The sequence below is a fragment of the Pseudomonas sp. ERMR1:02 genome, assembly GCF_002277815.1.
In the GTDB taxonomy this organism is placed as follows: Bacteria; Pseudomonadota; Gammaproteobacteria; order Pseudomonadales; family Pseudomonadaceae; genus Aquipseudomonas.
In genome coordinates this window covers 403,424-450,277 of the sequence record NZ_NKJI01000004.1, presented here as the reverse complement: position 1 = coordinate 450,277, position 46,854 = coordinate 403,424, and the positions used below count along the sequence as shown (strand labels likewise).

Below are 46,854 nucleotides of genomic sequence, written 5' to 3'. Positions count from 1 at the left end.
TGACCGCCTGGGGAGTACGGCCGCAAGGTTAAAACTCAAATGAATTGACGGGGGGCCCGCACAAGCGGTGGAGCATGTGGTTTAATTCGAAGCAACGCGAAGAACCTTACCAGGCCTTGACATCCAATGAACTTTCCAGAGATGGATTGGTGCCTTCGGGAACATTGAGACAGGTGCTGCATGGCTGTCGTCAGCTCGTGTCGTGAGATGTTGGGTTAAGTCCCGTAACGAGCGCAACCCTTGTCCTTAGTTACCAGCACGTAATGGTGGGCACTCTAAGGAGACTGCCGGTGACAAACCGGAGGAAGGTGGGGATGACGTCAAGTCATCATGGCCCTTACGGCCTGGGCTACACACGTGCTACAATGGTCGGTACAGAGGGTTGCCAAGCCGCGAGGTGGAGCTAATCCCACAAAACCGATCGTAGTCCGGATCGCAGTCTGCAACTCGACTGCGTGAAGTCGGAATCGCTAGTAATCGCGAATCAGAATGTCGCGGTGAATACGTTCCCGGGCCTTGTACACACCGCCCGTCACACCATGGGAGTGGGTTGCACCAGAAGTAGCTAGTCTAACCTTCGGGAGGACGGTTACCACGGTGTGATTCATGACTGGGGTGAAGTCGTAACAAGGTAGCCGTAGGGAACCTGCGGCTGGATCACCTCCTTAATCGACGACTCAGCTGCACCATGAGCTCCCACACGAATTGCTTGATTCATTGAAGAAGACGATAAGAAGCAGCCCTAACGGGTTGTAGCTTAATTGGTTAGAGCGCACCCCATGCTTTGTGGTAAAGAGCAGGGTGAGGTCGGCCTTGTAGCTCGAAATTGGGTCTGTAGCTCAGTTGGTTAGAGCGCACCCCTGATAAGGGTGAGGTCGGCAGTTCGAATCTGCCCAGACCCACCAATTTTGTGTGGGAACCTGTAGAAATACGGGGCCATAGCTCAGCTGGGAGAGCGCCTGCCTTGCACGCAGGAGGTCAACGGTTCGATCCCGTTTGGCTCCACCACTACTGCTTCTGTTGTAAGAGCTTAGAAATGAGCATTCCACCGAGACGGTGATGAATGTTGATTTCTAGTCTTTGGCTAGATCGTTCTTTAAAAATTTGGGTATGTGATAGAAAGATAGACTGAACGTTACTTTCACTGGTAACGGATCAGGCTAAGGTAAAATTTGTGAGTTGCTCTTAGAGCAATGCGAATTTTCGGCGAATGTCGTCTTCACAGTATAACCAGATTGCTTGGGGTTATATGGTCAAGTGAAGAAGCGCATACGGTGGATGCCTTGGCAGTCAGAGGCGATGAAAGACGTGGTAGCCTGCGAAAAGCTTCGGGGAGTCGGCAAACAGACTGTGATCCGGAGATGTCTGAATGGGGAACCCAGCCATCATAAGATGGTTATCTTAAGCTGAATACATAGGCTTAAGAGGCGAACCAGGGGAACTGAAACATCTAAGTACCCTGAGGAAAAGAAATCAACCGAGATTCCCTTAGTAGTGGCGAGCGAACGGGGACCAGCCCTTAAGTGGCTTTGAGATTAGCGGAACGCTCTGGAAAGTGCGGCCATAGTGGGTGATAGCCCTGTACGCGAAAATCTCTTGGTCATGAAATCGAGTAGGACGGAGCACGAGAAACTTTGTCTGAATATGGGGGACCATCCTCCAAGGCTAAATACTACTGACTGACCGATAGTGAACTAGTACCGTGAGGGAAAGGCGAAAAGAACCCCGGAGAGGGGAGTGAAATAGATCCTGAAACCGTATGCGTACAAGCAGTGGGAGCCCACTTTGTTGGGTGACTGCGTACCTTTTGTATAATGGGTCAGCGACTTATTTTCAGTGGCGAGCTTAACCGAATAGGGGAGGCGTAGCGAAAGCGAGTCTTAATAGGGCGTCTAGTCGCTGGGAATAGACCCGAAACCGGGCGATCTATCCATGGGCAGGTTGAAGGTTGGGTAACACTAACTGGAGGACCGAACCGACTACCGTTGAAAAGTTAGCGGATGACCTGTGGATCGGAGTGAAAGGCTAATCAAGCTCGGAGATAGCTGGTTCTCCTCGAAAGCTATTTAGGTAGCGCCTCATGTATCACTGTAGGGGGTAGAGCACTGTTTCGGCTAGGGGGTCATCCCGACTTACCAAACCGATGCAAACTCCGAATACCTACAAGTGCCGAGCATGGGAGACACACGGCGGGTGCTAACGTCCGTCGTGAAAAGGGAAACAACCCAGACCGTCAGCTAAGGTCCCAAAGTTATGGTTAAGTGGGAAACGATGTGGGAAGGCTTAGACAGCTAGGAGGTTGGCTTAGAAGCAGCCACCCTTTAAAGAAAGCGTAATAGCTCACTAGTCGAGTCGGCCTGCGCGGAAGATGTAACGGGGCTCAAACCATACACCGAAGCTACGGGTATCACTTAGGTGATGCGGTAGAGGAGCGTTCTGTAAGCCTGTGAAGGTGAGTTGAGAAGCTTGCTGGAGGTATCAGAAGTGCGAATGCTGACATGAGTAACGACAATGGGTGTGAAAAACACCCACGCCGAAAGACCAAGGTTTCCTGCGCAACGTTAATCGACGCAGGGTTAGTCGGTCCCTAAGGCGAGGCTGAAAAGCGTAGTCGATGGAAAACAGGTTAATATTCCTGTACTTCTGGTTATTGCGATGGAGGGACGGAGAAGGCTAGGCCAGCTTGGCGTTGGTTGTCCAAGTTTAAGGTGGTAGGCTGAGATCTTAGGTAAATCCGGGATCTTAAGGCCGAGAGCTGATGACGAGTTACCCTTTGGGTGACGAAGTGGTTGATGCCATGCTTCCAAGAAAAGCTTCTAAGCTTCAGGTAACCAGGAACCGTACCCCAAACCGACACAGGTGGTTGGGTAGAGAATACCAAGGCGCTTGAGAGAACTCGGGTGAAGGAACTAGGCAAAATGGCACCGTAACTTCGGGAGAAGGTGCGCCGGTGAGGGTGAAGCACTTGCTGCGTAAGCCCACGCCGGTCGAAGATACCAGGCCGCTGCGACTGTTTATTAAAAACACAGCACTCTGCAAACACGAAAGTGGACGTATAGGGTGTGACGCCTGCCCGGTGCCGGAAGGTTAATTGATGGGGTTAGCTAACGCGAAGCTCTTGATCGAAGCCCCGGTAAACGGCGGCCGTAACTATAACGGTCCTAAGGTAGCGAAATTCCTTGTCGGGTAAGTTCCGACCTGCACGAATGGCGTAACGATGGCGGCGCTGTCTCCACCCGAGACTCAGTGAAATTGAAATCGCTGTGAAGATGCAGTGTATCCGCGGCTAGACGGAAAGACCCCGTGAACCTTTACTATAGCTTTGCACTGGACTTTGAATTTGCTTGTGTAGGATAGGTGGGAGGCTTTGAAGCGTGGACGCCAGTTCGCGTGGAGCCAACCTTGAAATACCACCCTGGCAACTTTGAGGTTCTAACTCAGGTCCGTTATCCGGATCGAGGACAGTGTATGGTGGGTAGTTTGACTGGGGCGGTCTCCTCCTAAAGAGTAACGGAGGAGTACGAAGGTGCGCTCAGACCGGTCGGAAATCGGTCGTAGAGTATAAAGGCAAAAGCGCGCTTGACTGCGAGACAGACACGTCGAGCAGGTACGAAAGTAGGTCTTAGTGATCCGGTGGTTCTGTATGGAAGGGCCATCGCTCAACGGATAAAAGGTACTCCGGGGATAACAGGCTGATACCGCCCAAGAGTTCATATCGACGGCGGTGTTTGGCACCTCGATGTCGGCTCATCACATCCTGGGGCTGAAGCCGGTCCCAAGGGTATGGCTGTTCGCCATTTAAAGTGGTACGCGAGCTGGGTTTAGAACGTCGTGAGACAGTTCGGTCCCTATCTGCCGTGGACGTTTGAGATTTGAGAGGGGCTGCTCCTAGTACGAGAGGACCGGAGTGGACGAACCTCTGGTGTTCCGGTTGTCACGCCAGTGGCATTGCCGGGTAGCTATGTTCGGAATAGATAACCGCTGAAAGCATCTAAGCGGGAAACTAGCCTCAAGATGAGATCTCACTGGGACCTTGAGTCCCCTGAAGGGCCGTCGAAGACTACGACGTTGATAGGTCGGGTGTGTAAGCGCTGTGAGGCGTTGAGCTAACCGATACTAATTGCCCGTGAGGCTTGACCATATAACACCCAAGCAATTTGCGTCGAAAGGCCAGATTGCGGTGTGTGAAGACGCAATGAACCGAAAGTTCGCACAACACACAAATCTATTACATACCCAATTTGCTGAAGCGTCGAAAGACGGTTCGGTACCCGAATTTCTTGACGACCATAGAGCATTGGAACCACCTGATCCCATCCCGAACTCAGCAGTGAAACGATGCATCGCCGATGGTAGTGTGGGGTTTCCCCATGTGAGAGTAGGTCATCGTCAAGATTAAATTCCGAAACCCCTATCTGCGTATGCAGGTAGGGGTTTTGTTTTGTGCGCGGAAAAATCTGTCTTGCCGGATTTCTATGCAACTGCCCAGGGCGTGGCTATTATGCGGGGCTCATTGTAAGGCGAGACTTGCATGCTGACGTTGTTAAAGCTTCTTAAAGATGGTCGATTCCATTCGGGGCAAGCGCTGGGCGCCGCCTTGGGTGTTAGTCGCAGTGCTGTATGGAAGCAGCTTCAGCAGCTGGAGGCTGAGCTGGGGTTGTCCATTCATAAGGTTCGAGGACGCGGATATCAGTTGGCTGCACCTCTGACGCTACTTGACCCTGTTGAGATCGGGCGATTAGCGCCATCTTGTGACTGGCCTGTCCTGGTTTTCGATTCAATCGATTCCACGAATGCTGAAGGCTTGCGTGCCATCGAGCGGCTTCAGGCTGCGCCCTTTCTAGTGCTCGCCGAGCGGCAGACAGCCGGTCGCGGACGGCGGGGGCGGAAGTGGGCGAGTCCATTCGCAGAAAATATCTATTACAGCCTGGTGTTGCGTGTTGAAGGTGGAATGCGGCAGCTGGAAGGATTGAGTCTTGTTGTCGGGCTCGCCGTCATGCACGCCTTGCGCGAGCTTGGTGTTCCGGGTGTGGGTTTGAAATGGCCCAACGATGTCCTGGTAGGCCAAAAGAAGATTGCCGGAATATTGTTGGAGTTGGTCGGGGATCCTGCAGATGTGTGTCATGTGGTGCTGGGCGTCGGTATTAATGTAAACATGCAGATGACTGATGAGGTGGACCAGCAGTGGACGTCCATGCGTCTTGAGTCGGGCAAGATGTTTGATCGCAATCGCTTGGTTGCGGAGCTCGGCATGACGCTACAAAAGTATTTGGCGCGTCATCAAGCGGGCGGTTTTTGCGCAATACAGGCTGAGTGGGAGCAGAATCATCTGTGGCAGGGGCGCGCGGTATCGTTGATTGCTGGAGTCAACCAGATAGATGGTGAAGTGCTGGGTATCGATAGTCAGGGCGCCTTGCGCCTGAAGGTGGATGGTGTGGAAAAAGTCTTCAGCGGCGGTGAGCTGAGCCTGAGGTTGCGCAATGATTCTTGAGCTCGACTGCGGAAATAGTTTCATCAAGTGGCGCGTGCTCGATGCGAACGCCCGGCGAGTGGTAGGTGAGGGGGTCGTTGATTCAGACCTGGCGTTGCTGGAAGGCTTGAAGTCGCTCAACGGCCTGTCCCTGAGGTTTTGCCGGGTGGTCAGTGTCAGGACGGTCGAGGAGACCGACGTATTGAGCGATCTGTTGAGGGAATCCTTTGGTGTGTCGGTGGTCTGTGCAGCGCCGGCGCGGGAAACCTCCGGCGTTCATAATGGCTATGAGGATTTCGAGCGGTTGGGGCTCGATCGCTGGCTTGCGTTGCTCGGTGGATTTCATCTGGCTGCGGGTGCTTGCCTTGTGCTTGATTTCGGTACGGCTGTTACCGCTGACTTCGTTGCCAGGGATGGTGAGCACCTCGGTGGGTTCATATGTCCGGGGATGCCGTTGATGCGCAACCAGCTTCGTACTCATACCCGCAAGATTCGTTATGGTGATGTTGCCGCTGAGCGTGCTCTGGAAAGTCTTGTTCCGGGTCGCACAACCGTCGAAGCCGTGGAGCGCGGCTGCCTGCTAATGCTTCGAGGTTTTGTGCACACTCAGCTGGAAATGGCGCGCAGCTATTGGGGGGAGGAGTTTGCGGTGTTCCTCACCGGTGGTGATGCGGCTTTGGTCTCCGAGATCGTGCCGGAAGCCAGGGTGGTTCCGGATCTGGTGTTTGTCGGCTTGGCCATGGCGTGCCCTTTGTCCTGAGGTCTTTATGCGTTGGTTGTTTCTGCTGCTGCTTGTTCTCAATGTGTTTTATTACATCTGGCATCAGCAAGAGGCTCCTCTGCGTGCGAAGGATGTAACGCCGTTGAGTTTATATCGGGGGGGCCAGCAGGATATTCGCCTGTTGAGTGAGGCGCCTGATACGGCCCCAGACAAAGGAAGGGTCGCCCAGGCGGATGCCAGTTGCCTGTATCTGGGTGGTTTTGCTAGCCAGGACGTCGCTCAGGGGCTTGAGCGGAGGTTAAGTGGTATGGATGTCAAGTTTCAGACTTTGCCCAGAGGTAGCTCTGAATCCACCGGTTACTGGGTACGTGTAGCCCCGGAAAGCAGGCGCTGGCTGGATGACTTGCAGTTGCAAAACCTTTCTAAAGAATTCAATGAGTTAAAACATAAAATAATGCCTTGCGAGGGGGTTGCGCCCGCCGAATAGTTTGCATAGAATGGCGCCCGCTCCACAGTGAAGACCAAAAGCGGTAATCAGTGTGAAGCGAGGTCAACGCAGCTAACCTCAGGTTTTTAATGAGAAAATGCTTGACAGAAGGCTGGCATGATATAGAATGCCGGCTCGCTTAGGAGGGGTTCCCGAGCGGCCAAAGGGATCAGACTGTAAATCTGACGTCTACGACTTCGAAGGTTCGAATCCTTCCCCCTCCACCATTTTAGCGAGAGCTGCAAGCCTCGCGGGTATAGTTTAGTGGTAGAACCTCAGCCTTCCAAGCTGATGATGCGGGTTCGATTCCCGCTACCCGCTCCAAGTTTGCAGGTTTTGCACGATGTTACGCTCTTGTAGCTCAGTTGGTAGAGCACACCCTTGGTAAGGGTGAGGTCAGCGGTTCAAATCCGCTCAAGAGCTCCATATAACAAGGCAGATATGAAAATATCTGCCTTTGTTTTAAGGGTTGGCGGTTGCGCTTCGTTGTCTGTGAGTGTGATCGTGCGGTCGGTGTTGGTGTTGTGGCCAGGGCGATCGAGCAAGTTGTTGTAATGTCTTCTTCGGGTCGGCATAATGGTCGGCCTGATTTTGTTTTAGGTCAGTAGCTCAATTGGCAGAGCGACGGTCTCCAAAACCGTAGGTTGGGGGTTCGATTCCCTCCTGACCTGCCAGATTCACCAGGTGTGTCTGGCTTTCTTTTCACAGGATCTTCATAGATGACTCCTAAAGCTGAAGCTCAAGGCTCTCGCTTCGACCTGCTCAAGTGGCTAGTAGTAGTCGCTTTGGTGGTTGTTGGCGTTGTTGGTAATCAGTATTACTCTGCTTCGCCGATCCTGTACCGCGTGCTTGCATTGCTTGTCATTGCTGCTGTAGCTGCCTTTGTAGGCTTGCAGACGGTTAAGGGCAAGTCTTTCTTTGTGCTGGTTAAGGAAGCGCGCACCGAAATTCGTAAAGTCGTATGGCCAACTCGCCAAGAGACCACGCAGACCACGTTGATCGTTGTCGCTGTTGTTCTGGTTATGGCGCTGCTGTTGTGGGGGCTTGATTCCCTGCTCGGTTGGCTTGTTTCCTTGATTGTCGGCTAAGGGTGTCCCGTGGCTAAGCGTTGGTATGTTGTGCATGCTTACTCGGGTTACGAGAAGCATGTCATGCGCTCGCTGATTGAGCGCGTAAAGCTGGCTGGCATGGAAGATGGCTTCGGCGAAATTCTGGTTCCCACTGAAGAAGTGGTTGAAATGCGTAATGGCCAGAAGCGTAAAAGCGAACGCAAGTTCTTCCCGGGTTATGTGCTGGTTCAGATGGACATGAATGAGGGTACTTGGCACTTGGTCAAGGATACTCCTCGGGTGATGGGTTTCATTGGTGGTACTGCTGATAAGCCGGCGCCGATCACTGATAAAGAAGCGGAAGCGATTCTGCGTCGCGTCGCTGATGGTAGCGACAAGCCGAAGCCGAAGACGTTGTTCGAGCCGGGCGAGTCGGTGCGTGTCAACGATGGTCCGTTTGCCGATTTCACTGGCACGGTCGAAGAGGTTAACTACGAGAAGAGCCGGATCCAGGTCGCAGTGCTCATTTTCGGTCGCTCTACCCCGGTAGAGTTGGAGTTCAGTCAGGTCGAAAAGGTCTAGCTGGGCAAGCATCCCAACCCCGCAGCCCTAGGCTGTGGGGTTTTGTCGTCACTGGGATAAACGCGCAAGTAACCGGGGAGCCTTTCGAGGCGTTTGAACCCGTAATTGGAGTGCCTCATGGCCAAGAAGATTACCGCTTACATCAAGCTGCAAGTGAAGGCCGCTCAGGCTAACCCAAGTCCACCTGTTGGTCCTGCTCTGGGTCAGCACGGCGTGAACATCATGGAATTCTGCAAGGCTTTCAACGCCCGTACTCAGGGTCTTGAGCCAGGTCTGCCGACTCCAGTGATCATCACTGTCTACAGCGACCGTAGCTTCACATTCGAAACCAAATCCACCCCTGCTTCGGTATTGCTGAAGAAGGCGGCCGGTCTGACCAGCGGTTCCGCTCGTCCGAACACCGTTAAGGTTGGCACCGTGACCCGTGCTCAGCTGGAAGAAATCGCGAAAACCAAAAACGCGGATCTGACTGCAGCTGATATGGATGCAGCCGTGCGTACTATCGCCGGTTCTGCTCGTAGCATGGGCCTTAACGTGGAGGGTGTGTAATGGCTAAGCTGACCAAGCGTCAAAAGGCTATCGCCGGCAAAATCGAAGCAGGCAAGGCCTACAACTTTGTAGACGCCGCTGCACTGCTGGCTGAGCTGTCGACTGTCAAGTTCAGCGAGTCGTTCGACGTTGCTGTAAACCTGGGTGTTGACCCGCGTAAATCCGACCAGGTCGTTCGTAGCGCTACCGTGCTGCCACACGGCACTGGCAAGACCGTTCGTGTTGCCGTGTTCACTCAGGGTCCAGCTGCTGAAGCCGCTCTGGCTGCCGGCGCTGACCGCGTGGGCATGGACGACCTGGCTGCCGAAATGAAGGGCGGCGACCTGAACTATGACGTAGTGATCGCATCCCCGGATGCCATGCGCGTTGTAGGTCAGTTGGGTCAGATCCTCGGTCCACGTGGTCTGATGCCTAACCCTAAAGTCGGCACCGTAACGCCAGACGTAGCCACCGCGGTTAAAAACGCCAAGGCTGGTCAGGTTCGTTATCGCACCGATAAAAACGGCATCATTCACACTTCCGTTGGCAAGATCGGCTTCGACGCCGTCAAGCTGAAGGAAAACGTTGAAGCCCTGATCGCTGATCTGAAGCGTATCAAGCCAGCTTCTTCGAAAGGCATTTACGTCAAGCGCGTTACCCTGAGCACCACCATGGGCCCAGGTCTGGTCATCGACCAGAGCTCGCTGGACGCGTAAGACAAAAGTTGGCGCAGTTTATTGCGCTAATTTAAAGATTGGGGTCCCTGCCTGGCGGGGGCTATCCAAGACCGTAGGCGACGCAAGTCTTAAACCTCAAGCCTACGCAGATGGTGCTCCCGGTTCCTTACCGAATCAGACACCAAAACGACATCTGGCCTTGGCCAGATGAAACGGTAACAAGCAGGAGTTAAACCCGTGGCAATTAATCTCGAAGACAAGAAGGCCATCGTCGCTGAAGTCAACGAGGCTGCCAAAGCTGCTCTGTCCGCTGTCGTGGCTGATGCCCGTGGTGTGACAGTAGGCGCTATGACCGGACTCCGTAAAGAGGCTCGTGAAGCTGGCGTTTACGTACGTGTTGTACGTAACACCCTGCTAAAGCGCGCTGTTGCTGACACTGAATACAGTGTCCTCAACGACGTGTTCACCGGCCCGACCTTGATCGCGTTCTCCTCCCAACATCCTGGCGCTGCTGCCCGTTTGTTCAAGGAATTCGCTAAAGGTCAGGACAAGTTCGAGATCAAGGCAGCTGCGTTCGAGGGCAAGTTCCTCGCAGCTAACCAAATCGACGTACTGGCAACTCTGCCGACCCGTGACGAAGCAATTTCTCAGCTGATGAGCGTGATTCAAGGCGCTACCAGCAAATTGGCTCGTACTCTGGCGGCAATTCGCGACCAGAAAGAAGCTGCTGCAGCCTAAGGCTCGTCAACTTCTCGCGTTTTTTGTTTTTTTCGATGGTCGCGTAGGCCGTCCCCAATATCAGGAATTAGATTCATGTCTATCTCTCAGAACGATATCCTTGAAGCAGTTGGCAGCATGTCCGTAATGGAAGTTGTTGAGCTGATCAAAGCTTTCGAAGAAAAATTCGGTGTTACCGCTGCTGCTGCTTCGGCTGGTCCAGCTGCTGCTGCCGCTGTTGTTGAAGAGCAAACTGAATTCAACGTCATGCTGACCGAAGCTGGCGAGAAGAAAGTTAACGTGATCAAGGCAGTACGTGAACTGACCGGTCTGGGCCTGAAAGAAGCCAAGGCAGTAGTTGACGGCGCTCCTGGCATCGTTCTGGAAGCTGTTTCGAAAGACGCAGCTGACAAAGCAAAAGCCACTCTGGAAGAAGCAGGCGCTAAAGTCGAGCTGAAGTAAGCATCGACTTTGCACCTCCAGCCCGAGCGTAAAGCGAAAGGCTGATGGCTGGTGGCTCATGCCACCGGCCTTTTTCCGTTATTGGCGGCCGACTGGGTCGGTGCTGATGGCGAGCTGTAACCACCCGATGCGGTGGCGCAAACCATGGGGTTTGCACGATTTTCTGGCTGCTCCCGTCGGGAGGGCCAAACAAGCAGGTGACCAAGCTGGGGAACGCTGATGGCTTACTCATATACTGAGAAAAAACGTATCCGCAAGGACTTTAGCAAGTTGCCGGACGTAATGGATGTGCCTTACCTCCTGGCCATCCAGCTGGATTCGTATCGTGAATTCTTGCAAGCGGGAGCGACTAAAGATCAGTTCCGCGACGTGGGCCTGCATGCGGCCTTCAAATCCGTTTTCCCGATCATCAGCTACTCCGGCAATGCTGCGCTGGAGTACGTCGGTTATCGCCTGGGCGAACCGGCATTTGATGTCAAAGAATGCGTATTGCGCGGTGTAACTTACGCCGTACCTTTGCGGGTAAAAGTGCGCCTGATCATTTTCGACAAAGAGTCGTCGAACAAAGCGATCAAGGACATCAAAGAGCAAGAAGTCTACATGGGTGAAATCCCCCTGATGACTGAAAACGGTACCTTCGTAATCAACGGTACCGAGCGTGTAATCGTTTCCCAGCTGCACCGTTCCCCGGGCGTGTTCTTCGACCACGACCGTGGCAAGACGCACAGCTCCGGTAAACTGCTTTACTCCGCGCGCATCATTCCTTACCGCGGTTCTTGGCTGGACTTCGAGTTCGATCCGAAAGACTGTGTATTCGTGCGTATCGACCGTCGTCGCAAGCTGCCTGCATCGGTACTGCTGCGCGCGCTCGGCTATACCACTGAAGAAGTGCTGGACGCGTTCTACACCACCAACGTATTCCACGTGAAAGGCGAAAACCTGAGCCTGGAACTGGTGCCTCAGCGCCTGCGCGGTGAAATCGCGGCCCTGGACATCCTGGACGACAAAGGCAAGGTTATTGTCGAGCAGGGTCGTCGTATTACCGCTCGCCACATCAACCAGCTGGAAAAAGCCGGGATCAAAGAGCTGGAAGTGCCCCTGGACTACGTCCTGGGTCGCACCACCGCCAAGGTCATTGTGCATCCGGCAACCGGTGAAATTCTTGCAGAGTGTAATACTGAGCTGAGCACCGAGATCCTGGCGAAAATCGCCAAGTCCGGGGTTGTTCGTATCGAAACTCTGTACACCAACGACATCGACTGCGGTCCGTTCGTCTCCGACACGTTGAAGATCGACTCCACCAGCAACCAACTGGAAGCGCTGGTCGAGATCTATCGCATGATGCGTCCTGGCGAGCCGCCAACCAAAGACGCTGCCGAAACGCTGTTCAACAACCTGTTCTTCAGCCCTGAGCGCTATGACCTGTCTGCGGTCGGCCGGATGAAGTTCAACCGTCGTATCGGGCGTACCGAAATCGAAGGTTCTGGCGTGTTGTGCAAAGAAGACATCGTCGCGGTACTGAAGACTCTGGTCGACATACGTAACGGTAAAGGCATCGTCGATGACATCGACCACTTGGGTAACCGTCGTGTTCGTTGTGTAGGCGAGATGGCCGAGAACCAGTTCCGCGTTGGCCTGGTACGTGTTGAGCGTGCGGTCAAAGAGCGTCTGTCGATGGCTGAAAGCGAAGGCCTGATGCCGCAAGACCTGATCAACGCCAAGCCAGTGGCTGCGGCGGTGAAAGAGTTCTTCGGTTCCAGCCAGCTGTCCCAGTTCATGGACCAGAACAACCCGCTGTCCGAGATCACCCACAAACGTCGTGTGTCTGCACTCGGCCCTGGCGGTCTGACTCGTGAGCGTGCCGGCTTTGAGGTTCGTGACGTACACCCGACGCACTACGGTCGTGTTTGCCCGATCGAAACGCCGGAAGGTCCAAACATCGGTCTGATCAACTCCCTGGCCGCCTATGCGCGCACCAACCAGTACGGCTTCCTCGAGAGCCCGTACCGTGTGGTGAAAGACGCTCTGGTTACCGACGAGATCGTGTTCCTGTCCGCCATCGAAGAAGCTGATCACGTGATCGCTCAGGCTTCGGCCACGATGAACGACAAGAAAGTCCTGATCGACGAGCTGGTAGCTGTTCGTCACCTGAACGAATTCACCGTCAAGGCGCCGGAAGACGTCACCCTGATGGACGTATCGCCGAAACAGGTAGTTTCGGTTGCAGCGTCGCTGATCCCGTTCCTCGAGCACGACGACGCCAACCGTGCGTTGATGGGTTCGAACATGCAGCGTCAAGCTGTACCAACCCTGCGCGCTGACAAGCCGCTGGTAGGTACCGGCATGGAGCGTAACGTAGCCCGTGACTCCGGCGTTTGCGTCGTGGCTCGTCGTGGCGGCGTGATTGACTCTGTCGACGCCAGCCGTATTGTGGTTCGTGTTGCCGATGACGAAGTTGAAACCGGCGAAGCTGGTGTAGACATCTACAACCTGACCAAATACACCCGCTCCAACCAGAACACCTGCATCAACCAGCGTCCGCTGGTCCGTAAAGGTGATCGGGTTCAGCGTAGCGACATCATGGCCGATGGTCCGTCCACCGATATGGGTGAACTGGCTCTGGGTCAGAACATGCGCATCGCGTTCATGGCATGGAACGGCTTCAACTTCGAAGACTCCATCTGCCTGTCCGAGCGTGTGGTTCAGGAAGATCGTTTCACCACGATCCACATTCAGGAACTGACCTGTGTGGCGCGTGACACCAAGCTTGGGCCAGAGGAAATCACTGCGGACATCCCGAACGTGGGTGAAGCTGCACTGAACAAGCTGGACGAAGCCGGTATCGTTTACGTAGGTGCTGAAGTTGGCGCAGGCGACATCCTGGTTGGTAAGGTCACTCCGAAAGGCGAGACCCAACTGACTCCGGAAGAAAAACTGCTGCGTGCGATCTTCGGTGAGAAAGCCAGCGACGTTAAAGACACCTCCCTGCGCGTACCTACCGGTACCAAGGGTACTGTCATCGACGTGCAGGTCTTCACCCGCGACGGCGTTGAGCGTGATGCTCGTGCCCTGTCGATCGAGAAGTCCCAGCTCGACGAGATCCGCAAGGACTTGAACGAAGAGTTCCGAATCGTCGAAGGCGCTACTTTCGAACGTCTGCGTTCCGCTCTGGTCGGCCACAAAGCCGAAGGCGGCGCCGGCCTGAAGAAAGGTCAGGACATCACCGACGAAGTGCTGGACGGTCTTGAGCATGGTCAGTGGTTCAAACTGCGCATGGCTGAAGATGCTCTGAACGAGCAGCTCGAGAAGGCTCAGGCCTACATCGTTGATCGTCGCCGTCTGCTGGACGACAAGTTCGAAGACAAGAAGCGCAAACTGCAGCAGGGCGATGACCTTGCTCCTGGCGTGCTGAAAATCGTCAAGGTTTACCTGGCAATCCGTCGTCGCATCCAGCCGGGCGACAAGATGGCCGGTCGTCACGGTAACAAAGGTGTGGTCTCTGTGATCATGCCGGTTGAAGACATGCCGCACGATGCCAATGGCACCCCGGTCGACGTCGTCCTCAACCCGTTGGGCGTACCTTCGCGTATGAACGTCGGTCAGATCCTCGAAACCCACCTGGGCCTCGCGGCCAAAGGTCTGGGCGAGAAGATCAACCGCATGGTTGAAGAGCAGCGTAAAGTTGCCGAGCTGCGCAAGTTCCTGCACGAGATCTACAACGAGATCGGTGGTCGTCAGGAAAGCCTCGATGACTTCTCCGACCAGGAAATCCTGGATCTGGCTCAAAACCTGCGTGGCGGCGTTCCGATGGCCACTCCAGTGTTCGACGGCGCCAAGGAAAGTGAAATCAAGGCCATGCTGAAACTGGCAGACCTGCCAGAAAGCGGCCAGATGCAGCTGACTGACGGCCGTACCGGCAACAAGTTCGAGCGCCCGGTTACCGTTGGCTACATGTACATGCTGAAGCTGAACCACTTGGTAGACGACAAGATGCACGCGCGTTCTACCGGTTCGTACAGCCTGGTTACCCAGCAGCCGCTGGGTGGTAAGGCGCAGTTCGGTGGTCAGCGTTTCGGGGAGATGGAGGTCTGGGCGCTGGAAGCATACGGTGCCGCTTACACTCTGCAAGAAATGCTCACAGTGAAGTCGGACGATGTGAACGGCCGTACCAAGATGTACAAAAACATCGTGGATGGCGATCACCGTATGGAGCCGGGCATGCCCGAGTCCTTCAACGTGTTGATCAAGGAAATTCGTTCCCTCGGCATCGATATCGATCTGGAAACCGAATAACACGTGACGCGAATCGAGAGCGGGGCAGGATTGCCCGCTCTCTGCTCCGCCAGGAGGAAAGGCCTTGAAAGACCTACTGAATTTGCTGAAAAACCAGGGTCAAGTCGAAGAGTTCGACGCCATCCGCATCGGATTGGCATCGCCTGAGATGATCCGTTCGTGGTCGTTCGGTGAAGTTAAAAAGCCGGAAACCATCAACTACCGTACGTTCAAACCTGAGCGTGACGGCCTGTTCTGCGCCAAGATCTTTGGCCCGGTAAAGGATTACGAGTGCCTGTGCGGTAAGTACAAGCGCTTGAAGCACCGTGGTGTGATCTGCGAGAAGTGCGGCGTTGAAGTCGCGCTGGCAAAAGTTCGTCGTGAGCGCATGGCACACATCGAACTGGCCTCCCCAGTCGCCCACATCTGGTTCCTGAAATCGCTGCCGTCCCGTATCGGTTTGCTGATGGACATGACCCTGCGTGATATCGAGCGCGTTCTCTACTTCGAGAGCTATGTCGTTATCGATCCAGGCATGACCACCCTTGAAAAAGGTCAGCTGCTCAACGACGAGCAGTACTTCGAAGCGCTGGAAGAGTTCGGCGACGATTTCGATGCCCGTATGGGTGCCGAAGCTGTCCGCGAACTGCTGCACGCTATCGATCTGGAACACGAGATTGGCCGTCTGCGTGAAGAGATTCCGCAAACCAACTCCGAAACCAAGATCAAGAAGCTGTCCAAGCGTCTGAAGTTGATGGAAGCCTTCCAGGGTTCCGGCAACTTGCCAGAGTGGATGGTGCTGACCGTTCTGCCGGTTCTGCCGCCAGATCTGCGTCCACTGGTCCCGCTGGATGGCGGTCGCTTCGCGACTTCCGACCTCAACGATCTGTATCGTCGAGTGATCAACCGTAACAACCGTTTGAAGCGCCTGCTGGATCTGTCCGCTCCGGACATCATCGTGCGCAACGAAAAGCGTATGTTGCAGGAAGCTGTCGACGCACTGCTCGACAACGGTCGTCGTGGCCGCGCTATCACCGGTTCCAACAAGCGTCCTCTGAAATCCCTGGCTGACATGATCAAGGGTAAGCAAGGTCGTTTCCGTCAGAACTTGCTCGGTAAGCGTGTTGACTACTCCGGTCGTTCGGTAATTACCGTAGGTCCGACCCTGCGTCTGCACCAGTGTGGTCTGCCGAAGAAGATGGCTCTCGAGCTGTTCAAGCCGTTCATTTTCGGCAAGCTGGAAATGCGTGGTCTCGCTACCACCATCAAAGCTGCCAAGAAGATGGTCGAGCGCGAGCTGCCGGAAGTTTGGGACGTTCTCGCTGAAGTAATCCGTGAACACCCGGTTCTCCTCAACCGTGCACCGACCCTTCACCGTCTGGGTATCCAGGCGTTTGAACCGGTACTGATCGAAGGTAAGGCTATCCAGCTGCATCCGCTGGTCTGTGCTGCGTACAACGCCGACTTCGACGGCGACCAAATGGCCGTGCACGTACCGTTGACGCTGGAAGCCCAGCTGGAAGCGCGTGCGTTGATGATGTCGACCAACAACATTCTGTCGCCAGCCAACGGTGAGCCAATCATCGTTCCGTCGCAGGACGTTGTATTGGGTCTGTACTACATGACTCGTGAAGCGATCAACGCCAAGGGCGAAGGTCGTGTGTTCGCGGATCTGCAGGAAGTTGACCGTGTGTTCCGTGCCGGCGAAGCCGCACTGCACGCCAAAGTCAAAGTGCGGATCAACGAAACCGTCAACGACCGTGATGGCGGCAGCGTAAGCAACACCCGTATCGTCGACACCACTGTCGGCCGTGCGCTGTTGTTCCAGGTTGTGCCAAAAGGCCTGTCGTACGACGTCGTCAACCTGCCAATGAAGAAAAAGGCGATCTCCAAGCTGATCAACCAGTGCTACCGCGTGGTTGGTTTGAAAGAGACCGTGATCTTCGCTGACCAGTTGATGTACACAGGTTTTGCCTATTCGACCATTTCCGGCGTTTCCATCGGTGTTAACGACTTCGTTATCCCGGATGAAAAAGCCCGCATCATCAATGCTGCCACTGATGAAGTAAAAGAGATCGAAAGTCAGTACGCATCCGGCCTGGTAACCCAGGGCGAGAAGTACAACAAAGTGATCGACCTTTGGTCCAAGGCGAACGACGAAGTTTCCAAGGCGATGATGGCCAACCTCTCGAAAGAGAAAGTCATCGACCGTCATGGTGTCGAAGTCGAGCAGGAATCTTTCAACTCGATGTACATGATGGCCGACTCGGGCGCACGGGGTTCTGCTGCGCAGATCCGTCAGCTCGCCGGTATGCGTGGCCTGATGGCCAAGCCGGACGGCTCCATCATCGAAACGCCGATTACTGCGAACTTCCGTGAAGGTTTGAGCGTACTCCAGTACTTCATCTCTACTCACGGTGCTCGTAAAGGTCTGGCGGATACCGCGTTGAAAACCGCTAACTCCGGTTACCTGACGCGTCGTCTGGTAGACGTGGCGCAAGACCTGGTTGTAACCGAGATCGATTGCGGCACCGAGCACGGTCTGCTGATGACTCCGCACATTGAAGGCGGTGACGTTGTAGAACCGTTGGGTGAACGCGTATTGGGTCGTGTTATCGCCCGTGACGTATTCAAGCCAGGTACCGAGGACGTCATTGTTCCTGCTGGCACCCTGGTCGACGAGAAGTGGGTCGAGTTCATCGAGCTCAACAGCATCGATGAAGTGATCGTGCGTTCGCCGATCAGCTGCGAAACCCGCTTCGGTATCTGCGCCAAGTGCTACGGTCGCGATCTGGCTCGTGGTCACCAGGTGAACATCGGTGAAGCGGTCGGCGTTATTGCTGCCCAGTCCATCGGTGAGCCGGGTACCCAGCTGACGATGCGTACGTTCCACATCGGTGGTGCGGCAAGCCGGACCTCCGCTGCGGACAGCGTTCAGGTGAAGAATGGCGGTACCGTTCGTCTGCACAACTTGAAGCACGTGGAACGAGTGGATGGCCACTTGGTAGCCGTGTCTCGTTCTGGTGAGCTGGCTATCGCTGATGACTTCGGTCGTGAGCGTGAGCGTTACAAGCTGCCGTACGGTGCTGTGATTTCGGTTAAAGAAGGTGACAAGGTCGACGCTGGCGCAATCGTGGCCAAGTGGGATCCGCACACTCACCCGATCGTTACCGAAATGAAAGGTACCGTGACCTACGTGGGCATGGAAGAAGGCATCACGATCAAGCGTCAGACTGACGAATTGACCGGTATGACCAACATTGAAGTACTCGACGCCAAAGATCGTCCAGCTGCCGGTAAAGATATCCGTCCTGCTGTGAAGATGGTCGATGACAACGGCAAGGATCTCTTGCTGCCGGGTACCGACGTAATTGCTCAGTACTTCCTGCCTGCTAACGCCTTGGTCGGTGTAGCGGACGGTGCGAAAATTGCGATCGGTGACGTAATCGCTCGTATTCCGCAAGAGACTTCGAAGACCCGTGACATCACCGGTGGTCTGCCGCGTGTTGCTGACTTGTTCGAAGCTCGTCGTCCGAAAGAAGCCTCGATTCTGGCTGAAGTCAGCGGCACCATCGCGTTCGGTAAAGAGACCAAAGGCAAGCGCCGTCTGGTTATCACCCCGAACGACGGTAGCGATCCGTACGAAGAGCTGATTCCGAAGTGGCGTCACCTGAACGTCTTCGAAGGCGAACAAGTGAACCGCGGCGAAGTTATCTCCGACGGTCCAAGCGATCCACACGACATCTTGCGTCTGCTGGGCGTGAGTGCGCTGGCCAAGTACATCGTTAACGAGATCCAGGACGTTTACCGTCTGCAAGGCGTGAAGATCAACGATAAGCACATCGAGACCATCCTGCGTCAGATGCTGCGTAAAGTTGAAATCGCTGAATCCGGCGATTCAAGTTTCATCAAGGGCGACCAGATGGAACTGACTCACGTTCTGGTAGAGAACGAGCGTTTGAGCGGTGAAGATAAGTTTGTCTCCAAGTTCACTCGCGTTCTGCTGGGTATCACCAAGGCGTCGTTGTCCACCGAATCGTTCATCTCGGCGGCTTCCTTCCAGGAAACCACTCGCGTACTGACCGAAGCGGCGGTAACCGGCAAGCGTGATTACCTGCGCGGCCTGAAAGAAAACGTGGTCGTGGGTCGTCTGATTCCGGCTGGTACCGGTTTGGCTTATCACAGCGAGCGTAAGCGTCGCCGTGAAGCAGACAAGCCGTTGCGCGTAAGCGCCAGTGAAGTGGAAGCTGCACTGACCGAAGCGCTGAACTCTAGCGGTAACTGAGTTCTGCGATAAATGAGTGTAAGGCCCTGGTCGCTCCGTTCATCGAATCAAGACAATTTGTCGAGGTCAGATGAGGGGGGAGGTCGGGGCCTTGCCTTGACTGGGGGCAAGATCCTCTTTAGACTCTTGTACCCCTAAATTTGGCGGGGATTCGTTCCTGTCATTTTGCTTTTCTTGCAAGACAATAGCGTCGCAAGACAACAGTGGAGCTAGTAGATGGCAACTATCAACCAGCTGGTACGTCAGCCGCGTAAGCGTATCGTCGAGAAATCCGACGTGCCTGCGCTGCAGAACTGCCCGCAACGTCGTGGCGTGTGCACCCGTGTGTACACCACCACGCCGAAAAAACCTAACTCGGCACTGCGTAAAGTATGCCGTGTGCGTCTGACCAACGGTTTCGAGGTTTCCTCGTACATCGGCGGTGAAGGCCACAACCTGCAAGAGCACAGCGTGGTACTGATCCGCGGCGGTCGTGTAAAAGACTTGCCAGGTGTTCGTTACCACACCGTTCGCGGTTCTTTGGATACTTCCGGCGTTAAAGGTCGTAACCAGGGTCGTTCGAAGTACGGTACCAAGCGTCCGAAGTAATGGTTGCTTGCAGCACAAAACTGATTTCTATTTTTCTGAGTCGATAAGAGTAAGGTCGGAGGCGTCCCGTAATGGGCACCGATTCCGAGCGAACCTGAAGACCGTTTGAGGGCTTATCCATGCCAAGAAGACGCGTAGCAGCCAAGCGCGAAGTGCTTGACGATCCAAAATACGGAAGCCAAATCCTGGCCAAGTTCATGAACCACGTGATGGAAAGCGGCAAGAAAGCCGTTGCCGAGCGTATCGTTTATGGCGCGCTGGAAAAGGTTAAAGAACGCAAGAACAGCGACCCCCTGGAAATCTTCGAGAAAGCTCTCGACGCCATCGCTCCGCTGGTCGAAGTAAAGTCGCGCCGTGTAGGCGGTGCTACTTACCAGGTTCCGGTTGAAGTTCGCCCGTCCCGACGTAACGCTCTGGCAATGCGCTGGTTGGTAGACTTCGCACGTAAGCGCGGCGAGAAGTCTATGGCTCTGCGTTTGGCTGGCGAACTGTTGGACGCTGCCGAAGGTAAGGGTGCTGCAGTTAAGAAGCGTGAAGACGTGCACCGTATGGCTGAAGCTAACAAAGCTTTCTCGCACTACCGCTTCTAATTTTAGCGTCACTAATTTTGCGAGGGCTTTATGGCTCGTACAACACCGATTAATCGCTACCGTAACATTGGTATCGTTGCTCACGTGGATGCTGGTAAAACCACCACCACCGAGCGCGTCCTTTTTTACACTGGCAAAAGTCACAAGATGGGCGAGGTGCATGACGGCGCCGCGACCACAGACTGGATGGTGCAGGAGCAGGAGCGTGGTATTACCATTACTTCTGCTGCTATTACCGCCTTCTGGCAGGGTTCTGCGAAGCAGCACAAAGACCAATACCGCTTCAACGTCATTGATACCCCGGGCCACGTTGACTTCACCATTGAAGTTGAGCGTTCCTTGCGTGTACTCGACGGCGCGGTCGTTGTGTTCTGTGGTACTTCGGGCGTTGAGCCTCAGTCCGAAACCGTATGGCGTCAAGCCAACAAGTACGGCGTTCCACGTATCGTTTACGTGAACAAGATGGACCGTGCTGGCGCAAACTTCCTGCGCGTGATCGCTCAGATCAAGCAGCGTCTGGGTCACACTCCGGTGCCAATCCAGTTGGCTATCGGTTCCGAAGACAACTTCCAGGGTCAGATCGATCTGATGACCATGGAAGCGGTTTACTGGAACGATGCTGACAAGGGTATGACTCCTCGTCGCGAAGCTATTCCTGCTGAGCTGCAGGAGCTGGCTGAAGAGTGGCGTAGCAACATGGTTGAGGCTGCGGCCGAAGCCAGCGAAGAGCTGATGAACAAGTACCTCGAGGGCGAAGAGCTTTCCATCGAGGAAATCAAGGCCGCTCTGCGTCAGCGTACCATTGCTGGTGAGATCGTCCTGGCTGTTTGCGGTTCTTCCTTCAAGAACAAGGGTGTTCCCCTGGTTCTCGACGCCGTTATCGACTACCTGCCGGCTCCGACCGACATTCCTGCCATCAAGGGTACTGACCCGGATGACGAGGAAAAGCAAATGGAGCGTCATGCAGACGACAGCGAGCCGTTCTCGGCTCTGGCGTTCAAGATCGCTACCGACCCATTCGTGGGTACCTTGACCTTCGTCCGCGTTTACTCGGGCGTGTTGGCCTCCGGCGACGGCGTGATCAACTCGGTTAAAGGCAAGAAAGAGCGCGTGGGTCGTATGGTGCAAATGCACGCAAACGCCCGTGAAGAGATCAAGGAAGTACGCGCTGGCGACATCGCGGCCCTGATCGGCATGAAGGACGTCACCACTGGTGAAACTTTGTGCAACGCTGACAAGCCAATCATCCTTGTTCGCATGGACTTCCCGGAGCCGGTTATTTCGGTTGCCGTAGAGCCTAAGACCAAGGATGACCAGGAAAAAATGGGTATCGCTCTGGGTAAACTTGCTCAGGAAGACCCGTCTTTCCGCGTCAAGACTGATGAAGAGACTGGTCAAACGATCATCTCCGGCATGGGCGAGCTGCACCTGGACATCCTGGTTGACCGGATGCGCCGTGAGTTCAACGTCGAAGCCAACATCGGTAAGCCTCAGGTTTCCTATCGTGAGCGCATCACGAAGAACTGTGAGATCGAAGGCAAGTTCGTTCGTCAATCCGGCGGTCGTGGCCAGTTCGGCCATTGCTGGATCCGTTTTGCTCCTGCTGACGAAGGTCAGGAAGGTCTGCAATTCGTGAACGAAGTAGTGGGTGGTGTGGTTCCTAAGGAATACATCCCGGCTATCCAGAAGGGTATCGAAGAGCAGATGAAGAACGGCGTTGTTGCCGGCTATCCGCTGATCGGCCTGAAGGCTACCGTGTTTGATGGTTCTTACCACGACGTCGACTCGAACGAGATGGCGTTTAAGGTGGCTGCTTCCATGGCGACCAAGCAATTGGCCCAGAAGGGCGGTGGTGAGTTGCTTGAGCCGATCATGGCGGTAGAGGTTGTTACGCCTGAAGACTATATGGGTGACGTGATGGGCGACCTTAACCGTCGTCGCGGCATGATTTTGGGTATGGAAGACACGGTCTCCGGCAAGGTAATTCGCGCCGAAGTTCCGCTGGGCGAGATGTTCGGTTATGCGACCGACGTTCGTTCCATGTCCCAGGGTCGCGCAAGCTACTCTATGGAATTCAAAAAATACAATACAGCTCCGTCGCACATCGTCGAAACTGTAACCAAAAAACAAGGCTGATTCAGCCCCTTTAGGCTAGGAGTTAATTGTCGTGGCTAAAGAAAAATTTGATCGTTCCCTTCCGCACGTCAACGTTGGCACTATCGGTCACGTTGACCATGGTAAAACCACACTGACTGCTGCTCTGACTCGTGTTTGCTCCGAGGTTTTCGGTTCGGCAATCGTTGACTTCGACAAGATCGACAGCGCGCCAGAAGAAAAAGCTCGTGGTATCACCATCAACACCGCACACGTTGAGTACAACTCGGCGATTCGTCACTACGCTCACGTTGACTGCCCAGGTCACGCTGACTACGTGAAGAATATGATCACCGGTGCTGCTCAGATGGACGGCGCGATCCTGGTTTGCTCGGCCGCTGATGGTCCGATGCCACAAACCCGTGAGCACATCCTGCTGTCCCGCCAGGTAGGTGTTCCGTACATCGTGGTCTTCCTGAACAAGGCTGACCTGGTAGACGACGCTGAGCTGCTGGAACTGGTTGAGATGGAAGTGCGCGATCTGCTGAGCACTTACGACTTCCCGGGCGATGACACTCCGATCATCATCGGTTCTGCTCGTATGGCGCTGGAAGGCAAAGACGACAACGAAATGGGCACTACCGCTGTTAAGAAGCTGGTAGAGACTCTGGATAGCTACATCCCAGAGCCTGAGCGTGCTATCGACAAGCCATTCCTGATGCCAATCGAAGACGTATTCTCGATCTCTGGTCGCGGCACTGTTGTGACTGGTCGTATCGAGCGCGGTATCGTTCGCATTCAAGATCCACTGGAAATCGTTGGTCTGCGTGACACCACCGTCACCACCTGCACCGGTGTTGAAATGTTCCGCAAGCTGCTCGACGAAGGTCGTGCTGGCGAGAACTGCGGCGTTCTGCTGCGTGGCACCAAGCGTGACGACGTTGAGCGTGGTCAGGTTCTGGTTAAGCCGGGTTCGGTTAAGCCGCACACCAAGTTCACCGCAGAAGTTTACGTTCTGAGCAAGGAAGAAGGCGGTCGTCACACTCCGTTCTTCAAAGGCTACCGTCCACAGTTCTACTTCCGTACTACTGACGTGACCGGTAACTGCGAGCTGCCAGAAGGCGTTGAAATGGTAATGCCAGGTGACAACATTCAGATGACTGTTACCCTGATCAAAACCATCGCAATGGAAGATGGTCTGCGTTTCGCTATCCGTGAAGGCGGTCGTACCGTCGGCGCTGGCGTCGTAGCCAAAATCATCGAGTAAGCTCTTTTTTGAGTTAGCTTTGAAGGTTTGAAAAAGCCCCCGCTCAGCGGGGGCTTTTTTATTGGGTTGACACCTATCTGGGGCGTCTATAGAATTGCGCCTCCTTTTAACGGGCGTATTGCGCTCGGTGGGAATAGCAGCCGGAGTCTGAAATCCAATGCAAAATCAGCAAATCCGTATCAGGTTGAAGGCTTTTGACCATCGCCTGATCGACCAATCCACCCAGGAAATCGTGGAAACCGCGAAACGTACTGGTGCTCAAGTGCGTGGTCCAATTCCACTGCCTACCCGTAAAGAGCGGTTCACCGTTCTGGTCTCCCCGCACGTCAACAAAGACGCGCGTGACCAGTACGAGATCCGCACTCATAAGCGCGTTCTGGACATCGTCCAGCCAACGGATAAAACCGTTGATGCACTTATGAAGCTTGATCTTGCGGCCGGTGTGGAAGTGCAGATCAGCCTCGGCTAAGACTCGGTCTTAGTCGTGTAACGCTCTGAAATGGGCGGCCATAGCGGGTGAAAGCCCCGTACACTCATGAGGTTTACAACATGACTATTGGTGTAGTCGGTCGTAAATGCGGTATGACCCGTATTTTCACCGAAGAAGGTGTCTCCATTCCGGTCACGGTCATTGAGATCGAACCGAATCGCGTCACCCAGTTCAAAACTGAAGAGACCGATGGCTATCGTGCAGTGCAAGTCACTGTCGGCGAGCGTCGTGCTTCGCGTGTAACAGCAGCTCAGGCTGGCCACTTCGCTAAAGCGAACGTTGCCGCTGGTCGTACCGTAATGGAATTCCGCCTTGAAGAAGGCGAATACCAGGCCGGCGATCTGATCAACGCTGAAATCTTCGCCGCTGGTCAACTGGTTGATGTAACCGGTCAGTCCAAAGGTAAAGGCTTCCAGGGTACGATCAAGCGTTGGAATTTCCGCGGGCAAGATAACACCCACGGTAACTCCGTATCCCACCGCGTTCCAGGCTCTATCGGCCAGTGCCAGACTCCTGGTCGTGTATTCAAGGGCAAAAAAATGTCCGGTCATATGGGCGCTGAGCGCGTGACCGTGCAGTCCCTCGAAGTAGTGCGCGTGGACGCTGAACGCAATCTGTTGTTGGTCAAGGGCGCTGTTCCTGGCGCTACTGGCGGCAACTTGGTTGTACGTCCAGCAGCCAAGGCTCGCGGTTAAGGGGAAGCTGACATGCAATTAAATGTAAATGACGCTCAAGCGATCGAAGTTTCCGAACTGACATTTGGCGGCGAATTCAACGAGACGCTGGTTCACCAAGCAGTCGTGGCCTACATGGCTGGCGGTCGTCAGGGTTCCAAGCAGCAAAAGACCCGTTCCGACGTTCGTGGTGGCGGTAAGCGCCCATGGCGTCAGAAAGGTACTGGCCGTGCTCGTGCCGGTACTATCCGTAGCCCAATCTGGCGTGGCGGCGGTACCACTTTCGCAGCTCGTCCTCAGGATCACTCCCAGAAGCTGAACAAGAAGATGTATCGCGCAGCAATGCGTTCCATCCTTGCTGAGCTGGTGCGTACTGATCGTCTGGTCGTGGTTCAGGATTTCGCCGTTGAAACGCCGAAAACCAAAGACCTGCTGGGCAAGCTGAACAACATGAGCCTGACCGACGTTCTGATCGTGTCGGACGCTGTTGATCAGAACCTGTACCTGGCTGCTCGTAACCTGCCACACGTAGATGTACGTGACGTGCAAGGTTCCGATCCAGTTAGTCTGATCGCATACGACAAGGTGTTGATCACCGTGTCGGCCGTGAAGAAATTCGAGGAGCTGCTGGGATGAACCAGGAACGCGTATTTAAAGTTCTGCTTGGCCCGCACGTTTCCGAGAAGGCTACGGTTCTGGCAGACAAGAAAGGCCAGTTCGTTTTCAAGGTTGCTACTGATGCAACCAAGCTGGAAATCAAGAAGGCCGTCGAAAGCCTGTTCAGCGTGAAAGTAGAGCGTGTTACTACCCTGAATGTTCTGGGTAAGAGCAAGCGCACTGCTCGCGGTCTGGGCAAGCGTAATGACTGGAAGAAGGCAGTTATCTCCCTTCAGCCAGGCCAAGATCTCGATTTCAGCAGCAGTGCTGAGTAAGGAAGGGGTGCATCATGGCAATCGTTAAATGCAAACCGACTTCCCCTGGCCGCCGTCATGTGGTCAAGGTGGTCAACCAGGAGCTGCATAAAGGCGCTCCTCACGCACCGCTGCTCGAGAAGAAATCGAAGTCTGGTGGTCGTAACAACAATGGTCGTATTACCACTCGTCACATCGGTGGTGGTCATAAGCAGCATTATCGTCTGGTCGATTTCCGTCGCAACGACAAAGATGGCATTCCAGCCACTGTCGAGCGTATCGAATACGATCCAAACCGTACTGCTCACATTGCTCTTATGTTGTACGCAGACGGCGAACGCCGTTACATCATCGCCCCTAAAGGCGTGAACGCTGGCGACCAGCTGATTTCGGGTGCTTTGGCTCCGATCAAGCCAGGCAACCAGTTGCAACTGCGCAGCATTCCAGTTGGTAGCACCGTACACGGCATCGAATTGAAGCCAGGTAAAGGCGCTCAGATCGCTCGTTCCGCTGGTGCTTCGGCTCAGCTGATCGCTCGTGAAGGTGTCTACGTGACCCTGCGTCTGCGTTCCGGTGAAATGCGTAAAGTCCTGGCTGAATGCCGTGCGACCCTGGGCGAAGTCTCGAACTCCGAGCACAGCCTGCGTTCGCTGGGTAAAGCTGGTGCCAAACGCTGGCGTGGCGTTCGCCCAACCGTTCGTGGTGTTGCCATGAACCCGGTTGACCACCCACATGGTGGTGGTGAAGGTCGTACCTCTGGTGGTCGTCATCCGGTATCGCCATGGGGCTTCCCGACTAAGGGCGCGAAGACTCGTGGTAATAAGCGTACCGACAAAATGATCGTCCGTCGTCGCAAGTAAATAGAGGGATACGACAGTGCCACGTTCTCTGAAAAAAGGTCCTTTTATCGATCTTCACCTACTGAAGAAGATCGAAGTGGCGGCGGAAAAGAACGATCGCAAACCGGTGAAAACCTGGTCGCGTCGTTCGATGATCCTGCCACAAATGGTCGGTTTGACCATCGCAGTACACAACGGTCGTCAGCACGTCCCAGTTCTCGTTAACGAAGACATGGTCGGCCACAAACTGGGCGAGTTCGCCGGTACCCGCACTTATCGCGGGCACGTGGCAGACAAGAAAGCCAAGCGTTAAGGGGTTAGGAAATGGAAGTAGCCGCTAAGTTGTCGGGCGCTCGAATCTCCGCCCAGAAAGCCCGCTTGGTCGCCGACCAGATCCGCGGGAAGAAGGTGGGCGAAGCGCTCAACCTGTTGGCTTTCAGCAGTAAGAAAGCCGCCGAGATCATGAAAAAAGTGCTGGAGTCGGCCGTAGCCAACGCCGAGCATAACGAAGGCGCAGACGTTGATGACCTGAAGGTCAGCACCGTTTTCGTCAACGAAGGGCGTTCGCTGAAGCGCATCATGCCACGTGCCAAAGGCCGTGCTGATCGCATCGTCAAGCGGTCTTGCCATATCACTGTCAAGGTTGCTGACAAGTAACGGAGTCGAAGAGATGGGTCAGAAAGTACATCCCATTGGCATTCGCCTGGGAATCGTCAAGGAGCACACCTCCGTCTGGTACGCAGACGGTCGGACTTATGCGGACTATTTGTTCGCTGATCTGAAGGTGCGCGAGTATCTCCAAGACAAACTAAAAAGCGCGTCCGTAAGCCGTATCGATATCCATCGTCCGGCGCAAACTGCACGTATCACCATCCACACCGCTCGTCCAGGTATTGTTATCGGGAAGAAAGGTGAAGATGTTGAGAAACTGCGTCAGGACCTGACCAAGCAAATGGGTGTGCCTGTGCACATCAATATCGAAGAGATCCGCAAGCCGGAGCTCGACGGTATGCTGGTTGCGCAGAGCGTAGCTCAGCAGCTGGAGCGTCGTGTAATGTTCCGTCGCGCTATGAAGCGCGCTGTTCAGAACGCCATGCGCATTGGTGCCAAAGGCATCAAAATCCAAGTGAGCGGTCGTCTCGGCGGTGCTGAAATCGCACGTACTGAATGGTATCGCGAAGGTCGTGTGCCACTGCACACCCTGCGTGCCGACATCGACTATGCCAACTACGAAGCTCACACCACCTACGGTGTGATCGGTGTAAAGGTTTGGATCTTCAAAGGCGAAGTAATTGGTGGTCGCCAAGAAGAACTGAAACCACAAGCACCAGCGCCTCGTAAAAAAGCTGCTAAGTAAGGGGTACGCCAAATGTTGCAACCAAAGCGTACGAAGTTCCGCAAGCAGATGACAGGCCACAACCGTGGTCTGGCACAGCGCGGTAGCAAAGTCAGCTTCGGCGAATATGCGCTGAAGTCTGTAGCTCGTGGTCGTCTCACCGCTCGTCAGATCGAGTCAGCGCGTCGTGCACTGACCCGTCACGTTAAACGTGGCGGCAAGATCTGGATCCGTGTATTCCCGGACAAGCCTATTTCCAAAAAGCCACTCGAAGTTCGGATGGGTAAAGGTAAGGGTAGTGTGGAGTACTGGGTTGCCCAGATTCAGCCAGGCAAAGTCCTGTATGAAATCGAGGGTGTTACTGAAGAGCTGGCGCGTGAGGCTTTTGCCCTGGCTGCTGCAAAGCTGCCGCTCGCCACCGCCTTTGTTAAACGGACGGTGATGTGATGAAAGCGAATGAACTTCGTGAAAAATCCGCACAGCAGCTGAACGAGCAACTGCTCGGCCTGCTGCGCGACCAGTTCAATCTGCGTATGCAGAAAGCAACTGGCCAGTTGGGGCAGTCTCATCTGCTCTCGCAAGTTAAACGTGACATCGCTCGCGTGAAAACTGTGCTCAACCAGCAGGCAGGTAAGTAATCATGGCTGAAGCCGAAAAAACTGTCCGTACGCTGACTGGCCGTGTTGTCAGCGACAAGATGGACAAAACCATCACCGTTCTGATCGAGCGTCGCGTTAAGCATCCGATCTACGGTAAATACGTTAAGCGTTCGACTAAGCTGCACGCGCACGACGAAACCAATCAGTGCCACATCGGCGACAAAGTCACTATTCGTGAAACTCGTCCTTTGGCCAAGACCAAGTCTTGGGCGCTGGTTGATGTTCTCGAACGCGCTGTGGAAGTCTAAGGACTAGGGGTCGGAGAAATTATATGATTCAGACTCAATCCATGCTCGATGTGGCCGATAACAGCGGCGCACGCCGCGTTATGTGCATCAAGGTGCTGGGTGGCTCCCATCGTCGTTACGCTGGTATCGGTGACATCATCAAGGTTACCGTCAAGGAAGCAATTCCTCGCGGTAAAGTGAAAAAAGGCCAAGTGATGACTGCTGTTGTAGTCCGCACTCGTCACGGCGTACGTCGTGCTGATGGCTCCATTATCCGCTTTGATGGCAACGCTGCTGTTCTTCTGAACAACAAGCAAGAGCCGATCGGCACCCGTATCTTTGGGCCAGTGACGCGTGAACTTCGTACTGAGAAGTTCATGAAGATCGTCTCGCTCGCCCCAGAAGTGCTGTAAGGAGATCCGACATGCAAAAGATTCGTCGTGACGACGAGATCATCGTGATCGCCGGCAAAGACAAAGGTAAGCGCGGTAAGGTGCTCAAGGTTCTCGCTAATAACCGTCTGGTTATCGGTGGTCTGAACCTGGTCAAGCGTCATACCAAGCCTAACCCGATGTCGGGCGTACAAGGCGGTATCGTCGAAAAAGAAGCTCCACTGGACGCTTCTAACGTCGCCATTTTCAACGGCGAAACCAACAAGGCTGATCGCGTTGGTTTCAAAGTAGAAGACGGCAAGAAAATTCGTGTCTTCAAGTCGACCCAAAAAGCGGTTGATGCTTGAACACTGCTAGGTAGATGAGACCATGGCACGACTAAAAGAGATTTACTGGAAAGAAATCGCACCGAAGCTTAAGGAAGAACTTAAGCTTTCGAACGTGATGGAAGTTCCACGCGTTACAAAAATCACCCTGAACATGGGTCTGGGCGAAGCGGTCGGTGACAAAAAAGTCATCGAGCACGCTGTTGCCGACCTGGAAAAGATCACCGGCCAGAAAGTCGTTGTGACCTACGCTCGCAAATCCATCGCTGGCTTTAAAGTCCGTGAAGGTTGGCCGATCGGCGTCAAAGTGACCCTGCGCCGTGAGCGTATGTACGAGTTCCTGGATCGTCTGCTGTCGATCTCCCTGCCTCGGGTTCGCGACTTCCGCGGCCTGAATGCCAAGTCCTTCGATGGTCGTGGTAACTACAGCATGGGCGTGAAAGAGCAGATCATCTTCCCGGAAATCGACTACGACAAGATCGATGCTCTCCGCGGTCTGGACATCACCCTGACCACCACTGCCAAGAACGATGATGAAGGCCGCGCTCTGCTGCGTGCGTTCAAATTCCCGTTCCGCAACTGATTGGAGTAGGACCATGGCCAAGATGAGCATGAAAAACCGCGAGCTGAAGCGTCAGCTCACGGTTGCCAAGTACGCCAAGAAGCGTGCAGCACTGAAAGCTATCATCGTTGATCTGAACGCAAGTCCAGAAGCGCGTTGGGAAGCTACAGTTGCCCTGCAGAAGCAGCCACGTGACGCAAGCGCTTCGCGCATGCGTAACCGCTGCCGCCTGACCGGCCGTCCACACGGCGTTTACCGCAAGTTCGGCCTTGGCCGTAACAAACTGCGTGAAGCGGCAATGCGTGGTGACGTACCAGGTCTGGTTAAAGCCAGCTGGTAAGTACTGTCAAAGTCCAGGTGCGAGGGTTCGTAAGAACCTGACCACCGGTGGCCTTGAATCTGGATCAAGCCCCTTTTGGGGCTTGATTCATTTCTGGGGTGTGTCTAGAATACTCGGCTCGCCTGAGCCCGTGTTTTTATACCCGGAGATTCTCGGCGACACGTAGTAGCCGAAAGGCTAATTTTTCTGTATTAGGAGCGTCTAGCCCATGAGTATGCAGGACCCGTTAGCGGACATGCTAACTCGAATCCGTAATGCCCAGATGGCTGAAAAGTCCGTCGTAAGCATGCCATCTTCCACGTTGAAGGTAGCTGTTGCCAAAGTCCTGAAGGACGAAGGTTACATCGCGGGTTATCAGATCAGCAGCGAAACAAAACCACTGCTGTCTATCGAGCTGAAATACTTCGAAGGCCGTCCGGTTATCGAAGAAGTGAAGCGCGTTAGCCGTCCAGGCCTGCGTCAGTACAAGTCCGTCGATGATTTGCCAAAAGTTCGTGGCGGTCTCGGTGTGTCTATCGTCTCCACCAACAAGGGTGTGATGACGGATCGTGCTGCGCGCGCTGCCGGTGTCGGCGGCGAAGTTCTTTGCACTGTGTTCTAAGGGGGGATAAGCATGTCTCGCGTCGCTAAGAACCCCGTTAAGCTGCCAGCCGGCGTCGAAGTAAAATTCGCAGGCCAACAGCTTTCGGTGAAGGGTGCCAAGGGCACTCTCGAACTGAACATCCATTCGTCCGTTGAGATCGTTGAAGAAGCTGGTGAGCTGCGTTTCGCTGCTCGCAACGGCGATCAACAAACTCGCGCAATGGCTGGTACCACTCGTGCGTTGGTAAACAACATGGTCCAAGGCGTAAGCCAAGGCTTCGAGCGCAAGCTCCAGCTGGTCGGTGTTGGTTACAAAGCGCAAGCAAAAGGCACAGTGCTGAACCTGGCTCTTGGCTTCTCGCACCCAGTGGATTATGAACTGCCGGAAGGCATCACCGCTGAGACTCCTAGCCAGACCGATATCCTGATCAAGGGCATCGACAAGCAGCTGGTAGGTCAAGTGGCCGCCGAGATCCGCGACTTCCGTCCACCAGAGCCGTACAAAGGCAAAGGTGTGCGCTACGCGGACGAAGTCGTCCGTCGTAAAGAAGCCAAGAAGAAGTAGGGCATAGCAAATGACCGACAAAAAAGTTACTCGACTGCGTCGCGCTCGCAAAGCACGCCTGAAAATGCACGAACTAGAAGTCGTGCGTCTCTGCGTGTTCCGCTCGTCGCAGCACATCTACGCCCAGGTCATTTCGGCCGACGGCAACAAAGTCCTGGCATCTGCCTCGACTTTGGATAAAGAACTGCGTGATGGCGCCACTGGCAACATCGACGCGGCCACTAAGGTTGGCCAGCTGGTCGCTACGCGTGCTAAGGCCGCTGGCGTCTCGCAAGTGGCTTTCGACCGCTCTGGCTTCAAGTACCACGGCCGCGTTAAAGCGCTGGCTGATGCTGCTCGTGAAGCTGGGCTGGAGTTCTAAGTTATGTCAAATAACGACCAAAAGCGCGACGAAGGCTACATCGAGAAGCTGGTTCAAGTTAACCGCGTAGCCAAAACCGTTAAAGGCGGCCGTATCTTCACTTTCACCGCGTTGACCGTGGTTGGTGATGGTAAAGGGCGTGTTGGCTTCGGCCGTGGCAAGTCGCGTGAAGTGCCTGCTGCGATCCAGAAGGCAATGGAAGCTGCTCGCCGCAACATGATCCAGGTTGATCTGAACGGCACCACCCTGCAGTACGCAATGAAGTCCGCCCATGGCGCTTCGAAGGTGTACATGCAGCCTGCTTCTGAAGGTACCGGTATCATCGCTGGCGGCGCAATGCGTGCCGTTCTCGAAGTTGCTGGCGTTCAGAACGTTCTGGCCAAGTGCTACGGCTCGACTAACCCTGTAAACGTGGTTCACGCCACTTTCAAGGGTTTGAAAGCAATGCAGTCTCCTGAATCCATTGCCGCCAAGCGTGGCAAAAGCGTCAAGGAGATCTTCTGATCATGGCTACCGTTAAAGTAACGCTGATCAAAAGCATGACCGGCCGCATCCCTAACCACAAACTGTGCGTTAAGGGTCTGGGTCTGCGTCGCATCGGTCACACTGTAGAAGTCCAGGATACTCCCGAGAATCGCGGGATGATCAACAAGGCTTACTACATGCTGCGTGTCGAGGGTTAATCGATGAAACTCAATGATCTGAGTCCAGCGCCGGGTTCCCGTCGCGAAAAGCATCGTCCGGGCCGTGGTATCGGTAGTGGTTTGGGTAAGACTGGTGGCCGTGGTCACAAAGGTCAGACTTCCCGCTCCGGTGGCACCATCGCTCCAGGCTTTGAAGGCGGTCAACAGCCGCTGCATCGTCGCCTGCCTAAGTTCGGTTTCGTTTCCCTGAAAGCCATGGATCGCGCAGAAGTGCGTCTGTCCGAGCTGGCTAAAGTGGAAGGCGACATCGTCACTGTGCAGTCCCTGAAAGATGCCAACGTGATCAACGTCAACGTACAGCGTGTGAAAATCATGCTGTCCGGTGAAGTGACTCGCGCTGTCACTATCGGCAAGGGAATCGGCGCCACCAAAGGTGCGCGTGCGGCTATCGAAGCAGCTGGCGGCAAGTTCGAGGAATAAATGGCTAAGCAAGGTGCTCTCTCTGCGCTCGGCAAAGGCGGTATGTCTGAACTCTGGGCTCGTCTGCGTTTTCTGTTCCTGGCGATTATCGTCTACCGAATAGGCGCACACATCCCGGTTCCAGGTATCAACCCGGACCGACTCGCGGACCTGTTTCGACAGAATGAGGGGACCATTCTTAGCTTGTTCAACATGTTTTCCGGCGGCGCGCTGGAACGGATGAGCATCTTTGCATTGGGGATCATGCCGTACATTTCGGCATCGATCATCATGCAGCTGATGACCGCCGTTAGCCCGCAGCTGGAGCAGTTGAAGAAGGAAGGTGAAGCTGGCCGTCGCAAGATCAGCCAGTACACCCGCTACGGCACTGTCGTCCTCGCTCTCGTCCAGGCCATTGGTATGTCCATTGGTCTGGCGGGGCAGGGCGTTGCGTTCACTGGTGACTTTGGCTTCCATTTCGTCGCGGTATCCACGTTTGTGGCTGGTGCGATGTTCATGATGTGGCTGGGTGAGCAGATTACTGAGCGTGGTGTTGGCAACGGTATCTCGATGTTGATTTTTTCGGGTATCGTCGCCGGTCTTCCGAGAGCGATCGGGCAGTCTTTCGAGTCTGCACGTCAGGGTGATATCAACATCTTCGCCCTGGTTGCCATCGGTTTGCTGGCAGTAGCGATTATCGGTTTCGTGGTGTTCATTGAGCGTGGCCAGCGTCGTATTGCTGTTCACTACGCCAAGCGTCAGCAGGGCCGCAAGGTCTTCGCTGCGCAGACCAGCCACTTGCCGCTGAAGGTGAACATGGCCGGTGTTATTCCGGCTATTTTCGCGAGCAGCATCTTGCTGTTCCCGGCTTCGTTGGGTGCCTGGTTCGGCCAGTCTGAAGGTATGGGCTGGTTGCAGGACATCTCGCAGTCGATCGCTCCTGGTCAGCCGTTGAATATTCTGCTGTTTAGTGCAGGGATTATTTTCTTCTGCTTCTTCTATACGGCGTTGATGTTCAATCCGAAAGACGTAGCGGAAAACCTGAAGAAGTCCGGTGCCTTTATTCCGGGTATCCGTCCAGGTGAGCAGTCTGCGCGCTACATTGATGGCGTTCTGACTCGCTTGACCATGTTCGGTGCTCTTTACATGACGGCCGTTTGCCTGTTGCCCCAGTTCCTGGTGGTTGCAGCCAACGTTCCGTTCTACCTTGGCGGGACCTCGTTGCTGATCGTGGTCGTGGTTGTGATGGACTTCATGTCCCAAGTACAATCGCACCTCGTTTCGCACCAGTACGAATCCCTGATGAAGAAAGCCAACCTGAAGGGTTACGGCAGCGGCATGTTGCGCTGAGTACCCATAAGGTTCGAGGAGTTGGTGATGAAAGTTCGTGCATCGGTGAAAAAGCTGTGCCGTAACTGCAAGATTATTCGCCGCGAAGGTGTTGTTCGAGTAATTTGCAGCGCGGAACCGCGTCACAAACAGCGCCAAGGCTGAGTGTGATTGTGCTTCAAGCCCGGCAGCTAGTGCGCTGCCGGGTTGATTATTTGTTATTACAGCGATATTATCTCGCGCCCTATTTCTTGGCTTCCGGGGCGTAGGTAGCTGTCAATTGGAGTCCCACTGAATGGCCCGTATTGCAGGCGTTAACATTCCAGATAACAAGCATACTGTTATCTCGCTGACCTACATCTATGGTGTCGGTCGCACTACTGCACAGAAAATTTGTGCAGAGACTGGGGTAAACCCAGCAGCAAAGATCAAAGATCTGAGCGACGAGCAAATTGAACAGCTGCGTGGCGAAGTGGCGAAGTTCACCACTGAAGGTGACCTGCGTCGCGAAATCAACATGAAAATCAAGCGCTTGATGGACCTCGGTTGCTATCGCGGTCTGCGTCATCGTCGTGGTCTTCCAGTACGCGGTCAGCGTACCAAGACCAACGCGCGTACCCGTAAAGGTCCGCGTAAGCCGATCCGCAAGTAATCGCCCCAGCGAATCGACAGGAATTTAATCATGGCAAAACCTGCTGCTCGTCCTCGTAAAAAAGTTAAAAAGACAGTGGTTGATGGCATCGCCCACATCCATGCATCTTTTAACAATACCATCGTGACCATCACCGACCGTCAAGGTAACGCTCTTTCCTGGGCTACCTCCGGTGGTTCGGGTTTCCGCGGTTCCCGCAAGTCCACCCCGTTTGCTGCTCAAGTAGCTGCTGAACGTGCTGGTCAAGCTGCGCTGGAATACGGCCTGAAAAACCTTGACGTCAACGTCAAAGGTCCAGGTCCAGGTCGTGAATCCGCAGTCCGCGCTTTGAACGGCTGTGGCTACAAGATCGCCAGCATCACCGACGTGACGCCAATCCCGCACAACGGGTGCCGTCCGCCGAAGAAGCGCCGCGTGTAATCCAGGAGATTGTAAAGAATGGCTCGTTACATTGGTCCAAAATGCAAACTCGCTCGTCGCGAAGGCACCGATCTCTTCCTGAAGAGCGGCGTGCGCGCGATCGAATCGAAGTGCAACATTGAAGCAGCACCTGGTATCCACGGCCAACGCCGCGGTCGCCAGTCCGATTACGGCACCCAACTGCGTGAAAAGCAGAAGGTACGTCGTATCTACGGCGTTCTCGAGCGTCAATTCAGCGGCTACTACAAAGAAGCTGCTGGCAAGAAAGGCGCAACTGGCGAAAACCTGTTGCAGCTGCTCGAATGCCGTCTGGACAACGTTGTATACCGTATGGGCTTTGGTTCGACTCGTGCCGAATCCCGTCAGCTGGTATCGCACAAGTCGATCAGCGTAAACGGTCAAACCGTTAACGTTCCGTCCTACCAGGTTCGTGCTGGTGACGTGGTTGCTGTTCGCGAGAAAGCAAAAAACCAACTTCGCATTGTCCAAGCTCTCGATCTGTGTGCCCAACGTGGCCGCGTAGAATGGGTAGAAGTAGACACTGAGAAGAAGTCGGGCGTTTTCAAGAACGTTCCAGCTCGCAGTGATCTGTCCGCCGACATCAACGAAAGCCTGATTGTCGAGCTCTACTCCAAGTAAGGGCTAGAAAATAGGTGCATCCATGCAGATTTCGGTAAATGAGTTCCTGACACCCCGCCACATTGATGTGCAGGTTGTCAGTCCAACCCGCGCCAAGATCACTCTCGAGCCTCTCGAGCGTGGCTTTGGCCACACCCTGGGCAACGCGCTGCGCCGCATCCTGTTGTCCTCAATGCCCGGCTGTGCAGTAGTCGAGGCCGAGATTGACGGTGTGCTCCACGAGTACAGCGCCATCGAAGGTGTACAGGAAGACGTAATTGAAATCCTGTTGAACCTTAAAGGTCTGGCTATCAAGCTGCACGGCCGTGACGAAGTTACGCTGACCTTGTCGAAGAAGGGTTCGGGGTGGTTACCGCTGCCGATATTCAGCTGGATCATGATGTCGAGATCGTTAATCCCGATCACGTAATCGCTAACCTGGCGTCTAACGGCGCCCTGAACATGAAGCTCGTAGTAGCTCGTGGTCGTGGTTATGAACCGGCCGACTCGCGTCAGAGCGATGAGGACGAAAGCCGCAGCATCGGTCGCTTGCAGCTTGACTCTTCGTTCAGCCCGGTTCGCCGTATCGCATACGTGGTGGAAAACGCCCGTGTCGAACAGCGTACTAACCTGGACAAGCTGGTTATTGATCTGGAAACCAACGGTACTCTGGATCCTGAAGAGGCTATCCGCCGTGCTGCAACCATCCTGCAACAGCAGTTGGCTGCGTTCGTCGACCTCAAAGGTGACAGTGAGCCAGTGGTAATCGAGCAGGAAGACGAGATCGATCCGATCCTGCTTCGCCCGGTTGACGATCTGGAACTGACTGTACGTTCGGCTAACTGCCTTAAGGCGGAAAACATCTACTACATCGGCGACCTGATTCAGCGTACCGAAGTAGAGCTGTTGAAGACTCCGAACCTTGGCAAGAAATCCTTGACCGAAATCAAGGACGTTCTGGCCTCCCGCGGTCTGTCCCTCGGCATGCGCCTCGACAACTGGCCGCCTGCAAGTCTTAAGAAGGACGACAAGGCGACTGCCTGATCGTCGTAATCACCGAACGTAGTGTTTGGTAAGGAATGAACCATGCGTCATCGTAAAAGTGGTCGTCACCTCAGCCGCACCAGCTCGCACCGCAAGGCCATGTTCCAGAACATGGCGGTGTCGCTGTTCGAGCACGAGCTGATCAAAACTACTCTGCCAAAAGCTAAAGAACTGCGCCGCGTTGCTGAGCCGCTGATCACTTTGGCCAAGACAGATAGCCTGGCTAACCGCCGTCTGGCTTTCGATCGTACTCGTTCGAAAGCTATCGTTGGTAAGCTCTTCAACGACCTGGGCAAGCGTTACGCTACCCGTGAGGGTGGCTACCTGCGCATCCTCAAGTGCGGTTTCCGCGCTGGCGACAACGCGCCTATGGCGTACGTCGAGTTGGTTGATCGTGCTACCGGTGGTGAAGCAGTATCCGCTGAGTAAGACGTCAGTCTGAAACGAAGAACCGGGCCTAGTGCCCGGTTTTTTGTGCGCGTTTGAAAAGTATGCTCGCAACTGAAATTCATTATTTATATCTATCGATAGCGATGTGCTAATGAATTAGCGAGTGTCATGTTGATCATCAATACTCCTTTTCAGCCGATTAGCCGGCAGTTCGAGACCGATAAAGGAAGAGATCGCATGAGCATTAATAAAACGCTTACAACCGCCAGTGGCGCTCCTGTCGCCGACAACCAGAATTCCCGTTCCGCCGGCTCACGTGGCCCGCTGCTGCTCGACGACTTCCACCTGATCGAGAAACTGGCTCACTTCAACCGTGAAAACATCCCTGAGCGTCGCGTGCACGCTAAAGGCTCGGGTGCTTACGGTACATTTACCGTGACTCGCGATATCACTCAGTACACCGGCGCTCGGCTGTTCGAATCCGTTGGCAAGCAAACACCAACATTCCTGCGCTTTTCCACTGTGGGCGGCGAGCGCGGTTCTGCCGATACCGAGCGCGATCCACGTGGCTTCGCATTGAAGTTCTACACAGAGGAAGGCAACTGGGACATTGTTGGTAACAACACGCCGGTATTCTTCATCCGTGATCCGTTGAAATTCCCCGACTTTATCCACACCCAAAAGCGTCTACCGCAAAGCAACCTCAAGAGTGCACAGTCAATGTGGGACTTCTGGTCACACTCTCCCGAGGCGCTGCACCAGGTCACCATCTTGTTCTCGGATCGCGGTATTCCTGACGGTTACCGCCACATGCACGGCTTCGGCAGTCACACCTATAGCCTGATCAACGCCAATGGCGAGCGTCACTGGGTCAAATGGCACTACAAGACCCAGCAAGGGATCAAGAATCTGGCACCGGCAGACGCTGCACGTCTTGCGGGTACAGATCCGGATTACGCGCAACGCGATTTGTTCGAGGCCATTGAGCGTGGTGATTTCCCGAAGTGGCGCGTGTGCATCCAGATCATGCCTGAGGCCCAGGCTGCCGCGCATTATGAGAATCCGTTCGATGTCACCAAGACCTGGTCGCAGAAAGAGTTTCCGTTGATCGAAGTCGGTGAACTTGAGCTAAACCGGAACCCGCTCAACTACTTCGCTGAAGTCGAGCAAGCAGCTTTCGGCCCAAGCAACATGGTTCCGGGCGTAGGCCTCTCGCCAGACCGCATGTTGCAGGGTCGGGTGTTCGCCTACGCGGATGCGCACCGCTACCGCGTAGGCACCAACCACCAGCAACTTCCGGTGAACGCCCCGCGTAGTCCGGTCAATAGCTACCAGCGTGATGGCTCGATGGCGTTTGGCAGTAATGGTGGCGCAGCGCCAAATTACGAGCCGAACAGTTACGTCAACTCGCCGAAGCAGGCACCTCATTACGCCGAACCTGCGTTGGGTTTGAGCGGTTCTGCCGATCGCTACGATCATCGCGAAGATACTGACTACTACAGCCACGCTGGTGCGCTGTTCCGTCTGATGAGTGATGAGCAGAGGACCCTGCTCGTAGGCAACATCGCTGGAGCAATGTCGGGTGTTTCGAGTGATGTCGTTGACCGTCAATTGCAGCACTTCTTCAAGGCCGATCCGGCGTACGGAGAAGCAATCGCAACGCTGCTCAACGTACAGCTTAACGAAGTCTAAACGAGAAGCATAACCGCCCTCATCTGGGCGGTTTTTGCGTTATTTCGGCTGCTTTTCTCAGAATATCTTCGCTTTTATTTCGACTGGCAAGTGACGATATGGCCACGTTGGTTCAAACTACAGACTTTGAAGCAGGGAGATGTAGGGCGATGCAAGGCCACCCAGATGTTATCGATTACCTCAACACGTTGCTGACCGGCGAACTGGCCGCGCGTGATCAATATTTCGTTCACTCGCGGATGTATGAGGACTGGGGATTCACCAAGCTCTACGAACGAATCAACCACGAGATGGAAGAAGAAGCAGGGCATGCCGACGCGTTGATGCGCCGGATCTTGATGTTGGAAGGCACGCCACGTATGCGACCGGACGATCTTGATGTCGGTACGACCGTACCGGAAATGCTCGAAACTGATTTGCGACTCGAGTACAAGGTCCGCGCTGCGTTGTGCAAGGGCATCGAGCTCTGCGAGCAGCATAAGGACTACGTTAGCCGTGAGATTCTGCGTGTTCAGCTCAATGACACTGAAGAAGATCACACTTACTGGCTGGAGAAGCAGTTGGGCCTGATCAAATTGATCGGTCTGGAGAACTACCTGCAATCGCACGCTTGATATAGCGATCTCGAAGCTGCTATCGCGAGCAAGCTTTGCTCCTAAAAAGAAAGCGAATACAAAAAAGCCCTTGTCACTGATGACGTGACAAGGGCTTTTTCATGGGCCGTGAATCAGGCCCGATCGCGTTCCAGCAGAGGCTTGAGGTAGTAACCGGTGTGGGATTGCTTCATCTCTGCGACTTCTTCCGGTGTGCCGACGGCGATGATTTGACCGCCCTTGGAGCCGCCTTCCGGCCCCAGGTCCACCAGCCAGTCGGCGGTCTTGATCACATCCAGGTTGTGCTCGATCACCACCACCGTATTGCCGTGGTCGCGCAGTCGATGCAGGACGTCGAGCAACTGCTGGATATCCGCGAAGTGCAGGCCGGTTGTCGGCTCGTCGAGGATATACAGGGTCTTGCCTGTATCACGCTTGGACAGCTCGCGCGATAGCTTGACCCGCTGTGCTTCACCTCCGGACAGCGTGGTCGCGGACTGCCCTAGCTTTATGTAGGACAGGCCGACGTCCATCAGTGTCTGAAGCTTGCGTGCCAGGGCCGGTACTGCATCGAAGAATTCCCGGCTTCCTCGATGGTCATCTCGAGGGTCTCGTGAATGCTCTTGCCTTTGTACTTGATCTCCAGCGTCTCGCGGTTGTAGCGCTTGCTCTTGCACACGTCGCACGGCACGTAGATGTCCGGCAGGAAGTGCATTTCCACCTTGATCAGGCCATCACCCTGGCAGGCTTCGCAGCGTCCACCCTTCACGTTGAAAGAGAAGCGCCCCGGGCCATAACCGCGGGAACGGGATTCCGGCACTCCGGCGAACAGCTCGCGAATCGGTGTGAACAACCCGGTGTAGGTCGCTGGATTGGAGCGCGGCGTGCGACCGATCGGGCTTTGGTCGATGTCGACGACTTTATCCAGGTGCTCCAGTCCCTTGATGCTGTCATGGACGGCAGCTTCGAGTGTCGTTGCGCCATTCAGCGCCGTGGCACTTAAGGGAAAGAGCGTGTTGTTGATCAGCGTCGACTTGCCCGAGCCGGACACGCCGGTTACACAGGTCAGCAGGCCGATCGGGATATCCAGATCGACATTGCGCAAATTGTTGCCGCGGGCGCCCTTGAGTGACAACGACAGCTTCTTGTTGCGGGGCGTACGTTTGGCCGGCACCTCGATTTTTACCCTGCCCGACAGGTACTTGCCGGTCAGGGAGTCTGGATGCGCCATCACCTCGGCAGGTGTGCCTTCAGCAACGATATGCCCGCCATGAACGCCAGCGCCCGGGCCGATATCCACAACGTAGTCAGCCAGGCGAATCGCATCCTCATCGTGCTCGACCACGATCACCGTGTTACCAATGTCGCGGAGGTGTTTCAGGGTGCCGAGCAGCCGGTCGTTATCACGTTGATGCAGGCCAATCGATGGTTCGTCGAGGATGTACAGAACGCCAACCAGGCCGGCGCCGATCTGGCTGGCCAGACGAATGCGCTGCGCTTCGCCCCCTGACAGCGTATCCGCACTGCGATCCAGCGACAGATAGTCGAGGCCGACATTGACCAGAAACTGCAGGCGCTCACGAATTTCCTTGAGGATCTTGTCGGCAATCTCGCCACGACGACCGGTCAACTTCAGCTCGCCGAAGTAATCGCAGGCATCGCCGATCGGGAGGTTGGTCACTGCCGGCAAGGTTTTTTCGCCGACCCACACGTGCCGTGCCTCGCGGCGCAGCCGGGTGCCGCGGCAGTCCGGGCAGGATTGGGTGCTGAGGAACTTGGCCAACTCTTCGCGAACCGAAGCCGACTCGGTTTCGCGATAGCGACGTTCCAGGTTCGGCACGATACCTTCGAACGGGTGCGAACGTTTGACGATATCGCCACGGTCGTTCAGGTACTTGAAGTCGACGTTTTGCGAGCCACTGCCGTGCAGGATCTGTTTCTGCTGATCGGCCGGCAGTTCGTTGAACGGCACTTCCAGGCTGAATTTGTAGTGGGAAGCCAGTGAGCCAAGCATCTGGAAGTAATAGACGTTGCGCCGGTCCCAACCTCGAATCGCACCTTCGGCCAGGGTCAGTTCACCATTGACCAGTCGCTTGATGTCGAAGAATTGCTTCACCCCCAGGCCATCGCAAGTCGGGCAGGCGCCGGCCGGATTGTTGAAGGAGAACAGTTTTGGCTCGAGTTCACTGATGGCGTGACCGCAAATCGGGCAGGCGAAGCGCGCGGAGAAGATCATCTCTTCACCCGGCTCGTCATCCATCGGCGCCACCAGGGCGATGCCGTCTGCCAGTTTCAGCGCGGTCTCGAAGGATTCGGCCAGACGCTGTTGCAGGTCGGCACGGACCTTGAAACGGTCGACGACTACATCGATCGAGTGCTTCTTCTGTTTATCCAGCTTCGGCAACTCGTCGAGTTCGCAGAGCTTGCCGTTGATCCGGGCACGCACGAAGCCCTGAGCACGCAACTCTTCAAAAACAGACAGGTGTTCGCCTTTGCGTTCGCGGATTACCGGGGCCAGCAGCATGAGCTTGCTGCCCTCCGGTTGGGCGAGGACCAGGTCGACCATCTGGCTGACGGTTTGCGCTTCCAGTGGAATGTCGTGATCCGGGCAGCGCGGGATACCCACGCGCGCATACAGCAAGCGCAGGTAGTCGTAGATTTCGGTGATGGTGCCGACGGTCGAGCGCGGGTTGTGCGAGGTCGACTTCTGTTCAATGGAGATCGCCGGCGACAAGCCTTCGATGGTGTCGACGTCAGGTTTTTCCATCATTGACAGGAACTGCCGGGCATAGGCGGACAGCGATTCGACGTAGCGGCGCTGGCCTTCAGCATAGAGTGTGTCGAAGGCCAGGGATGACTTGCCGGAGCCGGACAGGCCGGTGATGACGATCAGCTTGTCCCGTGGCAGGGTCAGGTCGATGTTCTTCAGGTTGTGGGTTCGAGCCCCACGAATCAGGATCTTGTCCAAAGTGGCCTCGCTCGGCGGGCGTCGAAAACGTAGGAGTATACGGCCAAATACTGGATGGATGCACACTATCGAATGATGTCATTGCAGCCTTACATGAAAGCTGTGTCATCTACACGCGGCAAAGCGTCGCGATATACCCTGTCAATCGATGGGACTGATAGAATCGCCGCCGGTTCACATGAGGTTTTTCCATGCACGATCCCCACAGCGAACGCATGAGTGGCAGCGAGACCCGCGCGGCGAGCGGGCTGGCCCTGGTGTTCGCCTTCCGTATGCTTGGCATGTTCATGGTGTTGCCGGTACTGGCGACCTATGGGATGGACCTGACAGGAGCGACCCCGGCCCTCATCGGGCTGGCGATTGGCGCTTACGGCCTTACCCAGGCTATTTTCCAGATTCCTTTCGGTTTCATTTCTGACCGCATCGGCCGCCGCCCGGTGATTTACCTGGGGCTGGTAGTCTTTGCCCTCGGCAGCGTGTTGGCGGCCAATGCCGATTCGATCTGGGGTGTGATCGCCGGGCGAATCCTGCAAGGTGCCGGGGCGATTTCTGCCGCGGTGATGGCGCTGCTGTCGGACCTGACCCGTGAGCAGCATCGGACCAAGGCCATGGCCATGATTGGCATGACAATCGGTCTGTCGTTCGCTGTCGCCATGGTGGTCGGGCCCTTGCTGACGCGCGCTTTTGGCCTGTCCGGATTGTTCCTCGCCACGGGCGGTATGGCGCTATTCGGCATCGTGATCGTGATGTTCATGGTGCCGCGCTCCACCGGTCCATTGCAGCATCGTGAATCCGGCGTCGCGCGCCAGGCATTGATACCGACGCTCAAACACCCGGACCTGCTGCGTCTGGACCTGGGTATATTTGTGTTGCATGCGATGTTGATGTCGAGCTTCGTCGCTTTGCCGCTGGCACTGGTCGAAAAAGCCGGGCTGCCCAAGGAGCAGCACTGGTGGGTGTACCTCACCGCGCTGCTGATTTCCTTCTTCGCCATGATCCCGTTCATTATCTACGGTGAGAAGCGACGCAAAATGAAACGAGTTTTGCTCGGTGCCGTCGTGACGCTGATGCTCACTGAGCTATTCTTCTGGCAGTTCGGCGATAGCTTGCGGGCTCTGGTGATCGGTACGGTAGTGTTCTTTACCGCGTTCAATCTTCTGGAGGCGTCGCTGCCGTCGCTGATCAGCAAGGTTTCACCGGCGGGTGGCAAGGGCACGGCGATGGGGTTTATTCCACCAGCCAGTTTCTCGGTTCGGCACTGGGCGGGATCCTCGGCGGCTGGTTGTTCCAGCACGGCGGTTTGTCGGTTGTGTTCCTTGGATGCGCCGGTCTGGCTGCCCTCTGGCTGGCCTTTGCTGTTACCATGCGTGAACCTCCCTACGTGACAAGCCTGCGCTTGCCATTGACGCCCGAAGCGATCCGCGAAGCGGGTCTGGTCGAGCGCCTGAAGGCCGTCGTAGGGGTAACAGATGCAGTGATAGTCGCTGATGAAGCGGCCATTTACATCAAATTGGACACCGAACTATTGGATCGCACCACCCTTGAGCGCTTGGTGAACAACCCGGCAGGGGCAGCGTGCGTAGCCTAGGAGAACGTAATGGCCCGTGGGGTTAACAAAGTCATATTGGTCGGCACTTGTGGCCAGGATCCTGAAGTTCGCTACCTGCCCAACGGCAACGCCGTGACCAACCTGAGTCTGGCGACCAGTGAACAGTGGACCGACAAGCAAACCGGTCAGAAAGTCGAAAAGACTGAATGGCACCGTGTGTCGATGTTTGGCAAAGTTGCCGAAATCGCCGGCGAATACCTGCGTAAAGGTTCGCAGGTCTACATCGAAGGCAAGCTGCAGACCCGCGAGTGGGAAAAAGACGGCATCAAGCGTTACACCACCGAAATCGTGGTCGACATGCAAGGCACCATGCAACTGCTGGGCGGCCGTCCACAGCAGGGCGACCAGCAAGGCGGGGCAACAACTACCAGCAGTCCGCCCCGGCTCCACGTCAGCAGGCTCCGCGTCCACAGCAGTCGGCACCGCAACAGTCGCGCCCGGCTCCACAGCAGGCCGCTCCGCAGCCGGCTCCGGACTTCGACAGCTTTGATGACGATATTCCGTTCTAAGCATCTGCTTTCCCGAACGGCATAAAAAGGCCCGTAACGATTGATCGTTGCGGGCCTTTTGCGTTTCCGGGTTTCGATCAGCTCTTGGCAAACGCCAATTATCCGCATCCTGCTCGTTGTCAGTTGACCGCGAGAAACTCGTCAGTGGATACCACGTTGGCGTAGGCAAAACCCAATGCCGACATGAACGCCGCATGCACGTGGGCCGCCGGAACGGTCAGGCCGTTGAACTCCAGGTCACGGGAGGCACAGGCGTCGTGGATCACTGTGACGCTGTAGCCAAGGTCGTTGGCGGCGCGGGAAATACCATCGACGCACATGTGACTCATGCTGCCGACGACCACCAGCTCCTTGATGCCTTGCTCGTCGAGGATCGATTGCAGTTCGGTTTCGCGGAACGAGTTGACGAAGTGCTTGAGCACCACCGGCTCGTTGCTCAGGTTGACGACTTTGGGGTGCTGCTTCGCACCTTCGGAGCCGGGGGTGAAGAAAGGTGCTGCGTCGGAAGTGAACTCGTGACGGATGTGCACTACTGAATCACCGGCCTCGCGGAAGGCCCTGAGCAGGCGGACTGCGTTGTCCGCGGCGGCATCGGCGCCGACCAGCGGCCACTTGCCTTGGGGGAAGTAGTCGTTTTGGATATCAACTACGATGAGTGCTTTCTTGGCCATGACTGTTTCCTCGAAGTGCGGTTTGGGTGTGGAATGAAGTATTGGTTCTGGCGGGCCGTCCGGGGATTGGCCGCACCGACAATAGAAGGGGGAAAACTGACAATGGATGCACAAAGGGCAATCGCTGAACTGGGCGTGTTGATCTATCCCGGCGCGCAGATGGCGGCGGTGCATGGTTTGACTGACCTGTTCGGGTGGCCAACCGGATTGCCGCCGAACATCAGGCTGCGCATTTGCCGTTATTGCGCGTGAGTCATTGGCAGGTCGATGGCGAACAGCCGCCCGTTCGGGTCTACGACAGCCATCCCGCTACGAACGGTGCATTGGTGGCAGTTCTGATTCCGCCATCGCTTGCCGGGTTTTCCGAAGGCCAGGCAACCCAAGCGCTGCTTCACTGGCTTCGCCAACAACACGCCAGCGGCGCGACCCTCGGCGGAGTCTGCGTGGGTTCGCTTCTATTGGCCGAAAGCGGACTGCTCGACGGCCGCAGCGCTACCACCCACTGGACTTCGGCCAGAACTTTCGCCGAACGTTATCCGGCGATCAAGCTCAAGGCCGATACGCCCATCGTCGATGATGGCGACCTGATTACCACCGCCGGACTGATGGCCTGGTCTGAACTGGGTTTGCGCCTGGTGAATCGCCTGCTGGGACCGAGCATCGCCGCCGGCACCGCGCGTTTTCTGGTGGTGGAGCACAGCGACAGCGCCAGCGAGTGCGGCAGCAACTTCGCGCCGATCCTCAGCCATGGCGATGCATCGATTCTCAAGGTGCAGCACTGGCTGCAAAGCACCGGGGCCACCGATGTTTCGCTGACAGCAATGGCCGATCGGGCGGGCTTGGAGGAACGCACGTTCCTGCGCCGCTTCCGTGCGGCGACCGGGCTCAAACCCACGGAGTATTGCCAGCACCTACGTGTCGGCAAGGCCCGGGAAATGCTCGAGTTCACCAACGGCACCATCGATCACATTGCCTGGACCGTGGGCTATCAGGACCCAGGGGCGTTTCGCTCGACATTCAAGAAAATCACCGGGCTGGCGCCGAGTGATTACCGGACCAGGTTTGGGGTGACGCCGGCAGCAGTGGCGCGATAGGAGCATCAACAGAGACCAAATGTGGGAGCGGGCTCGCGAATGCAATCTTTCAGTCACATTAATGCTGAGTGATACACCGCATTCGCGAGCAAGCCCGCTCCACATTAGA

At 55.3% G+C, this 46,854-nt stretch carries 45 protein-coding genes, 6 tRNA genes, 3 rRNA genes and 5 pseudogenes; 57 read left to right on the top strand and 2 right to left on the bottom strand.

The annotated features are described in order from the left end of the window. The 54 genes and pseudogenes from CES87_RS10810 to bfr all read left to right on the top strand — a co-directional run. Positions 1-668 (top strand): 16S ribosomal RNA (locus CES87_RS10810); the annotation flags it as partial. A 160-nt stretch (positions 669-828) separates the two neighbouring features. Then, positions 829-905, top strand: a tRNA-Ile gene (locus tag CES87_RS10805). 27 nt (positions 906-932) lie between these two features. Then, positions 933-1,008: transfer RNA gene (locus CES87_RS10800), tRNA-Ala, on the top strand. A 243-nt stretch (positions 1,009-1,251) separates the two neighbouring features. After that, positions 1,252-4,141 (top strand): 23S ribosomal RNA (locus CES87_RS10795). A 138-nt stretch (positions 4,142-4,279) separates the two neighbouring features. Further along, a 5S ribosomal RNA gene (gene rrf / locus CES87_RS10790) occupies positions 4,280-4,395 on the top strand. A gap of 136 nt (positions 4,396-4,531) precedes the next feature. Beyond that, on the top strand, positions 4,532-5,491 hold the full coding sequence (birA, locus tag CES87_RS10785; RefSeq protein ID WP_128606099.1) for a bifunctional biotin--[acetyl-CoA-carboxylase] ligase/biotin operon repressor BirA: 960 nt from the start codon (positions 4,532-4,534) through the stop codon (positions 5,489-5,491). After that, positions 5,481-6,230, top strand: a complete 750-nt coding sequence (locus CES87_RS10780; protein WP_128606098.1) for a pantothenate kinase — start codon at positions 5,481-5,483, stop codon at positions 6,228-6,230. Before birA ends, CES87_RS10780 begins: the two co-directional genes overlap by 11 nt. 7 nt (positions 6,231-6,237) lie before the next feature. Further along, positions 6,238-6,678 (top strand): hypothetical protein, encoded by a 441-nt coding sequence (locus tag CES87_RS10775; protein ID WP_128606097.1) that lies wholly within the window; start codon positions 6,238-6,240, stop codon positions 6,676-6,678. Positions 6,679-6,820: 142 nt separating this feature from the next. Then, positions 6,821-6,905 (top strand) — tRNA-Tyr (locus CES87_RS10770). A 23-nt stretch (positions 6,906-6,928) separates the two neighbouring features. Beyond that, a tRNA-Gly gene (locus CES87_RS10765) sits at positions 6,929-7,002 on the top strand. Between the two features lie 26 nt (positions 7,003-7,028). Continuing rightward, positions 7,029-7,104: transfer RNA gene (locus CES87_RS10760), tRNA-Thr, on the top strand. A 172-nt stretch (positions 7,105-7,276) separates the two neighbouring features. Then, positions 7,277-7,352 (top strand) — tRNA-Trp (locus CES87_RS10755). A gap of 45 nt (positions 7,353-7,397) precedes the next feature. Beyond that, the gene (secE, locus tag CES87_RS10750) at positions 7,398-7,766 is read left to right on the top strand and encodes a preprotein translocase subunit SecE (protein ID WP_007896620.1); all 369 of its coding nucleotides are present in this window, start codon (positions 7,398-7,400) and stop codon (positions 7,764-7,766) included. A gap of 9 nt (positions 7,767-7,775) precedes the next feature. Then, positions 7,776-8,309, top strand: a complete 534-nt coding sequence (gene nusG, locus CES87_RS10745; protein ID WP_007933727.1) for a transcription termination/antitermination protein NusG — start codon at positions 7,776-7,778, stop codon at positions 8,307-8,309. Positions 8,310-8,426: 117 nt separating this feature from the next. After that, a complete protein-coding gene (rplK, locus tag CES87_RS10740; protein WP_003176435.1) occupies positions 8,427-8,858 on the top strand; it encodes a 50S ribosomal protein L11 in 432 nt (143 codons plus the stop codon). Beyond that, positions 8,858-9,553: a 50S ribosomal protein L1 gene (rplA, locus tag CES87_RS10735; protein ID WP_003186095.1), complete on the top strand. Its 696-nt coding sequence runs from the start codon at positions 8,858-8,860 to the stop codon at positions 9,551-9,553. The genes rplK and rplA overlap by 1 nt, the downstream gene beginning before the upstream one ends. Before the next feature lie 198 nt (positions 9,554-9,751). Further along, positions 9,752-10,252, top strand: coding sequence for a 50S ribosomal protein L10 (rplJ, locus tag CES87_RS10730; RefSeq protein WP_128606096.1), 501 nt, complete (start codon positions 9,752-9,754; stop codon positions 10,250-10,252). Positions 10,253-10,327: 75 nt separating this feature from the next. Then, a complete protein-coding gene (rplL, locus tag CES87_RS10725; RefSeq protein WP_128606095.1) occupies positions 10,328-10,693 on the top strand; it encodes a 50S ribosomal protein L7/L12 in 366 nt (121 codons plus the stop codon). Between the two features lie 219 nt (positions 10,694-10,912). Then, on the top strand, positions 10,913-14,986 hold the full coding sequence (gene rpoB, locus CES87_RS10720; protein ID WP_128606094.1) for a DNA-directed RNA polymerase subunit beta: 4,074 nt from the start codon (positions 10,913-10,915) through the stop codon (positions 14,984-14,986). 64 nt (positions 14,987-15,050) lie between these two features. Then, the gene (gene rpoC, locus CES87_RS10715) at positions 15,051-19,250 is read left to right on the top strand and encodes a DNA-directed RNA polymerase subunit beta' (RefSeq protein ID WP_128606093.1); all 4,200 of its coding nucleotides are present in this window, start codon (positions 15,051-15,053) and stop codon (positions 19,248-19,250) included. Between the two features lie 216 nt (positions 19,251-19,466). Beyond that, complete coding sequence (gene rpsL, locus CES87_RS10710; protein ID WP_003186084.1) at positions 19,467-19,838, top strand: 30S ribosomal protein S12; 372 nt, start codon at positions 19,467-19,469, stop codon at positions 19,836-19,838. A gap of 119 nt (positions 19,839-19,957) precedes the next feature. After that, the gene (rpsG, locus tag CES87_RS10705; RefSeq protein ID WP_002555493.1) at positions 19,958-20,428 is read left to right on the top strand and encodes a 30S ribosomal protein S7; all 471 of its coding nucleotides are present in this window, start codon (positions 19,958-19,960) and stop codon (positions 20,426-20,428) included. A gap of 30 nt (positions 20,429-20,458) precedes the next feature. Beyond that, positions 20,459-22,564: an elongation factor G gene (fusA, locus tag CES87_RS10700; RefSeq protein ID WP_128606092.1), complete on the top strand. Its 2,106-nt coding sequence runs from the start codon at positions 20,459-20,461 to the stop codon at positions 22,562-22,564. Between the two features lie 31 nt (positions 22,565-22,595). Then, complete coding sequence (gene tuf, locus CES87_RS10695) at positions 22,596-23,789, top strand: elongation factor Tu (RefSeq protein ID WP_128606091.1); 1,194 nt, start codon at positions 22,596-22,598, stop codon at positions 23,787-23,789. Between the two features lie 157 nt (positions 23,790-23,946). Continuing rightward, positions 23,947-24,258, top strand: a complete 312-nt coding sequence (rpsJ, locus tag CES87_RS10690) for a 30S ribosomal protein S10 (RefSeq protein ID WP_003186070.1) — start codon at positions 23,947-23,949, stop codon at positions 24,256-24,258. Positions 24,259-24,338: 80 nt separating this feature from the next. Continuing rightward, complete coding sequence (gene rplC / locus CES87_RS10685) at positions 24,339-24,974, top strand: 50S ribosomal protein L3 (protein ID WP_003186059.1); 636 nt, start codon at positions 24,339-24,341, stop codon at positions 24,972-24,974. Between the two features lie 12 nt (positions 24,975-24,986). Continuing rightward, on the top strand, positions 24,987-25,589 hold the full coding sequence (gene rplD / locus CES87_RS10680) for a 50S ribosomal protein L4 (protein ID WP_003228735.1): 603 nt from the start codon (positions 24,987-24,989) through the stop codon (positions 25,587-25,589). Then, positions 25,586-25,885 carry a 50S ribosomal protein L23 gene (gene rplW, locus CES87_RS10675; protein ID WP_002555488.1) on the top strand — a complete coding sequence of 100 codons (300 nt, stop codon included), beginning with the start codon at positions 25,586-25,588 and terminating at the stop codon, positions 25,883-25,885. Before rplD ends, rplW begins: the two co-directional genes overlap by 4 nt. A gap of 14 nt (positions 25,886-25,899) precedes the next feature. Next, entirely contained in the window at positions 25,900-26,724 is an 825-nt protein-coding gene (gene rplB, locus CES87_RS10670; RefSeq protein ID WP_008030897.1) for a 50S ribosomal protein L2, read from the top strand. Positions 26,725-26,740: 16 nt separating this feature from the next. Continuing rightward, a complete protein-coding gene (gene rpsS / locus CES87_RS10665) occupies positions 26,741-27,016 on the top strand; it encodes a 30S ribosomal protein S19 (protein WP_002555486.1) in 276 nt (91 codons plus the stop codon). Positions 27,017-27,027: 11 nt separating this feature from the next. Beyond that, positions 27,028-27,360, top strand: coding sequence for a 50S ribosomal protein L22 (gene rplV, locus CES87_RS10660; RefSeq protein ID WP_003103908.1), 333 nt, complete (start codon positions 27,028-27,030; stop codon positions 27,358-27,360). 13 nt (positions 27,361-27,373) lie between these two features. Continuing rightward, positions 27,374-28,060 (top strand): 30S ribosomal protein S3, encoded by a 687-nt coding sequence (gene rpsC, locus CES87_RS10655; RefSeq protein WP_003176422.1) that lies wholly within the window; start codon positions 27,374-27,376, stop codon positions 28,058-28,060. Positions 28,061-28,072: 12 nt separating this feature from the next. Further along, the gene (rplP, locus tag CES87_RS10650; RefSeq protein ID WP_045057467.1) at positions 28,073-28,486 is read left to right on the top strand and encodes a 50S ribosomal protein L16; all 414 of its coding nucleotides are present in this window, start codon (positions 28,073-28,075) and stop codon (positions 28,484-28,486) included. After that, entirely contained in the window at positions 28,486-28,677 is a 192-nt protein-coding gene (rpmC, locus tag CES87_RS10645; RefSeq protein WP_002555481.1) for a 50S ribosomal protein L29, read from the top strand. Before rplP ends, rpmC begins: the two co-directional genes overlap by 1 nt. Positions 28,678-28,679: 2 nt before the next feature. Next, positions 28,680-28,946, top strand: a complete 267-nt coding sequence (gene rpsQ, locus CES87_RS10640; RefSeq protein WP_003176419.1) for a 30S ribosomal protein S17 — start codon at positions 28,680-28,682, stop codon at positions 28,944-28,946. 23 nt (positions 28,947-28,969) lie between these two features. Further along, the gene (gene rplN, locus CES87_RS10635) at positions 28,970-29,338 is read left to right on the top strand and encodes a 50S ribosomal protein L14 (protein WP_002555479.1); all 369 of its coding nucleotides are present in this window, start codon (positions 28,970-28,972) and stop codon (positions 29,336-29,338) included. Positions 29,339-29,349: 11 nt separating this feature from the next. Next, entirely contained in the window at positions 29,350-29,664 is a 315-nt protein-coding gene (rplX, locus tag CES87_RS10630) for a 50S ribosomal protein L24 (RefSeq protein ID WP_003176416.1), read from the top strand. Between the two features lie 22 nt (positions 29,665-29,686). After that, complete coding sequence (gene rplE, locus CES87_RS10625; RefSeq protein WP_003176415.1) at positions 29,687-30,226, top strand: 50S ribosomal protein L5; 540 nt, start codon at positions 29,687-29,689, stop codon at positions 30,224-30,226. A 13-nt stretch (positions 30,227-30,239) separates the two neighbouring features. After that, complete coding sequence (gene rpsN, locus CES87_RS10620) at positions 30,240-30,545, top strand: 30S ribosomal protein S14 (protein WP_003176414.1); 306 nt, start codon at positions 30,240-30,242, stop codon at positions 30,543-30,545. A gap of 208 nt (positions 30,546-30,753) precedes the next feature. Next, entirely contained in the window at positions 30,754-31,146 is a 393-nt protein-coding gene (rpsH, locus tag CES87_RS10615; protein WP_008065722.1) for a 30S ribosomal protein S8, read from the top strand. A gap of 12 nt (positions 31,147-31,158) precedes the next feature. Beyond that, positions 31,159-31,692, top strand: coding sequence for a 50S ribosomal protein L6 (rplF, locus tag CES87_RS10610; protein ID WP_003176412.1), 534 nt, complete (start codon positions 31,159-31,161; stop codon positions 31,690-31,692). 10 nt (positions 31,693-31,702) lie between these two features. Continuing rightward, the gene (rplR, locus tag CES87_RS10605; protein WP_003186037.1) at positions 31,703-32,053 is read left to right on the top strand and encodes a 50S ribosomal protein L18; all 351 of its coding nucleotides are present in this window, start codon (positions 31,703-31,705) and stop codon (positions 32,051-32,053) included. Between the two features lie 3 nt (positions 32,054-32,056). Continuing rightward, positions 32,057-32,557: a 30S ribosomal protein S5 gene (rpsE, locus tag CES87_RS10600; RefSeq protein ID WP_003186035.1), complete on the top strand. Its 501-nt coding sequence runs from the start codon at positions 32,057-32,059 to the stop codon at positions 32,555-32,557. Between the two features lie 2 nt (positions 32,558-32,559). Next, positions 32,560-32,736 (top strand): 50S ribosomal protein L30, encoded by a 177-nt coding sequence (gene rpmD, locus CES87_RS10595; RefSeq protein WP_003176408.1) that lies wholly within the window; start codon positions 32,560-32,562, stop codon positions 32,734-32,736. A 3-nt stretch (positions 32,737-32,739) separates the two neighbouring features. Then, on the top strand, positions 32,740-33,177 hold the full coding sequence (gene rplO / locus CES87_RS10590; protein WP_003228720.1) for a 50S ribosomal protein L15: 438 nt from the start codon (positions 32,740-32,742) through the stop codon (positions 33,175-33,177). Further along, positions 33,178-34,506: a preprotein translocase subunit SecY gene (gene secY, locus CES87_RS10585; RefSeq protein WP_003228718.1), complete on the top strand. Its 1,329-nt coding sequence runs from the start codon at positions 33,178-33,180 to the stop codon at positions 34,504-34,506. Between the two features lie 27 nt (positions 34,507-34,533). Further along, positions 34,534-34,650 carry a 50S ribosomal protein L36 gene (rpmJ, locus tag CES87_RS10580; RefSeq protein ID WP_002555468.1) on the top strand — a complete coding sequence of 39 codons (117 nt, stop codon included), beginning with the start codon at positions 34,534-34,536 and terminating at the stop codon, positions 34,648-34,650. Between the two features lie 130 nt (positions 34,651-34,780). Continuing rightward, positions 34,781-35,137: a 30S ribosomal protein S13 gene (gene rpsM, locus CES87_RS10575; RefSeq protein ID WP_009045849.1), complete on the top strand. Its 357-nt coding sequence runs from the start codon at positions 34,781-34,783 to the stop codon at positions 35,135-35,137. Positions 35,138-35,167: 30 nt separating this feature from the next. Continuing rightward, the gene (gene rpsK, locus CES87_RS10570) at positions 35,168-35,557 is read left to right on the top strand and encodes a 30S ribosomal protein S11 (RefSeq protein ID WP_002555466.1); all 390 of its coding nucleotides are present in this window, start codon (positions 35,168-35,170) and stop codon (positions 35,555-35,557) included. An 18-nt stretch (positions 35,558-35,575) separates the two neighbouring features. Beyond that, positions 35,576-36,196, top strand: a complete 621-nt coding sequence (rpsD, locus tag CES87_RS10565; protein ID WP_003176404.1) for a 30S ribosomal protein S4 — start codon at positions 35,576-35,578, stop codon at positions 36,194-36,196. Between the two features lie 22 nt (positions 36,197-36,218). Further along, positions 36,219-37,219: pseudogene (gene rpoA, locus CES87_RS10560) on the top strand (DNA-directed RNA polymerase subunit alpha). 42 nt (positions 37,220-37,261) lie between these two features. After that, complete coding sequence (gene rplQ, locus CES87_RS10555; protein WP_024778333.1) at positions 37,262-37,648, top strand: 50S ribosomal protein L17; 387 nt, start codon at positions 37,262-37,264, stop codon at positions 37,646-37,648. A gap of 198 nt (positions 37,649-37,846) precedes the next feature. Next, entirely contained in the window at positions 37,847-39,301 is a 1,455-nt protein-coding gene (locus tag CES87_RS10550; RefSeq protein ID WP_128606090.1) for a catalase, read from the top strand. A gap of 149 nt (positions 39,302-39,450) precedes the next feature. Next, on the top strand, positions 39,451-39,915 hold the full coding sequence (bfr, locus tag CES87_RS10545) for a bacterioferritin (protein WP_128606089.1): 465 nt from the start codon (positions 39,451-39,453) through the stop codon (positions 39,913-39,915). 113 nt (positions 39,916-40,028) lie between these two features. Here bfr and uvrA read toward each other — a convergent pair. After that, a pseudogene (gene uvrA / locus CES87_RS10540) lies at positions 40,029-42,862 on the bottom strand (excinuclease ABC subunit UvrA). A gap of 191 nt (positions 42,863-43,053) precedes the next feature. On the opposite strand from uvrA, the pseudogene CES87_RS10535 reads away from it, so the two are divergent. Together CES87_RS10535 and CES87_RS10530 are read left to right on the top strand one after the other, a co-directional pair. After that, positions 43,054-44,450, top strand: a pseudogene (locus CES87_RS10535) (MFS transporter). 9 nt (positions 44,451-44,459) lie between these two features. Beyond that, positions 44,460-44,980 (top strand): annotated as a pseudogene (locus tag CES87_RS10530) (single-stranded DNA-binding protein). Between the two features lie 119 nt (positions 44,981-45,099). On the opposite strand, the gene CES87_RS10525 reads toward CES87_RS10530, so the two are convergent. Beyond that, positions 45,100-45,651, bottom strand: coding sequence for a cysteine hydrolase family protein (locus CES87_RS10525; RefSeq protein ID WP_128606088.1), 552 nt, complete (start codon positions 45,649-45,651; stop codon positions 45,100-45,102). Positions 45,652-45,753: 102 nt separating this feature from the next. On the opposite strand from CES87_RS10525, the pseudogene CES87_RS10520 reads away from it, so the two are divergent. Then, positions 45,754-46,745 (top strand): annotated as a pseudogene (locus CES87_RS10520) (GlxA family transcriptional regulator). The last annotated feature ends 109 nt before the right edge of the window (positions 46,746-46,854 follow it).

Bases quoted from the DNA above. Each gene is read 5' to 3' on its own strand.
- birA (WP_128606099.1), top strand. From the start codon at position 4,532: ATGCTGACGTTGTTAAAGCTTCTTAAAGATGGTCGATTCCATTCGGGG.
- CES87_RS10780 (WP_128606098.1), top strand. From the start codon at position 5,481: ATGATTCTTGAGCTCGACTGCGGAAATAGTTTCATCAAGTGGCGCGTG.
- CES87_RS10775 (WP_128606097.1), top strand. From the start codon at position 6,238: ATGCGTTGGTTGTTTCTGCTGCTGCTTGTTCTCAATGTGTTTTATTAC.
- secE (WP_007896620.1), top strand. From the start codon at position 7,398: ATGACTCCTAAAGCTGAAGCTCAAGGCTCTCGCTTCGACCTGCTCAAG.
- rplK (WP_003176435.1), top strand. From the start codon at position 8,427: ATGGCCAAGAAGATTACCGCTTACATCAAGCTGCAAGTGAAGGCCGCT.
- rplA (WP_003186095.1), top strand. From the start codon at position 8,858: ATGGCTAAGCTGACCAAGCGTCAAAAGGCTATCGCCGGCAAAATCGAA.
- rplL (WP_128606095.1), top strand. From the start codon at position 10,328: ATGTCTATCTCTCAGAACGATATCCTTGAAGCAGTTGGCAGCATGTCC.
- rpoB (WP_128606094.1), top strand. From the start codon at position 10,913: ATGGCTTACTCATATACTGAGAAAAAACGTATCCGCAAGGACTTTAGC.
- rpsL (WP_003186084.1), top strand. From the start codon at position 19,467: ATGGCAACTATCAACCAGCTGGTACGTCAGCCGCGTAAGCGTATCGTC.
- rpsG (WP_002555493.1), top strand. From the start codon at position 19,958: ATGCCAAGAAGACGCGTAGCAGCCAAGCGCGAAGTGCTTGACGATCCA.
- fusA (WP_128606092.1), top strand. From the start codon at position 20,459: ATGGCTCGTACAACACCGATTAATCGCTACCGTAACATTGGTATCGTT.
- rpsJ (WP_003186070.1), top strand. From the start codon at position 23,947: ATGCAAAATCAGCAAATCCGTATCAGGTTGAAGGCTTTTGACCATCGC.
- rplC (WP_003186059.1), top strand. From the start codon at position 24,339: ATGACTATTGGTGTAGTCGGTCGTAAATGCGGTATGACCCGTATTTTC.
- rplD (WP_003228735.1), top strand. From the start codon at position 24,987: ATGCAATTAAATGTAAATGACGCTCAAGCGATCGAAGTTTCCGAACTG.
- rplW (WP_002555488.1), top strand. From the start codon at position 25,586: ATGAACCAGGAACGCGTATTTAAAGTTCTGCTTGGCCCGCACGTTTCC.
- rplB (WP_008030897.1), top strand. From the start codon at position 25,900: ATGGCAATCGTTAAATGCAAACCGACTTCCCCTGGCCGCCGTCATGTG.
- rplV (WP_003103908.1), top strand. From the start codon at position 27,028: ATGGAAGTAGCCGCTAAGTTGTCGGGCGCTCGAATCTCCGCCCAGAAA.
- rpsC (WP_003176422.1), top strand. From the start codon at position 27,374: ATGGGTCAGAAAGTACATCCCATTGGCATTCGCCTGGGAATCGTCAAG.
- rplP (WP_045057467.1), top strand. From the start codon at position 28,073: ATGTTGCAACCAAAGCGTACGAAGTTCCGCAAGCAGATGACAGGCCAC.
- rpmC (WP_002555481.1), top strand. From the start codon at position 28,486: ATGAAAGCGAATGAACTTCGTGAAAAATCCGCACAGCAGCTGAACGAG.
- rpsQ (WP_003176419.1), top strand. From the start codon at position 28,680: ATGGCTGAAGCCGAAAAAACTGTCCGTACGCTGACTGGCCGTGTTGTC.
- rplN (WP_002555479.1), top strand. From the start codon at position 28,970: ATGATTCAGACTCAATCCATGCTCGATGTGGCCGATAACAGCGGCGCA.
- rplX (WP_003176416.1), top strand. From the start codon at position 29,350: ATGCAAAAGATTCGTCGTGACGACGAGATCATCGTGATCGCCGGCAAA.
- rplE (WP_003176415.1), top strand. From the start codon at position 29,687: ATGGCACGACTAAAAGAGATTTACTGGAAAGAAATCGCACCGAAGCTT.
- rpsN (WP_003176414.1), top strand. From the start codon at position 30,240: ATGGCCAAGATGAGCATGAAAAACCGCGAGCTGAAGCGTCAGCTCACG.
- rpsH (WP_008065722.1), top strand. From the start codon at position 30,754: ATGAGTATGCAGGACCCGTTAGCGGACATGCTAACTCGAATCCGTAAT.
- rplF (WP_003176412.1), top strand. From the start codon at position 31,159: ATGTCTCGCGTCGCTAAGAACCCCGTTAAGCTGCCAGCCGGCGTCGAA.
- rplR (WP_003186037.1), top strand. From the start codon at position 31,703: ATGACCGACAAAAAAGTTACTCGACTGCGTCGCGCTCGCAAAGCACGC.
- rpsE (WP_003186035.1), top strand. From the start codon at position 32,057: ATGTCAAATAACGACCAAAAGCGCGACGAAGGCTACATCGAGAAGCTG.
- rpmD (WP_003176408.1), top strand. From the start codon at position 32,560: ATGGCTACCGTTAAAGTAACGCTGATCAAAAGCATGACCGGCCGCATC.
- rplO (WP_003228720.1), top strand. From the start codon at position 32,740: ATGAAACTCAATGATCTGAGTCCAGCGCCGGGTTCCCGTCGCGAAAAG.
- secY (WP_003228718.1), top strand. From the start codon at position 33,178: ATGGCTAAGCAAGGTGCTCTCTCTGCGCTCGGCAAAGGCGGTATGTCT.
- rpmJ (WP_002555468.1), top strand. From the start codon at position 34,534: ATGAAAGTTCGTGCATCGGTGAAAAAGCTGTGCCGTAACTGCAAGATT.
- rpsM (WP_009045849.1), top strand. From the start codon at position 34,781: ATGGCCCGTATTGCAGGCGTTAACATTCCAGATAACAAGCATACTGTT.
- rpsK (WP_002555466.1), top strand. From the start codon at position 35,168: ATGGCAAAACCTGCTGCTCGTCCTCGTAAAAAAGTTAAAAAGACAGTG.
- rpsD (WP_003176404.1), top strand. From the start codon at position 35,576: ATGGCTCGTTACATTGGTCCAAAATGCAAACTCGCTCGTCGCGAAGGC.
- rplQ (WP_024778333.1), top strand. From the start codon at position 37,262: ATGCGTCATCGTAAAAGTGGTCGTCACCTCAGCCGCACCAGCTCGCAC.
- CES87_RS10550 (WP_128606090.1), top strand. From the start codon at position 37,847: ATGAGCATTAATAAAACGCTTACAACCGCCAGTGGCGCTCCTGTCGCC.
- bfr (WP_128606089.1), top strand. From the start codon at position 39,451: ATGCAAGGCCACCCAGATGTTATCGATTACCTCAACACGTTGCTGACC.
- CES87_RS10525 (WP_128606088.1), bottom strand. From the start codon at position 45,651: ATGGCCAAGAAAGCACTCATCGTAGTTGATATCCAAAACGACTACTTC.